This is a genomic window from Variovorax sp. Varisp46 (assembly GCF_059491885.1).
Map to the genome: position 1 here is coordinate 4,128,010 of NZ_CP168515.1, position 56,402 is coordinate 4,184,411.

Annotated in this window: 48 protein-coding genes, 2 tRNA genes and 2 pseudogenes (2 of these 52 only partly in view); 30 read left to right on the top strand and 22 right to left on the bottom strand. The window is 66.8% G+C overall.

Annotated elements, in window-relative coordinates; genetic code table 11:
- A protein-coding gene (locus tag ACEN9N_RS19555) for a two-partner secretion domain-containing protein (RefSeq protein WP_495654334.1) crosses the window boundary here: on the bottom strand, window positions 1-8,109 show its 5' portion. 615 nt of this gene lie to the left of the window's left edge; 8,109 of the gene's 8,724 nt are visible here — the first part of the coding sequence; its start codon is at window positions 8,107-8,109; the stop codon falls past the left edge of the window.
- A gap of 458 nt (window positions 8,110-8,567) precedes the next feature.
- Between ACEN9N_RS19555 and ACEN9N_RS19560 the strand changes: the two genes are divergently transcribed.
- Window positions 8,568-8,993, top strand: a complete 426-nt coding sequence (locus tag ACEN9N_RS19560; RefSeq protein ID WP_495654335.1) for a hypothetical protein — start codon at window positions 8,568-8,570, stop codon at window positions 8,991-8,993.
- A gap of 58 nt (window positions 8,994-9,051) precedes the next feature.
- Here ACEN9N_RS19560 and ACEN9N_RS19565 read toward each other — a convergent pair.
- Window positions 9,052-10,154, bottom strand: a protein-coding gene (locus tag ACEN9N_RS19565; RefSeq protein WP_495654336.1) for an IS3 family transposase whose coding sequence is annotated in 2 segments (ribosomal slippage) — window positions 9,052-9,896 and window positions 9,896-10,154 — 1,104 coding nt in all. Because the reading frame shifts where the segments join, the coding sequence is not laid out codon by codon here.
- Between the two features lie 188 nt (window positions 10,155-10,342).
- Here ACEN9N_RS19565 and ACEN9N_RS19570 point away from each other — a divergent pair.
- From ACEN9N_RS19570 to ACEN9N_RS19590, 5 genes and pseudogenes are all read left to right on the top strand, one after another.
- Complete coding sequence (locus tag ACEN9N_RS19570; RefSeq protein WP_495654337.1) at window positions 10,343-10,750, top strand: hypothetical protein; 408 nt, start codon at window positions 10,343-10,345, stop codon at window positions 10,748-10,750.
- A gap of 226 nt (window positions 10,751-10,976) precedes the next feature.
- Window positions 10,977-11,387: a transposase gene (locus ACEN9N_RS19575; protein ID WP_495654338.1), complete on the top strand. Its 411-nt coding sequence runs from the start codon at window positions 10,977-10,979 to the stop codon at window positions 11,385-11,387.
- Entirely contained in the window at window positions 11,384-11,716 is a 333-nt protein-coding gene (tnpB, locus tag ACEN9N_RS19580) for an IS66 family insertion sequence element accessory protein TnpB (RefSeq protein ID WP_495654339.1), read from the top strand. The genes ACEN9N_RS19575 and tnpB overlap by 4 nt, the downstream gene beginning before the upstream one ends.
- A gap of 57 nt (window positions 11,717-11,773) precedes the next feature.
- Window positions 11,774-12,061: pseudogene (locus tag ACEN9N_RS19585) on the top strand (transposase domain-containing protein); the annotation flags it as partial.
- Window positions 12,054-12,200: pseudogene (locus tag ACEN9N_RS19590) on the top strand (IS5/IS1182 family transposase); the annotation flags it as partial. The pseudogenes ACEN9N_RS19585 and ACEN9N_RS19590, both read left to right, overlap by 8 nt.
- 667 nt (window positions 12,201-12,867) lie before the next feature.
- Here the strand turns inward: ACEN9N_RS19590 and ACEN9N_RS19595 are convergent.
- Both ACEN9N_RS19595 and hrcA read right to left on the bottom strand, forming a co-directional pair.
- A tRNA-Ile gene (locus ACEN9N_RS19595) sits at window positions 12,868-12,944 on the bottom strand.
- 30 nt (window positions 12,945-12,974) lie between these two features.
- Window positions 12,975-13,982 (bottom strand): heat-inducible transcriptional repressor HrcA, encoded by a 1,008-nt coding sequence (hrcA, locus tag ACEN9N_RS19600; RefSeq protein ID WP_413314423.1) that lies wholly within the window; start codon window positions 13,980-13,982, stop codon window positions 12,975-12,977.
- Between the two features lie 31 nt (window positions 13,983-14,013).
- On the opposite strand from hrcA, the gene ACEN9N_RS19605 reads away from it, so the two are divergent.
- From ACEN9N_RS19605 to rapZ, 3 genes are read left to right on the top strand one after another with little or no spacing between them, the layout of a single operon-like run.
- Window positions 14,014-14,925 (top strand): NAD kinase, encoded by a 912-nt coding sequence (locus ACEN9N_RS19605; RefSeq protein WP_007834361.1) that lies wholly within the window; start codon window positions 14,014-14,016, stop codon window positions 14,923-14,925.
- 1 nt (window position 14,926) lies between these two features.
- Window positions 14,927-16,609, top strand: a complete 1,683-nt coding sequence (recN, locus tag ACEN9N_RS19610; RefSeq protein ID WP_495654340.1) for a DNA repair protein RecN — start codon at window positions 14,927-14,929, stop codon at window positions 16,607-16,609.
- Complete coding sequence (rapZ, locus tag ACEN9N_RS19615) at window positions 16,606-17,484, top strand: RNase adapter RapZ (protein WP_007834365.1); 879 nt, start codon at window positions 16,606-16,608, stop codon at window positions 17,482-17,484. The genes recN and rapZ overlap by 4 nt, the downstream gene beginning before the upstream one ends.
- A 4-nt stretch (window positions 17,485-17,488) precedes the next feature.
- On the opposite strand, the gene mutY is transcribed toward rapZ, so the two are convergent.
- From mutY to mutM, 3 genes are all read right to left on the bottom strand, one after another.
- Window positions 17,489-18,523, bottom strand: a complete 1,035-nt coding sequence (gene mutY, locus ACEN9N_RS19620; protein ID WP_495654341.1) for an A/G-specific adenine glycosylase — start codon at window positions 18,521-18,523, stop codon at window positions 17,489-17,491.
- Between the two features lie 34 nt (window positions 18,524-18,557).
- Window positions 18,558-20,519, bottom strand: a complete 1,962-nt coding sequence (locus ACEN9N_RS19625; protein WP_413314418.1) for a dynamin family protein — start codon at window positions 20,517-20,519, stop codon at window positions 18,558-18,560.
- An 89-nt stretch (window positions 20,520-20,608) separates the two neighbouring features.
- A complete protein-coding gene (mutM, locus tag ACEN9N_RS19630; RefSeq protein WP_413314416.1) occupies window positions 20,609-21,421 on the bottom strand; it encodes a bifunctional DNA-formamidopyrimidine glycosylase/DNA-(apurinic or apyrimidinic site) lyase in 813 nt (270 codons plus the stop codon).
- 80 nt (window positions 21,422-21,501) lie between these two features.
- Between mutM and ACEN9N_RS19635 the strand changes: the two genes are divergently transcribed.
- The 8 genes from ACEN9N_RS19635 to ACEN9N_RS19670 all read left to right on the top strand — a co-directional run bounded on the left by ACEN9N_RS19635 (window position 21,502) and on the right by ACEN9N_RS19670 (window position 28,051).
- Window positions 21,502-23,355 carry a tetratricopeptide repeat protein gene (locus ACEN9N_RS19635; protein ID WP_495654342.1) on the top strand — a complete coding sequence of 618 codons (1,854 nt, stop codon included), beginning with the start codon at window positions 21,502-21,504 and terminating at the stop codon, window positions 23,353-23,355.
- Window positions 23,356-23,877 carry a lipoprotein insertase outer membrane protein LolB gene (locus ACEN9N_RS19640; RefSeq protein ID WP_495654343.1) on the top strand — a complete coding sequence of 174 codons (522 nt, stop codon included), beginning with the start codon at window positions 23,356-23,358 and terminating at the stop codon, window positions 23,875-23,877. It abuts the gene before it with no gap.
- Window positions 23,874-24,770, top strand: coding sequence for a 4-(cytidine 5'-diphospho)-2-C-methyl-D-erythritol kinase (ispE, locus tag ACEN9N_RS19645; protein WP_495654344.1), 897 nt, complete (start codon window positions 23,874-23,876; stop codon window positions 24,768-24,770). The genes ACEN9N_RS19640 and ispE overlap by 4 nt, the downstream gene beginning before the upstream one ends.
- A 70-nt stretch (window positions 24,771-24,840) precedes the next feature.
- Window positions 24,841-24,917 (top strand) — tRNA-Gln (locus ACEN9N_RS19650).
- Between the two features lie 140 nt (window positions 24,918-25,057).
- Entirely contained in the window at window positions 25,058-26,032 is a 975-nt protein-coding gene (locus ACEN9N_RS19655; RefSeq protein ID WP_007834379.1) for a ribose-phosphate pyrophosphokinase, read from the top strand.
- Between the two features lie 86 nt (window positions 26,033-26,118).
- Window positions 26,119-26,802, top strand: coding sequence for a 50S ribosomal protein L25/general stress protein Ctc (locus ACEN9N_RS19660; RefSeq protein WP_007834380.1), 684 nt, complete (start codon window positions 26,119-26,121; stop codon window positions 26,800-26,802).
- Window positions 26,803-26,881: 79 nt separating this feature from the next.
- Complete coding sequence (pth, locus tag ACEN9N_RS19665; protein WP_007834381.1) at window positions 26,882-27,514, top strand: aminoacyl-tRNA hydrolase; 633 nt, start codon at window positions 26,882-26,884, stop codon at window positions 27,512-27,514.
- A gap of 120 nt (window positions 27,515-27,634) precedes the next feature.
- A complete protein-coding gene (locus ACEN9N_RS19670; RefSeq protein WP_495654345.1) occupies window positions 27,635-28,051 on the top strand; it encodes a hypothetical protein in 417 nt (138 codons plus the stop codon).
- Here the strand turns inward: ACEN9N_RS19670 and ACEN9N_RS19675 are convergent.
- Window positions 28,048-28,323 carry a YfhL family 4Fe-4S dicluster ferredoxin gene (locus tag ACEN9N_RS19675; RefSeq protein WP_056595128.1) on the bottom strand — a complete coding sequence of 92 codons (276 nt, stop codon included), beginning with the start codon at window positions 28,321-28,323 and terminating at the stop codon, window positions 28,048-28,050. The genes ACEN9N_RS19670 and ACEN9N_RS19675 overlap by 4 nt on opposite strands.
- A gap of 103 nt (window positions 28,324-28,426) precedes the next feature.
- On the opposite strand from ACEN9N_RS19675, the gene ACEN9N_RS19680 reads away from it, so the two are divergent.
- The 7 genes from ACEN9N_RS19680 to ACEN9N_RS19710 all read left to right on the top strand — a co-directional run bounded on the left by ACEN9N_RS19680 (window position 28,427) and on the right by ACEN9N_RS19710 (window position 36,772).
- A complete protein-coding gene (locus ACEN9N_RS19680; RefSeq protein WP_413314411.1) occupies window positions 28,427-29,377 on the top strand; it encodes an ABC transporter permease in 951 nt (316 codons plus the stop codon).
- Complete coding sequence (locus tag ACEN9N_RS19685) at window positions 29,374-30,252, top strand: ABC transporter permease (protein WP_042674462.1); 879 nt, start codon at window positions 29,374-29,376, stop codon at window positions 30,250-30,252. The genes ACEN9N_RS19680 and ACEN9N_RS19685 overlap by 4 nt, the downstream gene beginning before the upstream one ends.
- 8 nt (window positions 30,253-30,260) lie before the next feature.
- Window positions 30,261-31,250 (top strand): ABC transporter ATP-binding protein, encoded by a 990-nt coding sequence (locus tag ACEN9N_RS19690; protein ID WP_413314410.1) that lies wholly within the window; start codon window positions 30,261-30,263, stop codon window positions 31,248-31,250.
- Window positions 31,247-32,074: an ATP-binding cassette domain-containing protein gene (locus tag ACEN9N_RS19695; protein WP_413333959.1), complete on the top strand. Its 828-nt coding sequence runs from the start codon at window positions 31,247-31,249 to the stop codon at window positions 32,072-32,074. The genes ACEN9N_RS19690 and ACEN9N_RS19695 overlap by 4 nt, the downstream gene beginning before the upstream one ends.
- Window positions 32,075-32,185: 111 nt before the next feature.
- Window positions 32,186-33,679 carry an ABC transporter substrate-binding protein gene (locus ACEN9N_RS19700; protein ID WP_495654346.1) on the top strand — a complete coding sequence of 498 codons (1,494 nt, stop codon included), beginning with the start codon at window positions 32,186-32,188 and terminating at the stop codon, window positions 33,677-33,679.
- 214 nt (window positions 33,680-33,893) lie between these two features.
- Window positions 33,894-35,381, top strand: a complete 1,488-nt coding sequence (locus ACEN9N_RS19705) for an ABC transporter substrate-binding protein (RefSeq protein ID WP_413314405.1) — start codon at window positions 33,894-33,896, stop codon at window positions 35,379-35,381.
- A complete protein-coding gene (locus ACEN9N_RS19710; RefSeq protein ID WP_495654347.1) occupies window positions 35,372-36,772 on the top strand; it encodes an amidase in 1,401 nt (466 codons plus the stop codon). Before ACEN9N_RS19705 ends, ACEN9N_RS19710 begins: the two co-directional genes overlap by 10 nt.
- A 9-nt stretch (window positions 36,773-36,781) precedes the next feature.
- Here the strand turns inward: ACEN9N_RS19710 and ACEN9N_RS19715 are convergent, their stop codons facing one another.
- Together ACEN9N_RS19715 and ACEN9N_RS19720 are read right to left on the bottom strand one after the other, a co-directional pair.
- Window positions 36,782-37,408 carry a YitT family protein gene (locus ACEN9N_RS19715; protein ID WP_007836291.1) on the bottom strand — a complete coding sequence of 209 codons (627 nt, stop codon included), beginning with the start codon at window positions 37,406-37,408 and terminating at the stop codon, window positions 36,782-36,784.
- 44 nt (window positions 37,409-37,452) lie between these two features.
- On the bottom strand, window positions 37,453-38,313 hold the full coding sequence (locus tag ACEN9N_RS19720) for a LysR family transcriptional regulator (protein WP_495654348.1): 861 nt from the start codon (window positions 38,311-38,313) through the stop codon (window positions 37,453-37,455).
- 113 nt (window positions 38,314-38,426) lie between these two features.
- Here ACEN9N_RS19720 and ACEN9N_RS19725 point away from each other — a divergent pair, with 113 nt between their 5' ends.
- From ACEN9N_RS19725 to ACEN9N_RS19735, 3 genes are all read left to right on the top strand, one after another.
- Window positions 38,427-38,825, top strand: a complete 399-nt coding sequence (locus tag ACEN9N_RS19725) for a tautomerase family protein (RefSeq protein WP_007836295.1) — start codon at window positions 38,427-38,429, stop codon at window positions 38,823-38,825.
- A 45-nt stretch (window positions 38,826-38,870) separates the two neighbouring features.
- A complete protein-coding gene (locus ACEN9N_RS19730; RefSeq protein ID WP_495654349.1) occupies window positions 38,871-40,229 on the top strand; it encodes a tetratricopeptide repeat protein in 1,359 nt (452 codons plus the stop codon).
- A gap of 138 nt (window positions 40,230-40,367) precedes the next feature.
- Window positions 40,368-41,963: an N-acyl-D-amino-acid deacylase family protein gene (locus ACEN9N_RS19735; RefSeq protein ID WP_495654350.1), complete on the top strand. Its 1,596-nt coding sequence runs from the start codon at window positions 40,368-40,370 to the stop codon at window positions 41,961-41,963.
- A gap of 9 nt (window positions 41,964-41,972) precedes the next feature.
- Here the strand turns inward: ACEN9N_RS19735 and ACEN9N_RS19740 are convergent, their stop codons facing one another.
- Window positions 41,973-42,671, bottom strand: coding sequence for a histidine phosphatase family protein (locus ACEN9N_RS19740; RefSeq protein WP_413314399.1), 699 nt, complete (start codon window positions 42,669-42,671; stop codon window positions 41,973-41,975).
- A gap of 41 nt (window positions 42,672-42,712) precedes the next feature.
- Between ACEN9N_RS19740 and ACEN9N_RS19745 the strand changes: the two genes are divergently transcribed.
- On the top strand, window positions 42,713-43,423 hold the full coding sequence (locus tag ACEN9N_RS19745; RefSeq protein WP_495654351.1) for an alpha/beta fold hydrolase: 711 nt from the start codon (window positions 42,713-42,715) through the stop codon (window positions 43,421-43,423).
- Window positions 43,424-43,437: 14 nt separating this feature from the next.
- Here the strand turns inward: ACEN9N_RS19745 and pcp are convergent, their stop codons facing one another.
- The 7 genes from pcp to ACEN9N_RS19780 form a co-directional block, all read right to left on the bottom strand.
- Window positions 43,438-44,100: a pyroglutamyl-peptidase I gene (gene pcp, locus ACEN9N_RS19750; RefSeq protein ID WP_007836304.1), complete on the bottom strand. Its 663-nt coding sequence runs from the start codon at window positions 44,098-44,100 to the stop codon at window positions 43,438-43,440.
- A gap of 25 nt (window positions 44,101-44,125) precedes the next feature.
- Window positions 44,126-44,866 carry a 5-oxoprolinase subunit PxpA gene (gene pxpA, locus ACEN9N_RS19755; RefSeq protein WP_495654352.1) on the bottom strand — a complete coding sequence of 247 codons (741 nt, stop codon included), beginning with the start codon at window positions 44,864-44,866 and terminating at the stop codon, window positions 44,126-44,128.
- A 35-nt stretch (window positions 44,867-44,901) separates the two neighbouring features.
- Window positions 44,902-45,900: a 5-oxoprolinase subunit C family protein gene (locus ACEN9N_RS19760; protein ID WP_495654353.1), complete on the bottom strand. Its 999-nt coding sequence runs from the start codon at window positions 45,898-45,900 to the stop codon at window positions 44,902-44,904.
- A complete protein-coding gene (gene pxpB, locus ACEN9N_RS19765; RefSeq protein WP_413314437.1) occupies window positions 45,897-46,544 on the bottom strand; it encodes a 5-oxoprolinase subunit PxpB in 648 nt (215 codons plus the stop codon). Before pxpB ends, ACEN9N_RS19760 begins: the two co-directional genes overlap by 4 nt.
- Before the next feature lie 147 nt (window positions 46,545-46,691).
- Complete coding sequence (gene coaD / locus ACEN9N_RS19770; protein WP_007836315.1) at window positions 46,692-47,195, bottom strand: pantetheine-phosphate adenylyltransferase; 504 nt, start codon at window positions 47,193-47,195, stop codon at window positions 46,692-46,694.
- A 43-nt stretch (window positions 47,196-47,238) separates the two neighbouring features.
- Window positions 47,239-47,892: an RsmD family RNA methyltransferase gene (locus ACEN9N_RS19775; RefSeq protein WP_007836316.1), complete on the bottom strand. Its 654-nt coding sequence runs from the start codon at window positions 47,890-47,892 to the stop codon at window positions 47,239-47,241.
- A 34-nt stretch (window positions 47,893-47,926) separates the two neighbouring features.
- Window positions 47,927-48,562 carry a LysE/ArgO family amino acid transporter gene (locus ACEN9N_RS19780; protein ID WP_495654354.1) on the bottom strand — a complete coding sequence of 212 codons (636 nt, stop codon included), beginning with the start codon at window positions 48,560-48,562 and terminating at the stop codon, window positions 47,927-47,929.
- 75 nt (window positions 48,563-48,637) lie between these two features.
- On the opposite strand from ACEN9N_RS19780, the gene ACEN9N_RS19785 reads away from it, so the two are divergent.
- The gene (locus tag ACEN9N_RS19785) at window positions 48,638-49,552 is read left to right on the top strand and encodes a LysR family transcriptional regulator ArgP (RefSeq protein ID WP_495654355.1); all 915 of its coding nucleotides are present in this window, start codon (window positions 48,638-48,640) and stop codon (window positions 49,550-49,552) included.
- Between the two features lie 4 nt (window positions 49,553-49,556).
- Here ACEN9N_RS19785 and ACEN9N_RS19790 read toward each other — a convergent pair whose 3' ends face one another.
- Window positions 49,557-50,927 carry a M16 family metallopeptidase gene (locus tag ACEN9N_RS19790; protein ID WP_413314392.1) on the bottom strand — a complete coding sequence of 457 codons (1,371 nt, stop codon included), beginning with the start codon at window positions 50,925-50,927 and terminating at the stop codon, window positions 49,557-49,559.
- Window positions 50,928-50,945: 18 nt separating this feature from the next.
- Window positions 50,946-52,385 carry a M16 family metallopeptidase gene (locus tag ACEN9N_RS19795; protein WP_495654356.1) on the bottom strand — a complete coding sequence of 480 codons (1,440 nt, stop codon included), beginning with the start codon at window positions 52,383-52,385 and terminating at the stop codon, window positions 50,946-50,948.
- Between the two features lie 29 nt (window positions 52,386-52,414).
- On the opposite strand from ACEN9N_RS19795, the gene ftsY reads away from it, so the two are divergent.
- The gene (gene ftsY, locus ACEN9N_RS19800; RefSeq protein WP_495654357.1) at window positions 52,415-53,623 is read left to right on the top strand and encodes a signal recognition particle-docking protein FtsY; all 1,209 of its coding nucleotides are present in this window, start codon (window positions 52,415-52,417) and stop codon (window positions 53,621-53,623) included.
- Between the two features lie 87 nt (window positions 53,624-53,710).
- Here the strand turns inward: ftsY and ACEN9N_RS19805 are convergent, their stop codons facing one another.
- Together ACEN9N_RS19805 and ACEN9N_RS19810 are read right to left on the bottom strand one after the other, a co-directional pair.
- A complete protein-coding gene (locus tag ACEN9N_RS19805; protein WP_495654358.1) occupies window positions 53,711-54,757 on the bottom strand; it encodes a hypothetical protein in 1,047 nt (348 codons plus the stop codon).
- A 169-nt stretch (window positions 54,758-54,926) separates the two neighbouring features.
- On the bottom strand, window positions 54,927-56,402 hold the 3' portion of the coding sequence (locus ACEN9N_RS19810) for an ATP-binding response regulator (RefSeq protein WP_495656406.1). The gene runs 354 nt beyond the window's last position; only the last 1,476 of its 1,830 coding nucleotides appear in the window; its start codon lies off the right edge, out of view; it ends in the stop codon at window positions 54,927-54,929.

Below are 56,402 nucleotides of genomic sequence, written 5' to 3' on the forward strand. Positions count from 1 at the left end.
TGCCAGGTGTCCGACAACGGCCCCTAGGGCGCCCGCAGAGCATCCTGATCCGCTGGAAATACCATAGCCACCAGCTCCGGCGCGACCGCTGCCAACCAAGCAGCCCGCAATCGCGTGAGCAATCTCTGCGGTGAAAGCGTTGAGATTGCCGTCCCCGGTCGGGCCGTTGTTGCCGATCCAGGCTGCACTTTGAGACGCCGCTGTATTCAAGAGGCCGTTAGTTAGCGCAACGGTGAGCCTGTCCTCTAGGCTCCCGCCATAAATCGCGGTGTTAACTAGGGCCGCCGTAGCACCATTGAGTAGATTTCGACCTAGAACTTGCGGCCAGCTTGCTCCTGCAGCTGTCGTCCAACCCTGTATTCCCAGACCAATATTCAATCCCTGCACGGCACCGGCCGTAGCCATAGCCGCCAGGATGTCCTTGACGGTTCGACTCGAGCCCAACTCGCGCAGCGTCGCGGCGATGTCACCGTTGTTATTGATCAGGCTCACTGCCGTGTGGCTGGCCAGCGCTGACAAGCCAGCGTTGGCCGCCGCGCCGGTAGCAGTATTGCCCGCTGCGCCTATGAGGTCTGCGCCATAGCCCCAAGACAGCACCGAGGCAACAATCGTCACAACCGCGGCACCTGTCTGCGTCAAGCTGCCCTGATGTTCAGCCCACTGCCGCTGCTCTACTGGCACGCCTTCCCAATTGATCTTGCCGTCCAGCGAGTGGTCATTGCTCAACTGCTTGACCCACTCGGTCCCTGGCTGACCACTTGCAATCACTTGTTGAAGGGCTTGCTGCAGGCTCTGCTGCGGCAGATACATCGACGTTTGACCATTCGGGCCCGATACGGGGGTCGCGTTCTGACCGACCTGCACATTGATCTGTTTGGCGTCGACGCTCAGATTCGGACTGTTGATCTGGGTGTAGTTGGCCGCTTCGACATGTGCACCGGTATCAGCCGTTCGCTGGTACGCCAAGCTGCGTTGCCCCCGGGACTGGCTGACCTCGGTGGTCGTGTTGACTACGCCGAAGTTGAGATTGCCCTCCGGGGCACTCAACGTCACACCTTGCCCTGCGTTGATCGTCGGAGCAATGAGGTTCAGGTCGCCCGTATTGGCCGTGATGTTGACGTTGCGCCCCTCCAAAGTGGCGGAAGCCAGACTGGTTTGGTCTACACGGTTCGTGACATTGCTGCGGGTGTTCAATCCGCTCGCAAGCGAGTGCGGCATTTGATTGGGCGCTATCGACTGGGTTCGCGTCTGTGAGCCCGTACCGGCGCTGGTCTGATTCAGGCCACTCATCACGGTCACGCTGCCACCATTCACGTTCAGATCGCCGGCAGCACTCAGGTTGCTCGCGTAGACGTTGACCTGTTCCTTGCCCGTGACGTTAACGTTGCCGCCCGTGCTCTTAATGTTGCTGGCTCGTTCTGTGCTCGTATAGAGGCTGGCTTGATTGGCTCCGGAAGTGGAGAGATTTCCCTTGCCGTCCACGCCCGGCATGGAGGCTCCCGAGAAGGCCGTCGCCACGCCAAGGTTGACCACGGCGCCCAGGCCGCTCATCTTCTTCTCGCGGGTTTGCTCGACGTCGGCCTGTCGGGTATCCACGGAGGAAACGATGTTGACGTTGCGCCCGGCCTTCACGGTAATGTCGCCAGGAGCAGTGATGTCGCTACCGACGATGTTCACGTCGCGCCCACCATCCAGCTTGACGGTGTTTCCGCTGAAGGTGCTGGCCACGGTCGTATCCGTCTGCAGGAGGCCATTCGTGGTGGTGCGTGTGGAGCTCAACCCCGAGCGCCGATTCGAGATTGCCGTGAAGGCAAGAGCCGATGTCTTGCGCCCAGATTCGATCAGGATGTCGTTGCCGGCGTGCACATTCAGTTCGCCGCCCGCGCTGACTGTTGCCGCGCGGGCTGTCACGTCGTGCCGCGCGTCGAGCGACACATCGCCTGCGCCGCTCAGACGAGTGCCAACTTCCGCAGTATTGACCGCAATGCCAGAGACATTCTTGCCGATGGCTGTCACGGTCGTTGCGGTCGTGACCGTGCCCAGATTGATGTCGTTGCCGGCGGTGAACGAGGTCTTGCCGGTACCCGCGTTGGAAATGATGGCTCCAACCAGATTGATATCGTTGCCCGCGCTGGCCGTCAGGACTCCGCGAGGGTTGGTCACGTAAAGGCCGGCCACGCGGTCGATGATCTGATTGCCCGGAGTCCCGGCGGACGTCGTGGTCCGAACGTTGATGTCGCGTGCCGCTTCGAGTGTCAGCCGGTCGCGGGCATCAATCGTTCCACCGATGTTGTTGATGTCCCCGTCCGCGGTGATCGCGACGGTGCCCCCGCTGATTCGGCCACCCAGGTTGTTGACGGTGTTGGCATCGATGGTCACCGACTTGCGGCCTGCGATGGTGCCGGTGTTCAAGAGATCGTTGCCTTTGCCGGTGATGTTCACGGCGTTGGCAGAGAGCAGCGCCCCCGAGCCGTCGATGTCTCCCGGCAGCACCCGCACGTACACCTGCGGCACGAGCACCTGCTGTGTCGTTCCGTCGGGCAAAGTGACGGTCTGCTCGACCAGCCAGACGATATCGCTGGTGAGTTGTGCCATCTGCGCGGCAGTCAGTGCAACTCCTGGACGAAGTCCGTACTCCTTCGCAAAGGTCACGCCCGCATTCATCAGGGCGGTGTACTGATCTTCGTCGTTGTTGAACCCGTCCAGATACCGGTAGCCCGTCAGTTGGGCGACTTGCTCGCGGATGAGTTTCTGTTCATAGAAGCCGTCGCCCAGGCGCTTGAGGGTGCTGTTCGGATCGAGCCCGAAGCTGTTGAGCAGATAGTCGCTGCTGAGCCAGTTCCGATAGTTCGCAAACCGTGGGTCGGTCTCGATCAGGTAGTTGCCGCCGGCCCGCGTCCGGAACAGGCTCGCCTGCGGCACGTTCAGGTTCGGCGTGCTGGTGCGCACCACCGTCGGGACGGTCCGGGTACTTCCGGCACTGGTGCCGCCAGATGCACCAGCCCCGGAGCCGCCCGTGCCGATGACCGTGCCCACGTTGGCCGCAACCTCCACGATGGTTCCCGAGCCTGAACCGCCGCTTGCACCACTGGCCCCGCCACCGGTCGCATTGCCGGACCCTTTGGTCGCGGTGCCGGCGTTGTAGCCCGTGGTCGCATTGAGGTTCGGCTGGTACTTGTAGGCGCCCAGTGCGATGCTCTGTGGAGGGACCACCAGAGGAACGTTGACGGCCTGCACCTGGCCCTGGTTGTTCACCACGCTCGCCAGGCCCGACACAGTGACCGAGCCGGTGAGCTGGCTGGACTGGTAGTCGTTGGCGGTGATCGTTCCTCCCGCGAGCACCTGGCTGTCCTGGTTGTACAGCCGGCCGTTGACCGTCATGTTTCCGCCCGCGATCAGATGCGCCGGATCGGCATTGATCGCAGTGTCCGTGACCGTGGTGATGTTGTTGGTCCAGACGCCGTAGCCGCCGATGCCTACGAGTTCGCCAGTGTCCTTGCGGTAGACGAAACCGTTGACCGGATCGAGGTTGACTTCGTCGAGGGTGTACTGCGTAGTCCGGCCAATGCCGCTACCGACGGGCGTGACCGGTGCCACCCCGACCATGACGCTCGAGACCGAAGTGGGCGTGCCCAACTGGATATGCACGTCGCGGTTGTTGACCTGCGCCATCGCGATGGACATGTTGCCCAGCGACTGGATGTCCGCGCTCAGGTTGTCCAGCGTGCCACCCTGGCCTGTGGCCTTGCGGTTCGCGTCGAGCGCGCCACCGATGGCCATGTTGCCGCTGCTGAAGATCAACGCATGCTCGCGGTTCGTGAGGTTGCCAGCACCGATGTCCAGGTCACCACGCGAAGCGATGGTCGCGGCGGTGGTCGTGCCACCGACGGTCTCCGTGTCGTTGACGAGGTTGCCGGCGCTGATCGAGACGGCATTGCCATAGACTCGGCCCGTACCGATGTTGTTCAGCGTGCCCGTATTGACCTGCGTGTTGCCCTGGCTGTCGATCAGACCGCGGTTGTTCAGCGTGCCCGCGTTGACGATGGTGTTCGTGCCCGACATCTCGCCCGTGGCGGTGTTGTCGACCACATTGCCGTTGACCGTCAGGGTATCGCCTGCGAGCAGCTTGGCGTTGTTGGTCAGATGGCCGGTAGTGCCATAGGTGAGATTGCCGCCCACACTGACATCGCGGTTGTTGACGATGTCCTGCGTCAGCGCGATGGCCATGTCGCGGCCGGAGGTGAAACTGCCGTCGTTGCTGAATTTCGCAGCGTCGATCTGGAGACTGTTGCTGGCTGTGAGCGCACCCCCGGTGTTCACGACGTTGAGCGTCTTGGCGCTCGGATTGGCGGCGTTCGGGTCGACCAGCTTGAGGGTATCGCCGGCCGAGAGCAGACCGCCTGCGGAATTGTCGATAGTCCCCCCACCGGTCACCGTGAGGTTCTGCGCGGCGCGCACGGCGCCCGTCTGATTCCCGAGGTTGGTGGCGTTGATCGCGACGTTCGTGCCTTCGATGCCCTGATCCGTACCGCTGGTGTTGGCGTTGTTGACAGTGGCGGCGTTCAGCGTTGCGGTGTCGCTGGAGCGCAGCAGACCGCCTACGTTCTGGATATTGCCGGCATTGACCGTCAGGGCTCCGACAGATTGCATCTGGCCGCCACTGTTGTCGTAGGTGGCGCCATTCGTGTTGATCGTGACTGCGGCCTGTCCGATGACCTTTCCGCCAGTAGTGTTCGAGAAGCCCTGTGTGTTGGCCGTGAAGGCCCCCTTGGCGCCGATGAAGCCCGCGCTGCTGTTCACAGCGCCGGCGTTGAGCGTCAAGGTGTCGGCGCTCGTGATGCCGCCCTGGCCGTTGGTATAGCCGGCCGCGTTGGTGTTCGTGAGGGCCTGGCCGTTCGTGTCGATGGTCATGACGCCACCGCTTTGCACGAGGCCGGTGTCGTTGTTTAGTGCACCGGACTTCACGTCGACGGTGGTGGTCGCGGCTATCGTTCCCTTGGCGCTGTTGTCCAGGGCATTGCCGTGCGTGTCGATGCTCAAGCTGTTGCCGAAGATCTTGCCGCCGGCACTGCTCAAGCCACCATTGCTCAGCGTGGTCGTGCCACCGGCTTGCAGGATGCCGCCAGTGGTGGTGGTGGTGCCCGTGGTCGTGACGGCCAGATTGCCGTTGACGGCGGCTGTCGTTCCCGCGCTGTTGTCCAGGCTGGCGGCCGTGACCGTGGTGTTACCGTTGGCGGCCAGCGTACCGCCTACGTTCGCGGCCGCACCCGAGACGGTTGCATTGAGGTTGCCGACGGCCGTCAGGTTTCCAGCGTCGTTCTTGAGACTGCCTGCCTGAACGGTGGCATTGCCACCTGCAAGGAGTTGGCCGCCTGCAGAGTTGTCGAGCTGGTTGGCAACCGTGAGGTTCAGGTCGGACGTGCCCGCCGCTTGCAGCTTGCCGCCCTGGTTGGCCATGGAGCCCGCGTTGGCAGTGATGGCACCGTTGCTGGCGATGGTGCCCTGGTTGTTCACCAAGGCCCCGCTGACGTTGAGGGTCGTGGTGCCTGTGCCGGCCTGCACGATGCTGCCACTGTTCTGGTTGCTCAGAGAGCCGGCCGACAGGTTGATCTGTTGGGCGTAAGTCGTACCGCCGTCCTGGTTGAACGCGCCCGTGAGATTGACGGCCAATGCACCGTTGCCGGTGATCTTGCCGTTCGCGCCGTTGAAGCTGCCGCCCGCAATAGTCAACGTGCCGACGCCGGCGTGATCGATCTTGCCGCTGTTGTTCGTGATGGACGCGGCCTGGAGTGTCAGGTCCTGGCCGTTCGTGGCAATGTGGCTGTTCGAGTTGTCGATGCTGCCGTTGACGGCGAGGACGGTCGCACCGGTGCCGGTCTGGATGATCTCGCCGCCGTTGATGTTGGCGATATTCGACGTGTTGATCTGCAACTGAGCGGCGTTGAGCTGGCCGGCGCTGTTGACCAGAGTCTGGCCGGGCTGCACGTTGGCCGTGATGGCGAGCGTGCCGGGCGTTGCGACAGTGGCGCCACTGGTGGTCACGTTGCCCTGGGTGGCCGTGATCGTGATGTTGGACGCGCCGGTCTGGCTGCCAGTGAGGTCGACAGAAGCGCCCTTGAACGTGGCGTTGCCACCTGCGATGTTGGTGCCCATGGAAGTCAGCGACTGACTGGCAGCAACGGTCATGTCGCCCGTGCTCTGCAGATCGCCACCGCTGCCATCGAGGCTGCCAGTCTGGACCGAGAGATTCGCACCGCTGGCAATGCGCCCCGCGGTGTTCAGGAGTTGCTGGCCAATGGTGAGCTGAACATTGCGGCCTGCCGATGAGATGTTGCCCTGGCTGTTGTTCAGGGACTGGGCAGCGACATTGAGATTCTGGTTCGAGGCCAGCGTGCCAGAGGTGTTCTGAACTGCGCCGGCAAAGTTCGCAGTCAGCGCACCGGTAGCCGAGATGGTGCCGCGCGTGTTGTCGCCATTGCCACCCACCGTCAGATTGACATCAGAAGCGCTCGTGAGCGTGCCGTCGACGTTGAGCAGATCACCGGTAGTCGTAATGCTCAGACTGCCTGCATTGAGCTTGCCTCCCGTGTTGTCGAAGGACCCGACTTTCGCACCGAAGCTCTGGCTGACATTAAGCGTGCCGCCCGCATTGCTGAAACTCGGGCCTGCAACGGACATCGTCGCGACATTGAGCGAACCGCCCGCGTTGTTGATCTGGGGCGTGTTGAACGTGATGGGACCGCCCGCGTAGATCTTGCCGCCATCGTTGGAGATGGTCCCGCCAGCGGTGATGGCGCCCGGTGCGGGCGGGGTGTAGGTGGTTGGCGTGGATGTACCGCTCGAACCCGTGTCGCTGCCAGCCGTGGTCGATGGCGTAGTCGTGCCGCCGCTGGTGGTGGGACTCGTAGTTCCACTACCACCGCTACTCGTTCCGCCGCTGCTTACACCAGCGCTCACGGGCTCGGCACCAATCACGCCGCCATTCGTATTGCTCAAGACCGACGAAGCAATGGTCAGGCCTGCCGAACTGGCCTGGCGGATCGTGCCGCCACGGTTGGAGATATCACCGGGCGTGGTCAGTTCGACGCGTTGACCTTCCAACGTGCCGGTGTTCTCGAGGCGGCCCGCCGCCGTGACGACAAGACCGCCGGCACCGGCGCCGATGCTGCCCGCGTTGCGCACGCCCAGACCGGCTTCGCTTCCGATCAAGACAATCTTGTTTGCGTACATGCCGCCGAGCGCGGCCACGTCCAGGGCAAAGGTGGGCGCAGAGCCTGTGCCTGCCGTCGGCGTGATTTGCGAATGGTCGGCGCTGATCTGATTTGCACCGGTCACCACCTTGAGCTCGCTCGCCCAGATGCTCGCGTTGGCTTGCACGGCCCGCGCGAGGATCGCAGCGTAGTCAGTCTTGCTGGCATCGAGGCCCGCGCCGTCAATGGTGACGGTGCCGCCACGAACAAGGAAGCTGTCGAGGCCGCCGATGGCATTGAATTGCGGTGTGCCAGTGGTGAGGGTGGCGCGCGAGGCATTGATGAAGCCACCCCCGTCCACGCTGATCCCGGCTGGGTTGGCGATCACCACTTCGGCACGCTGACCGCCCACTTCGATGTAGCCGCGGAGCTGGCTGGGCGTTCCGCCGTTGACTTCGTTGAGGATGATACGTGCCGGGCCCGTAGCCAGGTTGGGATTGCCCTGCACGAAGCCGCCGAGTTGCGTCTGCACAGCAGTTCTGCTGTTGTTCAGGATCGCACCGTTGGCCCCGACGTTGAAGGCGTTGTAGACATTGCGCGAGACGCCCGCCGCGCTCGGAGTTTGCACATTGATGAGCGGGACGCCGTTGGGTGCGACCAGCACCGTCGGTCGCAGGTTGCCTGGGACATTGGGCGCGCCAACGATCTGGGCATGCGCGGATGTCGTTGCCAGCATGCCGCTCGCCAGCGCTGCAGCAATCAACACAGGGGCGAGGGCGGCGGCACTTGCCGCCAGTGCGCTACCCGCTCCCGTCGTGGCCCTGTTCGACGCTTTGCCTGAGCTCCTGGCAGTTTCGTGAACCACCATCCGCATGCCTCTGGCTGCATTGAAGACGACACGGTGAAGCTGGCGATTCATGCCCTGGACTCCCTGAGAATTTTTGAGTGCTTATGGCGCTTTTGTATCAAAAAGCGTCAATTTCAATTATCAGGGGGGTGAAAGGCCTAAACGAAAGGCCGTCCCATGTCAGCGTGCGCATAAGTTCACGAATGGAACTTCGGCAAATCTCAAGAATTCTTTTAATTAATTCTTAGGTGTTCATTTTTCTTGGCCAAGTCCCGCAGGGCGCCGATCAATAAGCCGACCGCACAAAGTAGTCAGGGGGCGTGATTCGCGGCCTGTCGGACAGCTATTGGACGGCTGCCCGCTTACCTTGGCTCCGCCGGTTGGGCGCATAGCTTGCGTCACATGCCATTCGGACAAGAACAGGACAAAGCGCCCATGGACAGGAGCTGCTTTAACGGGGAAGCTCGCCTTGAAGCGGTGCATTCCTCACTGTGCGCCCTATTCAACAATGGAAGGAGCCGATAGTCACCATGCACGATCTCCGAGACCGACTGATTGCCGTGGCTCTGGAATGGGAGCGCGCATTTGGGAACGCTCCTGCGATTACCTCAACGCTCTCGGAGTTTGACGCCGCAATTCTGCTTGGCCTCACCCCTGAGGAGTATGAGGAATGCATGCACGGCGCAACGGCGGTTCAGAAGGGCTACGACTTCAAGTACCAGGGCAAGCGGTACCAGGTCAAAGGAAACCGTCCCAGCGGCAAGCCTGGGAGCTTGGTGACGTGGGTGCCGAAAGCCATGAACTACGACTGGGACTGCCTAGTGTGGATTCTCTATGACTCGAAGTACAAGATCGAGGAGGCGTGGCTTTGGGACGTTGCTGACTATCGGAATGAGTTTGACATCATCAAGCGCCTTTCGCCCACTCACTATCGGAAAGGACTGCAGCTTCGATGACTGGCGCGCCCAACACATCGAGCTCCTGACCTGCTCGGTTTAGTCGAGACAGTTTTTCCTAGAAGACGGCGGGTTGCAGTTCTAGGCGGAGTTCCTGTTTGAACTCTGCCGGGGTCAAGTATTGCAGGCTGCTGTGGGGACGTACCTCGTTGTAGTGATTGCGCCAGGCTTCGATCAGGACAGCGGCTTCGCGGCGCGAACGGAACCACTCGATGGACAGACACTCGTCGCGGAACTTGCCGTTGAAGCTCTCGTCGGTGCCGTTCTGCCAAGGCTTGCCGGGATCGTTGAGCACGGTGGCAATGCCCGAGCCTGAGATCCACTCCAGGATGGCTTGGCTGACGAACTCCGGCCCGTTGTCCGAACGCATGAACAGCGGCGCACCATGCAAGCTCACCAAGCGCGAGAGCACCTCGATCACCCGCTTGGAGCGGATGGCCCCGGCCACATCGATGGCCAGGCACTCGCGGGTGTATTCGTCCACGACAGTCAGGCACTTGATCTGCTGGCCGCTGGCCGTGGTGTCGAAGACGAAGTCGTAGGCCCAGACCATGTTGGCCTTGAACGGCGTGTGAACGCGCGGGCGCACCGAGGCGATGCGCTTGCGCGGCCGTTTTCGGGGCACCAGCAGGCCCGCCTGGCGCCACAGCCTGTGCGTGCGAGACCAACTCAGCTCGAAGCCCTTGCGGCGCAGAAACACGCGGATGCGGCGATAGCCGTAGCGCGGATACTGAGCCGAGAGTTCCTTCATCGCCGCAAGCACCGGCGCATCCTTGGCGGGCAAGCGCAGCTCATAGCTGGGCGTGGCGCGTGACATGCCGATGAGCCCGCAGGCGCGGCGCAGACTCAAGCCACGTGCGCGCACGAAGGCCAGTTGCTCGCGCCGAGCGAACGGGCTCACCATTTTTTTGCGTTGATCTCCTTGAGGATCTCGAGGTCCAGATCTCGCTCGGCAAGGAGCTTCTTCAGCCGGCTGTTCTCAAGCTCCAGGGCCTTCAGACGCTTGACGTCGGCCGCCTCCATCTGGCCGAAGTGTTTGCGCCAGGCATAGATGGTGGCGTCGCTGACCTTGTGCTTCTTGGCGGCCTCGGCCACCGTCGTACGATCTGCTTCGCGCAGGATCGTGACCATTTGCTCTTCTGAAAATCGACTCTTCTTCATGGGCTCCTCTTCGGGCGGGAGCCATCTTCCTAGAAATCAATGTCTCGGAGAAACCGGGCAGGTCACTCCCACGTCAATCGAACGTTGGTTCCGCAGCTGATTAGCGTTCATGACCATCGGTCAAGAGGGGACCGGACGCATACTGAATAACGGAGGGCGACAGTCCCAAAGCTGCTACCTAAAAGGCGATGACGATGAAGTCAATAGCAATCCTCGCACTGACGTTGGCTGGACTGCCGGTCGGTGTCTACGCAGGCATGTTTGGTCCGGAGAACTTTGCAGAATGTACTTTGTCGCGAATGCCAAGCGCGGCCAATGACACAATCGCCCTTGAAATTTCGCGGCAGTGTTCGAGAGAATTTCCTGTGAATGCCCCAGTCGAAAAGAAAAATGGATTCCTGGTCGCGTTTCGCTCGGGTAGCGAGTGCACCCTAAAGAAGGCCAAAGACACGCCTAGCGCGCTTGCTTCGAGAGTCATTCAAATTCAGTGCTACCGGCTATATGAACCCGCCGTTGACCCGAATGACGTGATCGTTCTCGATCCACAACCGACGCCGCAGGGTAGTTCAGGTGCATTCCCACCGCGACGCCCGTAGCCGGGAGGGCGTCTCCGGGGCCCACACCCCCTAAGAGGAAGATGATCGAGCCCGCGAACTGAGTGCTCGGTCGACATTGGGCATCCAAACACCTGCTGAGACGTTCCGCCAATCTGGTTGCGTCGACTGGTTGGACCCGCAACCGGAAGGTAAGCGTCCCGTGAACCCATCTTGAATCGGCGTTAGGAGCAAAGGATGCTCGTGTCCACTAATACTTGGTGGACACGTGAACACTATCTTTCCTCAACACACAGGCGATCGGCGGCGGCGCCGCCTGCACAGCGACGAGTTCAAGGCCAACGCCGTTGCCTTGGCTGCGCAGCCCGGCATGTCGATGGCGGCTGTGACGATGTCTCTCTGTATCAATGCGAACCTGTTGCGCCACTGGGTGCGTGACGCGGAGATCCAGCCGCGTAGGCCCGAGCCAATCGATGTACCGAAGGCACTGCCTGGTGCCGCCCCAAGCCCGGCAGTCAGCGGATTCGTGCCTGTGCAGTTGCCCGCGCCGGCCGAGGCGCCTGCGCCTTCCAGCGACATCCGCATGGAGGTGCGCCGCGGCGCCATGCACGTCGTGGTGACCTGGCCAGCCGCGCTGGCCAGCGAGTGCGGTGGCTGGCTGCGAGATCTGCTGCGGTGATCAAGGTCGAGGCCCTCTGGTTGGCCGTCGAACCGCTGGACATGCGATCGGGCACCGAAGCTGCGCTGGCGCGGGTCGTGCACGTCTTCGGCGCCGCCAGACCCCACCACGCCTATTTGTTCGCCAACCGCCGCGCCAACCGGATGAAGGTGCTGGTGCACGACGGCATCGGGATCTGGCTGGCAGCCAGACGGCTGCACCAGGGTAAATTCCTCTGGCCCCATGACGCCGCTCCCACGCTCAGTCTGAGTCGTTCCCAGTTCGACGCCCTGGTGCTGGGCCTGCCGTGGCAACGTGTCGGCGAGGCCGGCGTGATCAACGTGATCTAGCGCAATTGCCGAAGTTGCTGATGCTCACCCGGGTGTCCTGGGGCATCATCACCTTCCGTGAGCGACACGGCCACCAACCTCGACCACCTGGACGCGCAGCAACTGCGTGAGATGGTGCAGTCGCTCATGGGCCGCGTGGAGGCCGGTGAACTGGAGATCGATCGGCGCGACCGCGAGATCGCGTTCAAGCAGGCCACCATCGACAAGCTCACGCACGAGATGGCCGTGCTCAAGCGGCTGAAGTTCGCCTCGAAGTCGGAAGCCTTCACCACTGAGCAGAGGAATCTGCTGGAGGACACCCTCGACGCAGACCTGGTGGCGATGGAGTTGGAGTTGGAAAGCGTGGATGGGGGCCACGCACTTCCTGACGAAGACCTTGCCGAACGTGAAAACCGAGATGAATCTGCAGGTTCTGACCTACAACCTCAAGCGAGCAATCAAGGTCCTCGGCGCAAGCACCCTGATTGCAGAGATGAAGTCGTAGGAGCCGACTCGCGTCTTGTAGAGACGGCCGAGAATTCCGGTAGGAACTGAGTCCGCCGGCCCAACGGATCTTGCGCGCCCCTTCAATGCAGCTGTTTGCACACAGTCTCAGTCTCAAGCCGACTGTGGAACTACATCTGATAGGTAGAAGGAAATACCTGACGGGCAGCCAATATGTTGGGGTCAAAAACGATCAGGCTTCCGAGTGAGCCGACGGCTCAAGGATCACTTGATGGCTCTGGGTAAACGGTTGCGTGAGTAATTGTTTGGCACGCTGCAGTAACTTTCACAAGCCTCTTGGCCGGGAGGCGCGGTTACTGACGCTGTTACTGCACAATGCCTCGGAAGCACCCGGATAGATGCGGAAGCAAGCGCAATGAAAAAGCCCTAAGTAGTTGATTTACTTAGGGCTTTGGGACTTACGCGGACAACCGCGAAAGTAATGTTGGTGGCTGGGGCGGAATCGAACCGCCGACACACGGATTTTCAATTGGCGTTCCTACGACGCCCGCTGGCATCGCCGACTTCGGACGCAACCGTTGCTGCGCTGCTCAGCTCTCGCAATCCCCTTACATCCGCCATTACATCGCAAGAAAAAAGACACGGAACAAAAAGAATCCGCTACCAATTACATAGCAGACTCTTTAATAAATACGTTGTGAATTTGGTGGTAGGCCGTGATGGGCTTGAACCATCGACCAACGGATTATGAGTCCGCTGCTCTAACCAACTGAGCTAACGGCCCACTGGCCACGATTCTATTCGCCGCAGCGTCCTACTTGCGGTGGCTCAGCGCATTGCCGACCAGCCGCGACGTGATATCGACGATCTGGATCATGCGTTCGTAGGGCATGCGCGTCGGTCCGATCACACCCAGCGTGCCCACGACCTGCCCATCGACCTCGTAGTTGGCACTGACGATGGAAAGCTCCTCGAACGGCACGACCTGGCTTTCGCCGCCGATGAAGATGCGCACGCCTTCGGCCTTGCTCGACACATCGAGCAGACGCATCAGCTGGGCCTTTTGCTCGAAGAGTTCGAAGGCGCGGCGCAGTTGCCCCATGTCGCTGGAGAAATCGCTCACCGACAGCAGGTTGCGCTCGCCGGAGATCACGACTTCGTCTTCCTGCGCCTCGGTCAGCACCTCGGAGCTGACCTGCACCGCAGCCTGCATCAGGGCGGCGATCTCGCCGCGCAGCTTCTCGATCTCGGACTGGAGACGATCGCGCACCTGCTCGATGGTCAGGCCCGCATAGTGGGCATTGATGTAGTTCGAGGCCTCGACCAGTTGTGACTGCGAATAGTCGGCCTCCGGGAAGATCACCCTGTTCTGCACGTCGCCATCGGGCGAGACGATGATGACCAGCAGGCGCCGCTCGGAGAGCCGCAGGAACTCGATCTGCTTGAACACCGAAGCACGCCGCGGCGCCATCACCACACCGACGAACTGCGACAGGTTCGACAGCAGGTTCGCCGCATTGGCGATCACCTTCTGCGGCTGGTCGGGCGCCAGGCTCGGCGTGCTCATCTGTTCGCGCTCGGCGGTCAGCATGGTGTCGACGAAGAGGCGGTAGCCGCGGTGCGTGGGGATGCGGCCGGCCGAGGTGTGCGGGCTGGCAATCAGCCCCAGCGCCTCGAGGTCGGACATGACGTTGCGGATGGTCGCGGGCGACAGGTCGAGCCCCGGCGAACGCGAGAGCGTTCGCGAGCCGACGGGTTGCCCGTCGGCGATATAGCGCTCGACGAGCGTCTTGAGCAGCAACTTGGCACGGTCGTCCAGCATTGCAAGATTTTAGTGTTGTAATTTGTGAGATATGACCTCTCGCTTTCGTCACGTCGCCCTGATCGGCAAATACCAGGCTTCCGGCGCCCGAGCGCAGGCGGATGCGCGCGACGGCGTCATGGAAGGCATCGGCACCTTCCTCGAATCGCAAGGCTGCACGGTGTTCGTCGAGCGCTCGACTTGCGAAGACGACGATGACGGCGCCCCCGCCCATCCGCGCTACGAAGCCCTGAGCGTCGAGGAAATCGGCCAGCGCTGCGACCTCGGCCTGGTGGTCGGCGGCGACGGCACCATGCTCGGCATCGGCCGGCAGCTCGCCAGCTACGGCATTCCGCTGATCGGCATCAACCGCGGCCGGCTCGGCTTCATCACCGACATCCCGCTCGACAACTACCAGGCCACGCTGATTCCGATGCTGGCCGGCGAGTACGAGGAGGACCACCGCAGCCTGATGCATGCACAGGTCGTGCGCGACGGCGCCTCGGTGTTCGACGCGCTCGCGATGAACGACGTGGTCGTGAACCGCGGCGCCACCTCCGGCATGGTCGAGCTGCGCGTGTCGGTGGGCCGCCATTTCGTGGCCAACCAGCGCGCCGACGGCCTGATCATCGCTACGCCCACGGGCTCGACCGCCTATGCGCTGTCGGCAGGCGGGCCGCTGCTGCATCCAGCGGTGCCGGGCTGGGTGCTGGTGCCGATCGCGCCGCACACCCTATCGAACCGCCCCGTGCTGCTGCCTGATGCCGACGAGATCGTGATCGAGCTGGTGGGCGGGCGCGACGCCAGCGCCAATTTCGACATGCAGTCGCTGGCCTCGCTCGCGATCGGCGACCGCGTGGTGGTGCGCCGCTCCGACTTCCGCGTGCGCTTTTTGCACCCGCGCGGCTGGAGCTATTTCGACACGCTGCGCAAGAAACTTCATTGGAACGAAGGGGGCTCCTGAAATGGCGCTGCGACGCATCGCACTGCGCGACTTCGTGATCGTGCGATCACTCGAACTCGACCTGTCCGGCGGCTTCACGGTATTGACCGGTGAGACCGGCGCGGGCAAATCCATCCTGATCGACGCACTGCAGCTGGCCCTGGGCAACCGCGCCGACGCGGGCGCCGTGCGCGAAGGCGCCGAGCGGCTCGACGTGAGCGCCGAATTCGACGCCGACCCGGCCCTGGACACGTGGCTCGACGAGGGCGGCTTCGAGGCCGGCGACGCGCTGCTGCTGCGCCGCACCGTCGACCTGCAGGGCCGCAGCCGCGGCTGGATCAACGGTAGCCCGGCCACGGCCACGCAATTGCGCGAACTCGGCGACCGTCTGCTCGACATCCACGGCCAGCACGCCTGGCAGAGCCTGACGCGGCCCGAAGCCGTGCGCGGCCTGCTCGACGCCTACGCGGGCGTGCGCACCGACGCGCTCGACGCCGCATGGCAGGGCTGGCGGCAGGCGCTTTCGGCGCTCGAACATGCGCGCTCGGCGCAAGACTCGCTGCAGCGCGAACGCGAACGGCTGCAGTGGCAGATCTCCGAAGTCGCCAAGCTCGCGCCGGGTGCCGACGAATGGGAAGAGCTGTCGACCAACCACTCGCGCATCTCCAACGCGCAAGCGCTGATCGACGCAGCCCAGGGCGCCAGCCAGGCGCTGGAAGACGACGACGGCGGCGCCCTCTCCGCGCTCTCGCGGGCGGCCACGCTGCTGCAGAACTGCGAGCACATCGAGCCCGAGTTCCGCGCGCTGGGCGAGGTGCTCGCCTCCTGCGTGGCGCAGGCTTCCGACGCGGCCCACACGCTGCACGGCTACCTGCGCAACGCCGACACCGATCCGCAGAGCCTGGCCGAGCTGGATGAACGCATGGGCCTGTGGATGTCGCTTGCGCGCCGCTACAAGCGCACACCCGCCGAGCTGCCGGCGCTGCTGGCCGGCTGGCAGGCCGAACTGCAGGCGCTCGATGCGCAAAGCGATCTCGAAGGCCTGGAGCGTGCCGAGCAAAGCGCTCAACAGGCCTACATGAAAGAAGCCAAGGCGCTGGGCAAGGCCCGCAAGCAGGCCGCCCCCCGCCTCGCCCAGGCCGTCACCGACGCCATGCAGGGCCTCGGCATGCAGGGCGGACGCTTCGACGTCGAACTGCAGCCGCTGGCACAGCCCAGCCGCGCCGGCCTCGAAGACGTGGCCTTCCTCGTTGCCGGCCACACCGGCAGCACGCCCCGGGCCATCGGCAAGGTGGCCTCGGGCGGCGAACTGTCGCGCATTGCGCTGGCCATCGCCGTCACGACCAGCCAGCTCGGCGCCGCGCAGACGCTGATCTTCGACGAGGTCGATGCCGGCGTCGGCGGGGCCGTGGCCGAGACGGTCGGGCGGCTCATGAAGCAGCTCGGCCGCGACCGCCAGGTGCTCGCCGTGACCCACCTGCCCCAGGTGGCCGCCTGCGCCGACCATCACCTCGTGGTGGCCAAGCGCCAGACGGCGGCGGCGGGCAAGGACGGCCCGCGCACCGAAAGCGGCGTGTCGCGCCTCGACGACGACAACCGCGCCAGGGAAATCGCCCGCATGCTGGGCGGCGAGAAGGTCTCGCAGACCTCGCTCGCGCATGCACGCGAGCTGCTCGGCCACAAGACTCCGGCGACCGCGCCATGAGCCTCGACCTCGTGCTCATCACGGGCATGTCGGGCTCCGGCAAGTCGGTGGCCCTGCACGCGCTGGAAGACGCTGGCTACTACTGCGTCGACAACCTGCCGCCCGAGCTGCTGACCCCGTTCGTCGCGCTGCAGCATGAGCAGCAGGCCACGCGGGTGGCCATCGCCATGGACGTGCGCAGCGGCGTCTCGCTGCCGATCGTTCCGCATCAGCTCGACGCGCTGCAGCGCGACGGCGAGATCTCGCTGCGTTCGCTGTTCCTCGACGCAACCACCGACGCCCTCCTGCGCCGCTATTCGGAAACCCGCCGCCGCCACCCGCTCTCGCGCCAGGAGGGTCGCACAGACGTGCCCGAGCAGCATCGCGTGCTGATGCAGGCGATCGAGCTCGAACGCGAGCTGCTGGCCGACCTGCGCGACGGCGCCGACGTGATCGACACCAGCCTGATCCGGCCTGCGCAGCTGCAGAGCTACATCAAGTCGTTGATCTCCGCGCCCCAGAGCGCGCTGACGCTGGTGTTCGAGTCATTCGCCTTCAAGCGCGGCGTACCGCTCGACGCCGATTACGTGTTCGACGTGCGCATGCTGCCCAATCCGCACTACGTGCCCGCGCTGCGCCCGCTCACGGGCCGCGACGAGCCGGTGATCGAATGGCTGCGCGAGCACGACGACGTGGCACGCATGTACGACGACATCGAGCAGTTCCTTGCGCACTGGCTCGATGCGCTGGCGCGCGACCATCGCAGCTACGTGACTGTGGCCATCGGCTGCACGGGCGGGCAGCATCGTTCGGTGTTCCTGGTCGAGCAGCTGGCGCGCTCGTTCGGTGCGCGCTGGGGTGCGCTCAAGCGGCACCGCGAGCTCGACGCGGTCTGACTGCCTAAGCCTCGCTGCCCTCGAGCAGCTTGCGCATCGGCGCCGGCAGGCCCAGCCGGCCCCACTCGTCCGCATCGACCCAGCGCGCGCCATCGCCTTGCGGCTGGCCGCCCTGAAGCTTCAACGGGTGCAGGTGAAGGTCCTTGTGGGTCAGCACATGCACGAAGGCCGGCAGATCCTGCAGGCCGCGCTGCGCAGTCGTCGGCAGCACGGCCAGAAGGTCTTCGCGGCTGTCGAACACGGGCAGGCAATAAAGCCCCGCCCAGATGCCCTTCGACGGCCGCTTCTCCAGCCACACGCGGCCGTGCGCATCGCGCGCCAGCAGCACCCAGAGCGACTGGGCGCTGCGCTTGAGCTTGCGCGTCTTGACGGGATATCGCTCTGGCGCGCCTTCCCGCAGGGCCGCGCAGGTCTTGTTGACCGGGCAGATCATGCAGCTCGGCTTGCGCGGCAGGCAGACCGTGGCACCCAGGTCCATCACGCCCTGGGTGTAGTGCGCGATGGCTTCTTTCTGGCCGGCCGGAGGAAGCAATTGCGTCGCGAGGTCCCATAGCGCGCGCTCCTGCGCCGCCGAAGACATGTCGCCCGCAAAGCCGAGCACGCGCGTCAGCACGCGCTTGACGTTGCCGTCGAGGATCGCCACGCGCTCGCCGAAGCAGAACGCCGCAATGGCCGCGGAGGTCGAGCGGCCGATGCCGGGCAAGGTGACGAGCTCGGCGGCGGTGCGCGGAAACTCGCCGCCGAAGCGCGCGACAACATCCTGCGCACAACGGTGCATGTTGCGCGCCCGGCTGTAGTAGCCCAGCCCGCTCCAGAGCCCGAACACCTCGTCCTCGGTGCCGGCGGCCAGCGCCTTCACGTCGGGAAACCGCTCGAGGAAGCGCGCGAAGTAGCCGAGCACCGTCGACACCTGCGTCTGCTGGAGCATCACCTCCGACAGCCAGACGCGGTACGGGTCGCGGGTGTTCTGCCAGGGCAGCTGGCTGCGCCCGTGGCTGCGCTGCCAGCTCACGATCTGCGAGGCGAAATCGGGGGGCAATGGCAGGGTTGCAGCCGCCGTGGAGACGGAAACTTCAGGCCGCACGCAGCTCGCCGACAGTGGCCGCGGCCTGCGGCCTTCCGTGCTGCGCGATCATCGATGTGAACTCGCGCAGCTGCACATGAAGCTCGGTGAGGTTGCTCTCCTGAGAGGCAAGCTCGACCAGCCGCTCGTCGAGGTTGCCCGCCGCGCTCTGGATGCGCTCGATCGCCTCGATGCGCTTGCTGAAATTGCGGCGGCGCTCCTTGAGCTGCGCGTCGATCTGCGCGCTCGCACCCTTGCTCCAGCGCTCGACCTCGGTCATGGCCGCTTCGTTGACGAGCCGCAGCCGGCTGGCCAGCGCACGCACCAGCTTGTCGCAGAAGTCGGCCTGCGCGAGCTTCAGAAGGTTGCCCACGCCCAGGTAGTGGATGTGGCTGCGCTCGATCTGGCCCAGCTCCTGTTCGAAGCCCGTCAGGTCGGGCTCGGCCGGCGCCTGCAGGGTGAAGCCCTGCTCGGCATTGAGCTGGCGGAAGGTGGCGTGCAGCATCGACTGGATCTCCGCCGTGGTCGCCTGCACTTCGCGCAGGTTGTTGCGCAGCGAGTCGAAGGTCTCGGCGTACACCTTGCGCACGTTGAACTTGACACCGGGGCGCTTGAGCGCGGCCGACAGCCGCACCATGTCGGCCTTCAGCGCGGTACGGCCGAGCACGGCATATACCTCGCGCAGCAGCTTGCCTTGCACCGATCGCAGCGCCAGGATGCGCGTGTTGCTTCCTTCAAACTCGGTGTGCTCCTGGTCGATGCGCGCGCGCATGTGGCGGATCACCGAGACGTTCTTGCCGCGCAGCCCCTGCAGCTCGAGCGCCTGCTCGGACAGGTCGCGCTGGCGCACCTTCAGGATGCGCTCGGCCTCGGCGCGCAGCGCGGTCATGCCCGCGTCGACCGCCAGCCGCAGCATGGTTTCGCGCTTGCCGAGCACGCCTTCGGCGAGCAACGATTCGAGCGCCGGCAGGCGACTGGCCTCCAGCAGCTGGCCATCGTGCTGGATCTTGGCCTGCAGGCCCTTCTGCGCGGACACCGGCAGCACCTGCGCAAGCGGCACTTCGAGCAATCGGGCCGCGCCTTCGCGTTGGCGCTCGATCTGCTGCTCGATGTGGGCGGGCTGGCTCAGCGTGTCCCACATCGTGTCGATCTTGTTGAGCACCACGAAGCGCGTGTCGTTGCCTTCGTCCTCGGTGATCAGGTGTTCGCGCCAGATCGAGAGATCGGAGCGCGTCACGCCGGTTTCAGCACCCAGGATGAAGACCACCGCATGGGCCTGCGGAATCAGGCTCACCGTGAGTTCTGGTTCGGCGCCGATCGCATTCAGGCCCGGGGTGTCGAGAATCACCAGCCCTTGCTCCAGCAGCGGATGCGGCATGTTCAGCACCGCATGGCGCCAGCGCGGGATCTCGACGCGGCCCTGCGCGTCCTGCGCCGGGTTGTCGTCGGGGGTATCGTCGTCCCAGAAACCCAGCGTGCGCGCTTCGTCCTTGGTGACCCAGCGCACCTCGGCCACCTTGCTCATGGCCTGCGCCAGCTGCTCGGCGTCGCCGACGTCGATGGAGATCTCGGTCCACCGCGTGGGTTTCTCGCGCCAGTGGGCCAACGAATGCGGCTCCAGGCGGGTTTCGATGGGCAGCAGGCGCAGCTTGGGCGCAAGCGCGGCGTCGTAGCCCAGCTCGGTCGGGCACATCGTGGTGCGGCCCGCGCTGGCCGGCATGATGCGCCGCCCGTAGCCGGCGAAGAAGATGGCGTTGATCAGCTCCGACTTGCCGCGCGAGAACTCGGCGACGAAGGCGACCATGACCTTGCTGGTGCGGATCTGCGTCTCGAGGCCTCGCAGGCGCTCCGCCACCGCCTGGTCGAGCAGCTCGTTCTCGGTCAGCCAGCGGGACAGCCACTGCAGCCGGTGGGCGAAATTGCTTCGCCAAGCGCCGTGCTGATCGAGTTGTTGGTTGAAAGAGCGGCTCAAGGGAAATATGTAAGAAACAACTTACAAATATAGCATCGGGAGGTGGCAACAACCGTTTCTAGATTGTTTCTCTCGTCGGATTGTGACGCTTACTTCTGGCACTTGGGGCAGTAATAGGTGGAGCGCTGTCCCTGACGCAGCAGGCGGATCGGCGTTGCGCAAACCCGACAGGGTTCGCCCGCGCGGCCATAGACGGTCGCTTCGAGCTGGAAATAGCCATTCTGGCCGTCCACATTGGAGAAATCGCGCAGCGTGCTGCCGCCCTTCTCCACCGCCCGGGCCAGGATCTCACGCACCGCCGCATGGAGCCGGGCCGCCCGCGGGCGGCTGATGCGCGCGGCCGACAGCGTCGGCCGGATGCCCGCCTGGAACAGCGCCTCCGACGCGTAGATGTTGCCCACGCCTACCACCACGTCGCCCGCCAGCAGCACCTGCTTGACGGCGCTCCTGCGCTTCTTGAGGCCGGCATGGAAGGCATCGAGGTCGAAGGCGTCGCCCAGCGGCTCCATGCCCAGCCCGCCGAGGAGCTTGATGGCCCACGGGGCGGCCTCGTCGTCCACGTAGACCACCGCGCCGAAGCGGCGCGGATCGTTGAGCCGCAGCGTGCCCCGGTCGGTGACCAGGTCGAAATGGTCGTGCGGCCCGGGCAGCGGCAGCGCCGCATCGAAACGCAGGCTGCCAGACATGCCCAGGTGCAGCAGCAGGATGCCGCGGTCGAGGTCGATCAGCAGGTATTTGCCGCGCCGCCGCACCTCGCGCACCTGCCGCCCGACCAGCGCCTCGGGCAGCACCATCAGCGCCCAGCGCAGGGGCTTGCCGATGCGCACCGCGTCGATGCGCGCGCCCGCGATGCGGTCGGCAAAGCCGCGGCGGGTGACTTCGACTTCGGGCAGTTCAGGCATGAAAGTAAATCTCCGGCAAACGCCAGCGGTAACGAGGCCCCAGGGGGCGCTCATTCGGGAGCCTCGATTATTATGGTCGGATGAATCTTTCGCCCCGCCGACACCGCCTTGCGGCGGCCGCGTCCCTCGCCTTGCTGGCCTGTGCGGTTCACGCACAATCCTCCGCCCCTGCAGCTCCTGGCAGCCCCGTGCTGACCATCGAACACTCGGCTCAGCCGAAGCCCGCAGTCAAGCCCAAGGGCACTGCGGCCAAGGCGGCCAGCGAACCCGCACCGCAGCCGTCTGCGCTGACGGCCGACCTGTTCTATGAAATCCTGATGGGCGAGATGACCGCCCGCTCCGGCGACCCCGGCTCCGGCTACGCGCTGGTGCTCGATGCCGCTCGCCGGCTGCGCGACGGCAAGCTGTTCCAGCGTGCGGTCGAGATCGCCCTGCAATCGCGCTCGGGCGATGCGGCGCTCGCCGCGGCGCGGGCCTGGCAGGAAGCCCTGCCGACCTCGCGCGACGCGCGCCGCATCGAGCTTCAGATCCTGATCGCGCTGAACCGCATCGGCGAAACCGTCGAGCCGCTGCGCGCCGAAGTGGCTGCAACCTCGCAAGTCGAACGCCCGCTGCTCATGGCCGTGATCGCACGCAACTACGCGCGCGCCTCGGACAAGAAGCTGGCCGCCTCGGTGGTCGAGCAGGCCCTCGTCGACGAACTGAAGAGCCCGACCAGCGGCGGACTGGCCTGGGCTACCGTCGGCCGTCTGCGCCTCAATGCAGGCGATGCCTCCGGCGCCCTGGAAGCCGCGCGCAAGGGCCAGGAGATCGACCCGGCCTCCGATGCGCCTGCGGCGCTGGCGCTCGAGATGATCGACCCCGGCCAGCCGCTCGCCGAGCCGATCGTCACGCGCTACCTGAGCAGCAACCCGAAGGCCGCGCCCGACCTGCGCATCGCCTATGCGCGCGTGCTGGTCGAGAACCGGCGCTTCAACGACTCCGCCGCGCAGCTCCAGGTGCTGACCACGTCGCGACCGGAACTTGCGGAGCCATGGCTGCTGCTCGGCAGCCTCCAGATGCAGGCCAGGCAGGATGCCGCGGCCGAGACCTCGATCAAGCGCTTCATCGAACTGTCGGCCAACCGCGGCGGCAACAAGGACGCCGACGACGCTGCCGACCGCAAGCGAGGGGTGTCGCAGGCGTACTTTGCGCTGTCGCAACTGGCGGAGCGGCGCAAGGACTTCACAGCGGCCGAGCGCTGGCTCGCGCGCGTCGATGGGGCCGACGAGCTGGTGGCCGCGCAGACCCGCCGCGCGGCCCTGCTGGCGCGCCAGGGCAAGCTGCCCCAGGCGCGCGAAATCATCCGTGGCCTGCCCGAGCGCACGCCCGAGGACAAGAAGCAGAAATTCCTTGCCGAAGTGCAGCTGCTGCGCGACGCGAAGCAGTACCAGGCGGCCTACGACATGCTCGCCCAGGCCTCGGCGAAATCGCCGGACGACGGCGACCTCGTCTATGACCAGGCCATGGTCGCCGAGAAGCTCAATCGCCTCGACGACATGGAACGCCTGCTGCGCCGGCTCATCGAGCTCAAGCCCGAGAGCCAGAACGCATACAACGCGCTGGGCTACTCGTTCGCCGATCGCAAGATCCGGCTCGACGAGGCGCGCACGCTGATCCAGAAGGCGGTGCAACTGGCGCCCGAAGATCCGTTCATTGCCGACAGCCTGGGCTGGGTCGAGTTCCGGCTCGGCAACACGACCGAGGCGATCCGCATCCTCGAGGCGGCCTACAAGACGCGGCCCGATCCCGAAATCGGTGCTCATTTCGGCGAAGTCCTGTGGAGCACCGGCCAGAAGGACCGCGCGGTCACGGTCTGGAAGGAAGCCCTGCTGAGCGATGCCGAGAACGAGACGCTGCAGGAAACGCTCAAGCGCCTGCGCGTGAAGCCGTAGATGATGCTCGCCCCCAGGCAGGTCGACAGTGGCCGGCGCGTCCTTCTGGCAATGGGGGGCGTGGCCCTGCTTGCGGTGGCGGGCTGCGCCCAGCTTTCGGGCGGCCCTTCAACCCGCCCACCCTCGGAAAGCTGGAGCGGCCGCATGTCGCTGCGCATCGACAGCGAGCCGGTGCAGACCTTCGCTGCGCTGTTCGAGCTGCGCGGCTCCGCCGAGACCGGCGACCTGACACTCACGACACCCATCGGCAGCACACTGGCGCAACTGCATTGGGCGCCCGGCGAGGCCCTGCTGAAAGACGGCAGCAAGACGCGGCGCTTCGACTCCGTCGATGCATTGATCGAGGCCGCCACCGGCGCCGCCATCCCGGTCGGCGCGCTGTTCGGCTGGCTCGCGGGCCGCAACGATCCCGTTCCCGGCTGGAAGCCCGATCTTGCGCAACTCGGCAACGGGCGGCTGCAGGCCGTGCGCGAATCGCCGAGCCCGAGGGCCGACCTGCGCATCGTGTTCGAGCGGTCATGAAGGCGATCCACGACCTTCCCGCGCCGGCCAAGCTCAACCTCTTCCTCCACATCACCGGCCAGCGCGACGACGGCTACCACCTGCTGCAATCGGTCTTCATGCTGATCGACTGGTGCGACATCCTCCACGTCGAACTGCGGCGCGATGGCCAGCTGAGCCGCGAGGACCTGACGACCGAGCTGCCCGCCGACGACTTGATCCTGCGCGCGGCCCGCGCTCTGCAGGCATTTGCCGCGCCCGGCCAGGGTGCGCACATCGGCGTGGCCAAGCACGTGCCGGCGCAGGCCGGCATGGGCGGCGGGTCTTCGGATGCGGCCACCTGCCTGCTCGCGCTGAACCGCCTGTGGGGCCTGAACCTGCCCCTGTCGCGGCTGGCCCGCATCGGCCTGAAGCTGGGCGCAGACGTGCCCTTCTTCCTTGGCGGGCACAACGCATGGGTCGAGGGCATCGGCGAGCAGATCCGACCGGTTACACTACCGTCGGCGCGTTTCGCGGTGGTCAAGCCACCCGAGGGACTCGATACCCGATTAATTTTTTCGGCTTCCGATCTTCAACGCGCCACACCTGTTGCTATAATCTCGGGCTTTGCTGCAGATAGCGAATTGTCTGAAGCGACAAACCTGGAAAGCTCGGTTCTGAGCTCTTCGGTTTTCGACTTCGGCCACAACGACCTGCAGCCGGTTGCCCAGCGACTTTGCCCCGCGGTCACCGACGCCATCGAATGGCTCGGCGCCCAGGGGTTGAAGGCCCGGATGACCGGCTCCGGAAGTTCGGTATTCGCGAAGATGCCGCAAGCGCCGCAGGAAGCGGAACTGCTCGAAGCCCCCGAAGGCTGGCAGGTTCGTCAATGCAGCAACCTGGAAGTTCATCCGCTGTGCGGGTGGGCAACCTGAAGATGATCGGACCGTTCATTCGGTTCGATGCGACATATATCGGTTGATGGTGAAAACCATCGACCCGTGTAGGGGAGTCGCCAAGCTGGTTAAGGCACTGGATTTTGATTCCAGCATGCAAAGGTTCGAATCCTTTCTCCCCTGCCAAATCTTCAACGACTGCGGCCCAACGGCCGCAGTCTTCTTTTGCAGCCCACCCGCTGCAATAATCGGCGGCTCACCGGCCGCCATGCATCACAAACCTTTTGGCGGCTTCCTAAGCCAATTCGCACTGCCGGGACGCGCTCATGCAGGCTAATCACCCTGATTTCATGGTTTTCACCGGCAACGCCAATCCGGGCCTTGCTGCAGAAATCGCGCACAACCTCGGCACCTCGCTGGGCGCCGCACGCGTCGGTCGCTTCTCCGATGGGGAAGTCACTGTCGAGATCAACCAGAACGTTCGTGCGCGCGACGTATTCGTGGTGCAGTCGACCTGCGCACCGACCAACGAAAACCTGATGGAACTGCTGATCATGGTCGACGCGCTCAAGCGCGCTTCGGCCGAACGCATCAGCGCCGTGATCCCCTACTTCGGCTATGCCCGCCAGGACCGCCGCCCGCGCTCGAGCCGCGTGCCGATCTCGGCCAAGGTGGTGGCCAACCTGCTGGAAACCGTCGGCGTCGAGCGCGTGCTCACGATGGACCTGCACGCCGACCAGATCCAGGGCTTCTTCGATATCCCGGTCGACAACATCTACGCCTCGCCCGTGCTGCTCGGCGACCTGCGCGCGAAGAACTACGAAGACCTGATCGTGGTCTCGCCCGACGTCGGCGGCGTGGTTCGCGCCCGTGCGCTGGCCAAGCAGCTGAACTGCGACCTCGCCATCATCGACAAGCGCCGCCCGAAGGCCAACGTCAGCGAAGTCATGAACGTGATCGGCGAGATCGACGGCCGCAACTGCGTGATCATGGACGACATGATCGACACGGCCGGCACGCTGGTCAAAGCCGCCGAGGTGCTGAAGGAGCGCGGCGCCAAGAGCGTCTACGCCTATTGCACGCACCCGATCTTCTCGGGCCCGGCCATCGAGCGCATCACGCAGGGCTCTGCCCTCGACGAAGTGGTCGTGACCAACACCATTCCCCTTTCCGACGCGGCCATGGCCTGCGGAAAGATCCGCCAGCTCTCCGTGGCACCGCTGATCGCCGAAACGATCCAGCGCATTGCCAAGGGCGAGTCGGTGATGAGTTTGTTCTCGGATCAGGACAACCTGTTCTGACCGAGGCATGAAGCGGGCCTCCTTTGCGGGAGGCCTTTTTGAACCGGAGTCGCACTGGTCGCGGTGGACTCTCACAGGAGCTAGTTATGAAATTCGTCGCTTTTGAGCGCGCAAAGCAGGGCACGGGTGCGAGCCGCCGTCTCCGCATCTCGGGCAAGACCCCCGGCATCGTCTACGGTGGCGACACCCAGCCGCAGCTGATCGAGATCGATCACAACGCGCTGTGGCACGCCCTGAAGAAGGAAGCCTTCCATGCGAGCGTGCTCGAAATGGAAATCGGCGGCGCCGTCAGCAAGGTTCTGCTGCGCGACGTGCAATACCACCCGTTCCGCCAGCTGGTGCAACACATCGACTTCCAACGCGTCGATGCCAAGACCCGCATGACCATGAAGGTGCCGGTGCACTTCAAGGGCGAGGAAGAATCCGAAGCCGTCAAGATCGACCTGAACCTGGTCAACCACGTGACGACCGAACTCGAACTGAACTGCCTGCCGAGCGATCTGCCCGAGTTCATCGAAGTCGACCTGTCGGGCCTGAAGAAGAACGGCACGGTCACGCTGAAGGACATCAAGCTGCCCAAGGGCGTGAAGTGGGTCAGCCACGGCAAGGTCAACCCGGTGCTGGCTTCGGCCGTGTCGCCGGCTGCTGAAGAAGCCGACGTTCCCGCCGAAGGCGCAGTCGCTGCCGACGCAGCTGCCGCACCGGCAGGCAAGGGTGGCAAGGCCGCTCCCGCCGCCAAGACCCCGGCTGCCAAGACCGCCAAGAAGTAATCCACTTCTCGCGTCTGTCTTTGCGAAGGCCCGCTCCGTGCGGGCCTTTTGCTTTTGGCGGATCGGATAATCCACGACCATGATCAAGCTGTTTGTCGGCCTCGGCAACCCGGGCCCAGAGTACGAAGCCACGCGGCACAACGCCGGCTTCTGGTGGATCGACGCCGTCGCGCGCGAATGGAAACTCAACCTCGTGCCCGAGCGCAGCTACCACGGCCTTGCCGCACGCGCCAACATCGGCGGCCAGAGCATCTGGCTGCTGGAGCCGCAGACCTTCATGAACCTGTCGGGCAAGTCGGTGGCGGCCCTCGCCCGCTTCTTCAAGATCGCGCCCGAGGAAATCCTCGTGGCGCACGACGAGCTCGACGTGGTGCCGGGCCAGGTCAAGCTCAAGTTCGGCGGCAGCCATGCCGGCCACAACGGACTGCGCGACATTCACGCGCAACTGGGCACCGGCGACTACTGGCGGCTGCGGCTGGGCATCGGACACCCTGGCGTGAAGTCGGAGGTCGTCAACTGGGTGCTCAAGAAGCCGCTCAAGGAACAACGTGAAGCGATAGAAGACGCCATCGTCCGCACCCTGCACGCGCTGCCTGCGCTGGTGGCAGGCGAGATGGAAAAGGCGACCCTCGTCATTCACACGAGCAAACCACCCCGGCCCAAACCGCCGCGGCGGGAGCCCGGCGACGGAGGCACGCCTGCCGCCACCTAGCCGGCCATCGGAGTGCAGGAGGGAGAGAAATAAAAAATGAGCCAGAAGAAGAAAAGAAAAAGAACGACAGCCGGTAGCCTCGGGGTTGCTATATTTTCAATAGCAACATGCGCTTTCTCCATGAGCGCGTCCGCCCAAAACGCCGCAAAAACCTGGCGATGCGGCAACACCTATTCCGACCAGCCTTGTGAAGGCGGCACGACGGTGAAGGTGAACGACCACCGCAGCGACCAGGACCGCCAGGCCGCCGACGCCGGCACGCGCAGCGCCCAGACCTACGCCGACCACCTGGAACGCACCCGGCTGTCCCAGGAAAAGGCGGCCAACGACCGCGATCAGCGAGCCGCGCGGGAAGCCAGAAGCGCCGCGCTGGCGGAAAGACGGCTTGCCCTGTCCGAGCAGAGGGAGAGGGATCGCGCACGCAAGGCAGCCAACGATCCGCGCAGGCCCAGCCTGAATTTCAGCGGCGGCCAGAGTTCAAGGGCGGCCGGCGACGCCTCGGAGCGCAAGAAAAAGAAACGGAAACCAGCCGCCTAAGCGCTGCTCGACACAGACGTCACCTTGATTGCCGTGAGACGCTCGTATTTCTGCATCAGCGTCTCGCGGCTTTCCACGTGCTCGGGATTCACGGGAATGCAAGCCACCGGGCAGATCTGCACGCACTGCGGCTCGTCGAAGTGGCCGACGCACTCGGTGCACTTGTGCGGATCGATCTCGTAGAACTCCGCGCCCATGTAGATCGCGTCGTTCGGGCACTCGGGCTCGCAGACATCGCAGTTGATGCATTCGTCGGTGATCATGAGGGCCATCCCCCGATTATCGCGGGGCCGGGCGGACAGGCTGCCGATGAATGACAAAGGCCACATCCGCGGCACACTTGTTGCACGAGTCAGTTATGCTGCGCCCCGCCCCATGAGTCTGTTTCTATTCAAGCGCCTCGCCACGCTGATCGGCACGCTGATCGGCGCGTCCATCATCGTGTTCCTCGTTCTGGAAATTCTCCCAGGCAACGCCGCGCAGATGCTCATGGGTCCCGACGCCTCGCCCGAAGCCGTCGCCGCCCTGGCCACCAAGCTCGGCCTCGACCAGCCCGCGTGGACGCGCTACTGGCACTGGATCGGCGGCTTGCTGACCGGCCACCTCGGCGACAGCTACGCCTACAGCTCGCCCGTGCTCGACCTGATCCTCGAACGCCTCGCGCTCACCGTGCCGCTGGCCATGATGGCGATGGCCCTGACCGTCGTGATCGCGCTGCTGGTGGGCGTGACGGCCGCCGCGCGCCACAACAAGCTCGGCGACGTCGGCCTCATGGGCATGGCTCAGGTCGGCATCGCGATTCCGAACTTCTGGTTCGCCATCCTGCTGATCCTCGTGTTCTCGGTGCAACTGCAGTGGTTCTCCGCCGGGGGCTTCGAGGGCTGGGGCGAAGGCATCTTCGCGGGCATCAAGTCGCTGCTGCTGCCTGCGCTGTCGCTGGCGGTGGTGCAGGCCGCGATCCTGGCGCGCATCACGCGTTCGGCGGTGCTGGAGGTGATGCGGGAAGACTTCGTTCGCACCGCGCGTGCCAAGGGTGTGTCGCAACGAGCCGTGCTGTGGACCCACGTGCTGCGCAACGCCATGATCCCGGTCATCACGGTCATGGGCATGCAGTTCTCCGAGCTGCTGGCCGGCACCATCGTGGTGGAGAACGTGTTCTATCTGCCGGGCCTGGGCCGCCTCATCTTCCAGGCCATCAGCAACCGCGACCTGATCGTGGTGCGCAACTGCGTGATGCTGCTGGCGGCCATGGTGGTGATCGTGAACTTCGTGGTCGACGTGCTGTATGCCGTGATCGATCCGCGCATCAAGGCCAGCGACATATGAGCTCCGTCATCACCGCTCCGAGCGCTGCGGCGCTCAAGGTGCCGGGCTTCTGGCGCCGCGCATTGCACCACCGCAGCTTCGTGCTGGGCGGCGCGCTGACGCTGCTCCTGCTGCTCGCCGCCGGCATCTCGCTGGTCTGGACACCGTGGTCGCCCTACGACATGGACATGGCCAACAAGCTGAAGCCGCCGACGGGCGCGCACTGGCTGGGCACCGACACCTACGGCCGCGACGTAGCCTCGCTGCTGCTGGTCGGTGCGCGTGCATCGATCCTTGTCGGCGTGATCGCGGTCGGCATCGGCCTCGTGGTCGGTACGGCGCTGGGCCTGCTGGCTGCCGCCAAGCGCGGCTGGGTCGAGGAAGCCATCATGCGGCTCACCGACTTCTCGCTGGCCTTCCCCGCAATCCTCTCGGCCATCATGATGACGGCGGTGTTCGGCGCCGGCATCGTCAACGCGATCATTGCCATCGGCATCTACAACATCCCGACCTTCGCGCGCATCACGCGCGCCTCGGCCAACGCCATCTGGTCGCGCGAGTACGTGGCCGCCGCGCGCGCCTGCGGCAAGGGCAGCTTCGCGATCACGATGCAGCACGTGCTGCCGAACATATCGGCCGTGCTGATCGTGCAGATCACGATCCGATTCGCCATCGCCATCCTGGCCGAGGCCGCCCTCTCCTACCTGGGCCTGGGCACGCAGCCGCCGCAACCTTCGTGGGGCCGCATGCTCAGCGAGGCGCAGACGATGATGTTCCAGTCGCCCCTGCTCGCGGTGTTCCCCGGCATGGCCATCGCGCTCGCGGTGCTCGGCCTGAATCTGCTGGGCGACGGATTGCGCGATTTGCTCGATCCGCGCCTCGCACGCGCAAGATAAGAAGTGCCATGCCCTTGCTCGAAGTCGAAGACCTCCACATCGAACTGCAGACGCAGCGCGGTCCCGCCGAGGCCGTGCGCGGCATCGACTTCACGCTGGAACGTGGCGAGACGCTGGGCATCGTCGGAGAATCGGGCTGCGGCAAGTCGATCACGGTGATGTCGCTGATGGGCCTGCTGCCCTCGACCGCGAAGGTCACCGGCAGCATACGTTTCGACGGAACCGAGCTCGTCGGCCGAGACGAAAGGGCCATGTGCCGGATCCGCGGCAACCGCATCGGCATGATCTTCCAGGAGCCGATGACGGCGCTGAACCCGGTGCACACGATTGCGCGCCAGGTCGGCGAACCGCTGCGGCTGCATCGCGGGCTCTCGCAAGCCGACGCACGCAAGGAAGTGCTCGCGCTGCTCGACCGCGTGGGCATTCCCGACGCGGCTTCGCGCCTCGACGCCTACCCGCACCAGTTCTCCGGCGGCCAGCGCCAGCGCATCGGCATCGCGATGGCGCTCGCCTGCGGGCCCGACCTGTTGATTGCCGACGAGCCCACCACTGCACTCGACGTCACCATCCAGAAGCAGATCCTCGAACTCATCCAGGGCCTCGTGGCCGAGCGCGGCATGGCGCTGATCCTGATCTCGCACGACCTCGGCGTGATCGCGCAGACGGTCTCGAAGATGCTCGTGATGTACGGCGGCAGCGTGGTCGAGAGCGGCCCGACCGAGGCCGTGTTCGCGCGCCGTGGGCATCCCTACACACAAGGCCTGTTCGCCGCGCGGCCCGCCATCGGCGCGCCGCGTGGCCTGCGTCTGGCCACCATCAGGGGCAGCGTGCCCGAGCTGGTCGACCTGCCGCCGGGCTGCCCCTTCGCGGGCCGCTGCAGCTACACCGTCGACGCCTGCAAGACCACGCGGCCGCCGGCCACGATGCTGCCGCCAGATCACGCGGTGCGCTGCATCCGGCTCGAGGAAATCGCCGCGCAAGGGGCCATCGCACCATGAGTGGGACCACCGCTTCACCGCTGCTACAGGTCACCGACCTCGTGCGCCACTACGCGCTGCCGCGCGAGAAGCTCTTCGGCCCGCCGCCGACCGTGAAGGCGCTCAATGGCGTGAGCTTCGAGGTGCGCGCCGGCAAGAGCGTCGGCATCGTCGGCGAATCGGGTTCGGGCAAGTCGACCATCGCGCGTCTCGTGATGGCGCTGGACACGCCGACTTCGGGCAGCGTGCGCCTCGAAGGCCGCGACCTGCACACGCTGTCGAAGGCCGAGCTGCGCACCGCGCGGCGCGACTTCCAGATGGTGTTCCAGGACCCCTACGGCTCGCTAGACCCACGCCAGACCGTCGCGCGCATCGTCGCCGAGCCCCTCGAGGCGCTGGCCGAAACGAGCCGCGCCGTGCAGCGCGAGCGTGCCAACGAGGCGCTCGCCGCAGTCGGCCTGCGCACCACCGACATGGACAAGTACCCGCACGAGTTCTCGGGCGGCCAGCGCCAGCGCATTGCGATCGCACGAGCGCTGATCACGCGCCCCAAGCTCATCGTGGCCGACGAGCCGGTGAGCGCGCTCGACGTGTCGGTGCAGGCCCAGGTGCTCAACCTCATGCAGGACCTGCAGCAGCAGTTCGGCATCAGCTACCTGCTCATCAGCCACGACCTCGCGGTGGTCAACCACCTGTGCGATGAAGTGTGCGTGGTGTGGAAGGGCAAGATCGTCGAGCAGGGTCCGCCCGCCGAACTCTTCCATCACGCGCAGCATCCCTACACGCGCACGCTGCTCGACGCGGTGCCGCGCACGCCCGCGGGCGGCACGCTGCTGGCCGCCTGACACCGAAGCGTCGTCCGCCGCCTCTAGGATGAGTGGGTCATAAGCATCTGGTTGCGCGGACGCACCGGTCTCGCGGATGATGCCTGCCCCCTGTTCCGAGGACACCGCTTCATGCTCAAACGACGCACCCTGCTCGCCACCGGCGCCGCAGCCCTGGCCCCGCTCGCAGTGCCGATCGACGCCTTCGCGCAAAAGAAGAAGGACGCGCTGGTGCTTGGTCTCACGCTGGAGCCCACGGGACTCGACCCCACGGCCAAGGCCGGCGCCGAGATCGCCGAGGTGGTGCTCTACACCGTCTTCGAAACGCTCACCAAGATCAACTGCGACGGCAGCGTCACCCCGCTGCTGGCCGAAAGCTGGGACATTTCGCCTGACCTGAAGACCTACACCTTCAGGCTCAGGCGCGGCGTGAAGTTCCAGAACGGCGAGCCGTTCGACGCGCAGACCGTCAAGTTCTCGTTCGACCGCGCGGCCGCCGCCAACAGCACCAACAAGGACAAGCGCACCTTCGCCAACATCGCGACGCAGGTAGTCGACGAACACACCGTGGTGCTGATCACGAAGGAGGTCGAGCCCGACCTGCTGTTCCTGCTCGGGCAGGCCTCTGCGATCCAGGTCGAGCCGAAAACGATCGAGACCAACGCCACCAAGCCTGTCGGCACCGGCCCCTACAAGCTCGACAGCTGGGCCAAGGGATCGGGCATCGTGCTCGCCAGGTGGGACGGCTGGCGCAATGCCGACACGGTGCAGATCCGCAAGGCCAGCTTCCGCTTCATCTCCGAGCCGGCTGCGCAGACCGCCGCGCTGCTCTCGGGCGACGTCGACCTGTTTCCGCACGCCTCGGTGTCGCGCAGCCTGCCGCAGTTCCAGAACGACAAGCGCTTCCAGGTGGTCTTCAACGCCTCGCGCGGCAAGACCATCCTGGCCATCAACAACAAGCGCAAGCCGCTGGACGACGTGCGCGTGCGCCGCGCGATTTCCGCAGCCATCGATCGCAAGGCCGTGATCGAAGCCGCCGTCGACGGCCGGGGCGTGCCCATCGGCAGCCACTACGTGCCGGGCGCGCCGGGATACATCGACACCACCGGCATCAACCCCTACAACGTCGAGAAGGCCAAGCAGCTGCTGGCCGAGGCCGGCGTGAAGACGCCGCTCGAACTCGAGCTCGTGCTGCCGCCCCCGCCCTATGCGCGCCAAGGCGGCGAGCTGATCGCCGCGCAGCTGGCCAAGGTGGGCATCGTCGCGAAGATCCAGAACGTCGAATGGGCGCAATGGATCAGCGGCACCTACGGCAACAAGAACTACGACCTCTCGCTGATCCTGCACGTCGAGCCCTTCGACCTGGTGAACTACACCAAGCCCGAGTACTACTGGGGCTACCAGTCGGCGAAGTTCAACGAGATCTTCGACAAGGCGCGCAACGCGGCGCGCCCCGCCGACCGCGTGCGCTACCTCGGCGATGCGCAGCGGCTGCTGGCGGAAGATGCGGCCAATGTCTTCCTGTACCAGCCGCAGTTCATCACCGTCGCCGCGCGCAACCTGCGCGGGCTTTGGAAAGACACGCCGATCTTCGTGAACGACATCGCGGCGCTGTCCTGGGCTTGATCCGGACGGCCTCGCCTACGGGAACGTCCGGAGGAAAAACCGCCTCGCGGACCGCGCGGCGGCGCACCCGCTGCGAGAGAATGACCGGCTGCGCACGTGGCATCTTTCGTGCTGCGTGTCGTGTCTTTCGCGGCGTCGCGCCTCCCTTCGGGGCATGGCACACGCCGGAGCAGTCGTCATTCGAACCTGGCTTGTCTATCCGGAGATCACACGTATGTTGAACCGCCGCACCCTTCTCACCACCGCTGGCGCCACCGTTGCGCTGGCCACCCCGCTCGCCGGCATGGCGCAGGGCCGGAAGGACGCCATCGTGATCGGCATGGCGCTCGAGCCGCCGGGGCTCGACCCGACCACCGGCGCGGCCGCCGCCATCGCCGAGGTCGTGCACTACAACATCCTCGAGACGCTCACCAAGATCAACGCCGACGGCAGCGTCACGCCGCTGCTGGCCGAGAGCTGGGAGGTCTCGCCCGACCTGAAGACCTACACCTTCAAGCTGCGGCGCGGCGTGAAGTACCAGAACGGCGAGCCCTTCAACGCCGCCGCCGTCAAGTTCTCCTTCGACCGCGCCGGCGGCGAGAAGAGCACCAACAAGGACAAGCGCACCTTCGCCAACCTCGCGACGCAGGTGGTGGACGACTACACCGTCGTCGTCATCAACAAGGAGATCGACCCCGACCTGCCCTTCGTGCTGGGCCAGGCCACGGCCGTGATCGTCGAACCCAAGAGCGCCGAGACCAACGCCAGCAAACCGGTCGGCACCGGCCCCTACAAGCTGGACAACTGGGCCAAGGGCTCGTCGCTCACGCTGAGCAAGTGGGAGGGCTTCCGCAGCCCCGCCACCGCGAAGATCAACAAGGTGACGTTCCGCTTCATCTCCGACACGGCCGCGCAGGCCGCCGCCATGCTGTCGGGCGACGTCGACGTGTTCGCGCGCATCGGCACGCGCGTGGTGCCGCAGTTCAAGGCGAACCCGCAGTTCCAGGTCATCCTGGCGGGTTCGCGCGCCAAGACCATCCTGTCGATCAACAACAGGAAGAAGCCGCTCGACGACGTGCGCGTGCGCCGCGCCATCCTTGCGGCCATCGACCGCAAGGCCGTGATCGAAGGCGCGGCCGACGGCTTCGGCGTGCCCATCGGCAGCCACTACGTGCCGGGCGCGGCGGGCTATGTCGACACCACGGGCATCAACCCCTTCGACGTCGAGAAGGCCAAGAAGCTGCTGGCCGAGGCCGGCGTGAAGACGCCGCTCGAACTGACGATGACGCTGCCGCCGCCACCCTATGCGCGCCAGGGCGGCGAGGTGATCGTGGCCCAGCTCGCCAAGATCGGCATCGTGGTGAAGATTCAGAACGTCGAATGGGCGCAGTGGCTCAGCGGCACCTACGGCAACAAGGACTACGACCTGTCGATCATTTCGCACGTCGAGCCCTTCGACCTCGGCAACTATGCCAAGCCGGACTACTACTGGGGCTACCAGTCGAAGGCCTTCAACGCGCTGTTCGACAAGATCAAGTCCACCGGCAATGCGGCCGAGCGCAACAAGCTGCTTGGCGACGCACAGAAGATGCTTGCCACCGACGCGGCCAACGGCTTCCTGTACCAGCCGCAGTTCCCCACTGTCGCGAAGAAGAACGTCAAGGGCATCTGGAAAGAGAACCCGATCTTCGTGAACGACCTGTCGGCACTGTCGTGGGGCTGAGCGACCTGTCCGTCCAGGAGCTTGCCGCTGCCTACCGCAGCCGCGAACTCTCGCCGGTGGAAGTCACGCAGGCCGTGATCGCGCAAGTGGAACGCTGGGAGCCGCACTTGCAGGCCACCTGGCTGTTCCGGCCCGAGGCCGCGCTCGAACAGGCGCGCGCCTCGGAAGCGCGCTGGCAGCGCGGCGATGCGCTCGGCCCGCTCGATGGCGTGCCCGCGACCATCAAGGAAAACATCGCCACGCGCGGCGACCCGATGCCAGCCGGCACCGCCGCGGTCGACCCGAAGCCCGCTGCGGCCGACGCGCCGCCAGCCGCGCGCCTCAAGGAAGCCGGTGCGGTGATCGTGAGCAAGACCACCATGCCGGACTACGGCATGCTGTCCTCGGGGCTGTCGAGCTTTCACACACTGGCGCGCAACCCGTGGGACTTGCGCCTGACGCCGGGCGGCTCCAGCGCAGGAGCTGGCGCCGCGGCGGCTGCCGGCTACGGCCCGCTGCACCTGGGCACGGACATCGGCGGGTCGCTGCGCCTGCCCGCGAGCTGGTGCGGCATCTTCACGCTGAAACCGAGCCTGGGGCGCATTCCGATCGACCCGCCCTACATGGGCCGCGCCGCTGGGCCGATGACCCGCACGGTGGGCGACGCGGCGCTGATGATGCAGGCGCTGTCCCGGCCCGACGCGCGCGACAGCATGAGCCTGCCGCCGCAGGACATCGCCTGGGCAGGCTTCGACGTGGCACCGGACCATCTGCGCGGCCTGCGCATCGGGCTGCTGCTCGACGCGGGCTGCGGACTGGCGGTCGAGCCCGAGATCCAGGCAGCGGTGGAAAACGCCGCGCGGCTGCTCGAGAAGGCCGGCGCGGTGATCGAGCCGATGCAGCCATTCATGTCGCAGGCCATGCTCGACGGCATGGACCACTTCTGGCGCATGCGCTCGCTGGTGGACATGAAGGGCCTGCGCGCCGACCAGCGCGCGAAGGTGCTGCCGTACATCCGCGAATGGGCGGAGAGTGCGGCCGAGTTCAGCGGCGAGCATGTGTTCCGCGGCTTCAGCCAGTTCCACGCCACGCGCGTCGCCGCCGTGGCTGCATGCGCGCGCTTCGACTACGTGATTTCGCCCGTGTCGCCGAACATGCCCGCGGCAGCCGAAGCGCCCTCACCCACGAACGATCCCCTGCGTCCGCTGGAGCACATCGGGTTCACGGTGCCGTTCAACATGTCGGAGCAGCCGGCGGCTTCGGTGAACTGCGGGTACTCGGCGAGTGGATTGCCGATCGGGCTGCAGATTGCCGGCCAGCGCTTCGACGACCTCGGGGTGCTGCGCGTGTCGCGCGCCTTCGAGCAGATCCGCGAACCGCAGCGGCCCTGGCCGTTGCCGCCCGGCCGCTGACGGGAAGCGTCAGGTCGCCGCATACCGCCCCGGCTTGTGGTTGATCCAGAGAAAAAGCCCCATCACCACGGCAGCCAGCACCGACCACCCGACCCGCTGCGGCGGAATCACGAACAGGGCGAGCAGCACCACCGTGCAGTCGATGCCGATCTGCACTTTGCCCGCGGGCCAGCCACGCTTTTCCTGCAGGTACAGCGTGAGCACCGTCGCGCCGCCCAGACTGGCGCGGTGGCGGGCGAGGAACAGGCAGCCGGTGCCCAGCAGCAGGCCGCCGAGCACGGCCGCGAAGGCCGGGTGCAGGGAGTCGATGGACAGGTAGCGCGGCGCCAGGTCGGTCATCACCGAGAGCAATGCGATGGCCGAGAAGGTCTTGACCGTGAACGCGCGGCCCATGTGGCGCCAGGCGAACCAGTAGAACGGCAGGTTGACCAGGAAGAACAGCTTTCCGAAGCTCAGGCCGGTGGCGTAGTGCAGGAGAAACGCGACGCCGGCCGTGCCGCCTGTAAGCAGCCCCGCCTGGCCGAACAGCATCATCGCGATGGCGACGAACAGCGTGCCCGAGAAAATGGCCTGTGCGTCGTCGAAGCGGGTGTGGCGCAGCAGATTCGGCGCAGTTGTGGGAGGTGGCGCATCCATGACAGGGGCTGACGCAAATCCCGCGCCACCCCTGGAGAGATTTTTCACATCAGGTGGGTTGCCAGCATCTCCCTCGCCCGGGTCACGAATGCGGTTTCGCCCTTGCGCCCCGACAGGAGCTGGAAAGCGACACGCGGCAGGGCCGGCAGACCGTGCGGTGCCGCCAGCCGCGTCACGCCGTCGCTGATCGAGGACTCGTTGAGGCAGGCAACGCCCAGCCCCGCGGCCAGCGCGGACTGCAGGCCCGCGACACCCGACGCGACGTGCGCGAGCGCATAGGGCACGCGCCGGCGCCGCAGCAGCGCCACGGTGAACTGATGCAGCGAGCAGGTGTCGGGCAAGGCCAGCAGCCGCACCGGCTCCCCGCGCGCGAGCCGCATGCCCTCCGCGCCGAGCCACACCAGCGATTCGCGCCGCAGCACCGCGCCCCGGGCCTGCGGCGTGGAAGCCCCCGCGATGTTCATCGCAAGGCCCACGTCGAAATCGCCGTGCGCATAGGCCGCCCGCAACGCATCGCTCTTCAGGATGCTGACGTGCAGCCGCACCTGCGGATAGCTCTCGCCGAGCCGCCCCAGCAGCCGCGTCAGGTCGCCGGGGCGGAAGTAGTCGGTGACCGCGAGGCGCAGCTCGCCATGCAGCGTCTCGCCATGCAGGTCGCGAAATGCTTCGTCGCTCAGCGCGAGGATGCGCCGCGCATAGCCCAACAGCCGCACACCCGCCTCGGTGGGGGCCACGCCTGCCTTGCTGCGCGTGAGCAGCGACTGCCCTGCCCGCTCTTCCAACTTGCGGATCTGCTCGCTCACTGACGACTGCGAGAGGAAGACGCGCGGCGCGGCCGCCGTGAGGCTGCCAGCGTCGACGACGGCGGCCAGCGTGCGCAGTTGCTCCAGGTCGAATCCCTGCATGGTCAATCCATCCGTTTATCCGATGTAATTCATCATATCTTCCCGCTTTTCCGATGACCCAGAAGGCTCCCACAATCACCCCATCGACAACCCATCCATCCAAGGAGCCAGCCATGCCCCACATCGTCGTCCACCTCTCCGGCCAACCCGACGCCGACCTCACCCGCAAGACCGTCGACGCCGTCGCCGAGCTCACCCAGAGCGTGCTGGGCAAGCAATTGCCTGTGATCGCCATCACCGTGCAGTACATCGCCGCCGACGCCTGGTTCATCGGGGGCCAGTCTTTGGCCTCGCTCGGCAAGTCTGCGTTCCACCTCGACATCAGCGTCACCGACGAGACCAACACCAAGGCCGAGAAGGCGCGCTACCTGCGCGAGGTGCATGCGGCCATGGCGAAGATCCGGCCGGACCTGCACGAGGTGTCGTACATCCACGTGATCGATGCACGCGGCGCGGCCTACGGCTACGGCGGCAAGACGCAGGAGTACCGCCACCAGCAGGCCGGCGTCTGACGACGGATCGTTGAAGCATCGCCGGGGGCATGGCACGATGCCGCCATGCCCCCCGGAAAAACGCTCGCCGACAGCCTCGGCAACACCCTCACCCTCGGCGACCCCGCCAGCCTGCCGCTGGTCGACGATTTCGTCATGGGCTTCATCTCGACCGAGGCGCGTGCAGTCAACCTGCTCGCCGTGGCCGAAGCCGATGCGAGCCCGATCGTGCAGGCCTATTGCGCCACGCTGCACCTGTTCGCCGAGTCGCGGGAGGCCGTCGCCAATGCCCGCCCGTTCCTTGCGAAGGCCCGTGCCGGCGCCGCGCGGGCCACCCCGCGCGAGCAGCGATACATCGCGTCCGTCGAAGCCTGGGCCGACGGTGACATCGCCCGCGCCATCGCGCTGCACGCCGAGCAGGCCCGCGAGCATCCGCGCGACCTGGTGTCGGTCAAGCTCGGCCAGTACCACTGCTTCAACACCGGCGACTGCCCCGGCATGCTTAAGCTCGCGCTGGCGGTGCTGCCGCATGCGGCCGACGTGCCCTACGTGCACGGCATGGCGGCCTTCGGCTACGAGCAGTGCCACCTGCTGCGCGAGGCCGAGGCCAGCGCCCGCCATGCCATCGCCATGTGCCGCAAGGAGCCGTGGGCGCACCATGCGCTGGCGCACGTGATGCTCACCGAAGGCCGGCTCACTGAAGGGCTGGCGTTCATGCAGGGCGTGAGCGACACGTGGAGCGGGCTCAACTCCTTCATGTTCACGCACAACTGGTGGCATGTGGCGCTGTTCCTGATTGACCTGGGCCGCGATGCCGAGGCGCTCGCGGTGTACGACGAGCACGCCTGGGGCGTGGTCAAGGACTACTCGCAGGACCAGATCGGCGCCGTCTCGCTGCTCGCGCGGCTCGAGCTCGCGGGCATCGACGTGGGCGCGCGCTGGAACGACGTGGCGGGCTACCTGCGGCAGCGCCAGGCCGACCACGTGCTGCCCTTCCTCGACCTGCAATACCTCTACGGCCTCGCGCGCGCCGGCAGGCCCGAGGCCGATGTACTGCTGCGCAACATCGAGGCCTTCGCCCCGGCAGCGCCGGTGTCGACGCGCGCCGCCTGGCAGCGCGTGTGCGTACCGGCCGCGCACGCGCTGGTGGCGCATGCGCGCGGCGATCTCGCGGCAGCCATCGAAGGGCTGGGCACTGCCCTGCCGCGCATGATCGAGATCGGCGGCAGCCACGCGCAGCGCGACCTGTTCGAGCAGGTGTATCTCGATGCGCTGGTGCGCAGCGGCACGGAGGCTTCGCTGTCCGCTGCCCAGGGCATCCTGCAGCAGCAGCTCAATGGCCAGCCCGAGTCGCTGCGACTGCGCCGGCAGACGGCGGCGGTGTACGAGCGCCTCGGCCTCGGGCAGCTTGCGACGCACGCCTGAGCGCATCTGCGAGCACTGCCCGGCAGCCCATGCCTTCAGGTCATGGGGCATGGTGCAAAAGGAATTGGCGATGGCCCGGAGGCGGCTCCTAAACTGGCCGCTCCCTATCGACAAGAAGCCTTCAAGGCACCATCGCCCATGCGCAAGTCTCTCGTCACGCTGGCCGCGCTCTCAGCCCTCGCACCCTTCGCACCCACCCTGCATGCCGCCGACGGAACGCCCGTCGCGCTGGACCTGCTGCTGCGCGGCGGCACCGTCTACACGGGCGACTCCGACACGCCGGTGGTGGGCGATGTCGGCATCGCGGGCGATCGCATCGTGTTCGCGGGCAAGGCGGCGCCGGCGCAGTTCACGGCCAGGCGCGTCATCGATGCCACGGGCATGGTGGTGGCGCCGGGCTTCATCGACGCCCACACGCATGCGGATGCCGACCTGCACTCGAACGATCCGAAGAAGCGGCTGAACATCCCGTTCATCACGCAGGGCGTGACCACCGCGGTGATCGGCAACGACGGCTTCGGCGGCTTCGACATCGCGGCGCAGGCGCAGAAGCTGCGTGCCACGCCGGTAGGCACCAACGTGGCCATGTACGTGGGCTTCGGCCCGGTGCGCATGAGCGAGTTGGGCGAGGCCAACCGGGCACCGACGCCCGAGCAGCTCGAGGCGATGAAGAAGCGTGTGAGCCAGGGCATGTGCGAAGGCGCCCTTGGCCTTTCGACCGGGCTCTTCTACACGCCGCAGAACTTCTCGAAGACCGAGGAGGTCATCGAGCTCGCGAAGGTGGCGGCGCGGCACGGCGGCCTGTACGACAGCCACATCCGCGACGAGTCCATGTACAACATCGGCCTGAAAGGCTCCATCGACGAGGCGATCCGCATCGGCCACGAGGCGAAGCTGCCGGTGCATGTGGCGCACATCAAGGCGCTGGGCGTCGACGTGCAGGGCCAGAGCGGCGACATCATCAAGCGCATCGAGAAGGAACGCGCGGGCGGGCTGGACATCACGGCCGACCACTATCCGTGGACCGCGTCGAGCACGCGCTTCTCGGCCGCGCTGCTGCCGCCCTGGGCCAACGAGGGCGGCCGTGCGGCGACGCTGCAGCGCTTCGACGACGCCTCGCAGCAGGAGCGCCTGCGCAAGGACGTGCGCGAGAACCTGCGGCTGCGCGGTGGCCCCGAGGCCATCCTGTTCTCGGCCGGCAGCACGAAGTACGTGGGCAAGACGCTGGCCGACGTGGCCAAGGCATCGAACGCCGATCCAGTGGAAGCCGCCATCGCGGTGCTGCGCGACGGCGACCTGATGATCGCCTCGTTCAACCAGAGCGACGACGACGTACGCGCCTTCATGAAGCGGCCCTGGGTCATGACCTCGTCCGACTCGTCGCTGGGCCATCCGCGCGCCTACGGCACCTTCGCGCGCAAGTACGAGCAGTACGTGGTGAAGGAGCGCACGATCTCGCTGGCGCAGTTCATCCGCAGCAGCTCGTCGCTCACGGCCGACACGCTGGGGCTGAAGCAGCGCGGGCACCTGCGCCCTGGCTACTACGCGGACGTGGTGGTGTTCGACCCGGCGCGCTATGCGGCGAAAGCCACCTACACGCAGCCTGCGCTGCTGTCGGAGGGCGTCAGCACGGTGCTGGTGAACGGCCAGCTCGCCGTCGATGACGGCAAGCCCACGGGCGTGGGCGCTGGCCAGCCGCTGCTGCGCATGCCGAAGGCCGGCAGCTGTAGCTGAGGGCTCTCCTCAGTCCTTGTCCTTCAGGTGCCGCGTCTGGTCGTAGGTCGGCTGCGGCGGCAGGTCGGCCAGGTGCCGCGTGTCGGCCCATTCCACGATCTCGATCGCCTCGGGCTCGGCCGGATCGGCGATGCGGATGCGGTTGAAGCCCGCGTTGGGAATGTCGCTGCGGCGCGGGCCGCTCAGGCTCAGGCCCCTGGCGGTGCGCCACACCATGTCAAGCACGCCGCCATGGGTGACGACGATCAGGTGCTGGCCCCGATGTTCCGAGGCGATGCCGCCCAGCGCCGCGATGATGCGCGCGTGGAACTCGCGCGCCGTCTCGCCCTCGGGCATGGCGTGGTCCTCGCGGAACTCCAGCCATTCTTCCCAGGCGCGCGGATGCAGGTTCTGGATTTCGTCGGAGCGCATGCCTTCGACCACGCCGAAGAACTGCTCGCGCAGCGCCGCCGAGGTCACCACCGGCAGCGACAGCTGCGACGCGGCGGGCGCGGCAGTCTGCTGCGCACGCATCAGGTCGCTGCTGATGATGTGCTGCACCGCGCTCTCGCCGGCCAGGCGCAGGCCGATGCGGCGCGCCTGTTCATGGCCAATGTCGTTGAGCGGGACGTCCGCGTGCCCCTGGAAGCGCAGTTCGCGATTCCAGGCGGTTTCGCCATGGCGGATGAGGATCAGGTCGGTGGTGGTGTCGGGCTTGGGCGTTGGCATCGGCGTCCATTTTCCACCGCATTCGCGCAGAATCTCACTCCATGCCCAATCTCATCCTGCTGCCCGGTCTCGCCTGCGACGAGCGCATCTGGGAAGCCCAGTTGCTCGCACTTCCCCCCTCCTTCGGCGCTCGCGTGAGCGACGCCCAGCGGCACCACGACACCATCGAGGGCATGGCCGCCGCCGTGCTGCGCGACAACGACGGACCGCTGGTGCTGTGCGGCGCCTCGATGGGCGGCATGGTCGCCATGGAAGCGGCCCGCCAGGCGCCCGGGCGCATCGCGGGGCTCGCGCTGCTCGGCACCAGCGCGCGGCCCGAGACGCCCGACATGTCCAGGCTGCGCGCAGGCGCCATCGAATACTTCGAGCGCGGCGAGGTGCGCGACGTGATCGAGCCGAACGTCTACTTCGCCTTCCACCCCGCGCAGGCGGCCGATCAGGTGCTGGTGCAGCGCTATCTCGACATCGTGCTCGGCGCGGGCGCGCAGCAGCTCATCAGCCAGAACCGCGCGGTGATGCGCCGGCCCGATGCGCGGCTGCATCTTGCGTCTGTGCGCGTGCCGGTGCTGCTGGTGTGCGGCGACGATGACCGGCTCGCACCGCCCGAGTGCACGCGCGAGATGGCGGCGCTGCTGCCGCAGGCACAAGTCGCGTGGGTGCCTGACTGCGGCCACATGCTGACGATGGAAAAGCCCAAGTTCGTCAACGCCGCGCTCAACGGCTGGTTGGCGAAGCACTTCCCGGGCACCTGAGCCGCCTCGGCGGTTCAGTGCAACTGGCCGCCGGTTTCGGCGATGTCGCGCTTCACCGCGAGCGCGGTGCTCACGGCGATGCGCAGGGCCGCGATCATCGTTTCCAGCGACATGCTCGGCGCCCCCGGAAAGCGCGCCGCCTGCTCGGGCAGGTACGGAATGTGGATGAAGCCGCCGCGCAGCCCCGGCATCGGGTGCATTGCGATGCGGTGCATCAGGCCGTAGAAGATGTGGTTGCAGACGAAGGTGCCGGCGCTGTTCGACACCGAGGCCGGTACGCCGGCCGCGCGCAGTTCGCGCACCATGGCCTTGATCGGCAGCGTCGAGAAGTATGCCGCGGGCGCCCCAGGCACCACGGGCGAGTCGACGGGTTCGCGGCCCTTGTTGTCGGCCACGCGGGCATCGTCGATGTTGATGGCGATGCGCTCCGGCGTCACCTCTGCGCGCCCGCCGGCCTGGCCGACGCACAGCACCAGCTGCGGCTGGAGTTCGTCCATCGCGCTGGCGAGTGCGTCGATGGCCTCGCCGAACACGCAGGGCATCTGGCGCGCATGCACCGTCGCGCGGCCGACCTTCCAGCCGTCGAGCACGCGCACGGCTTCCCACGAGGGGTTGATGGCTTCCCGCTCGAACGGATCGAAACCGGTCAGCAGGACATCGATGGGCTTCGCTGCCACGGCCTGGCGCTCGCGTCCGCGGCCGTCAGGCCAGCGCCCGGACGGCAATGCCTTCCTGCTTCAGCCGTTCGCGGATACGGCTCGCGAAGGCCAGCGCGTGGGCGCCGTCGCCATGCAGGCAGACGGTCTGCGCATTGACGGGCACGATGCTGCCGTCGATGGCGGTCACCCGGCGGTCGCGCACCAGCGAGAGCGTCTGCGCGATCGACTGCTCCTCGCTCTCGATCAGCGCGCCGGGCTGGCTGCGCGGCACGAGGCTGCCGTCGGGCATGTAGCCACGGTCGGCGAACACTTCCTCCACGGGCACGAGACCGGCGCGGCGGGCCGCGTCGATCATGTTGCTGCCCGCGAGGCCGAAGAACCTGAGCGATGGATCGAAGCGGCGCACGGCCTCGCACAGCGCCTCGGCGAGCTCGGGCTCCTTCACGGCCTGGTTGTAGAGCTGGCCGTGGGCCTTCACATGCGAGAGCCTGCCGCCCTCGGCCTTCACGATGGCCGCCAGCGCGCCCACCTGGTAGAGCACGTTGGCCACGATCTCGTCGGGCGGCAGGTGCATGGTGCTGCGGCCGAAGTTCTCGCGGTCGGGAAAACTGGGGTGGGCGCCGATGGCCACGCCGTTGCGCATCGCCCAGCGCACGCACTGCTGCATGGTCTTCGCGTCGCCTGCGTGCCAGCCGCAGGCGATGTTGGCGGAACTCACGAGCGCGAGCAGTGCTTCGTCGTTGCCGGCGCCTTCGCCGAGGTCGGCATTGAGGTCGATTTGCATGGTGGGCTTCCTCTTTTCGCGATTTCCCGCGAAGTCTATGTCGCGCTCGGCCAGCCTGCAGCGGCCAGACCCTGTGCCACCTGCGACAGGTAGCGCTGCTGCGCGGCCCATGCAGCCAGCGCCCTCGGCTGGTCGACCTGCACGAGGCGCAGTTGGCCGTTGAGCGGCGCCTGCGCGAGCTTCCAGAGGTCGGCGCGGATAACCACGCCGATGCGCGGATAGCCGCCTGTGGTCTGCGCATCGCCCATCAGGATGATCGGCTGGCCCGAGGGCGGCACCTGGATCGTGCCGGGAATCACGCCCGACGAGAGCATGTCGCCGCTGTGTTTGCGCTTGAGTTCGGCACCCGCGAGCCGACTGCCCATGCGGTTGCTCTGCGGCGTGATGCGCCAGCGCTCGCCCCACAGCAGCTCGCGCGAGGCCGGCGTGAACAGCTCGAACTCGGGACCGGGCAGCACGCGCAGGACGATGGCACCGTCGTCTTCGTCGGGGCCCCAGTCGGGACCGCGCAGGCCGAAGGCACGGCGTTCGCGTTGTGCCGCATCGAGAGAGGAGGCACCCGTCGGGAGCCGGTCGCCCTTGCGCAGCGCACGGCCTTCGAGGCCGCCGAAGCCGGCCTTGAGGTCGGTGCTGCGCGAGCCGAGGACCGGGGGCACGTCGATGCCGCCCGCCACCGCGAGCCAGCTGCGCAGGCCGGTCTTCTTGACGCCGGGCGCGTTGGCACCGGCGAGCCTGAGTGTCTGGCCGGCCGCGACCGGCACGCTCCAGCAGGGCCACAGCGGCACGCCGTCGAGGCTGGCGCCGAAGCCGTCACCGGTGAGGGCGATGCGCGTGGCGGCTTCGAACTGCAGCTCGCAGCCGCCCATCGTGAGTTCGAGGCCCGCCGCGCCGTCGGCATTGCCGACGAGCCGGTTGGCCAGCGTGAGCGACAGCATGTCGAGCGCGCCGCCCGGGCAGATGCCCAGCTGGCGATGGCCGTGCCGGCCCAGGTCCTGCACCGAGGCAAGTACGCCGGGCTTGCGTACGGCGATCATGCCTGCACGCTTTCTGCAACGAAGCGCACGCGGTCGCCAGGGCGCAGCAAGGTGGGCGGTTCGGCCGCCGGATCGAACAGCTCCAGCGGGGTGCGGCCGATCAGCTGCCAGCCGCCCGGCGACACCAGCGGATAGATGCCGGTCTGCTCGCCGCCGATGCCGACCGAGCGCGCGGGCACGGCGGTGCGCGGCTCGGCCCGGCGCGGCGTGGCCAGTTCGGGCGGCAACCCACCCATGAAGGCAAAGCCCGGCAGGAAGCCCAGCAGGTAGACGACGTACTCGGCGCCGCTGTGCCGCCGCACCACCTCGGCCGGCGTGAGGCCGGTGTGAGCCGCGACGTCGGCAAGGTCCGGCCCGTGCTCGCCGCCGTAAGCCACCGGGATCTCGACCAGCCGGCCTTCGACGGCACGGCTCGGCAGCCTGGGCCAGGCTTCGAGGACCTGCGCGGTGAGCGTGTCGAGATCCATCACCGTCGGGTCGAATGTGAGCGTGAGGTTGTTCATGCCCGGCAGCGTTTCGCCGACGCCCGGCCATTGCTGCGCCTGCCGGGCCAGCGCCCAGATGCGCTGCTGCTGCACCAGCGTGGCCGGCGCGGGCAGTTCGCACAGCAGCGCTGCATCGCCCAGCAGATGCAGGCGGGGCAAGGGGATGTCGCTCACCTCACGCCGGCCCGCAGTTCAGGCTGGACTTTTCGCGGAACACCGTGGAACCGGCTTTGCCGGGCCACCGGTGTTGCCTCCGGCGAGGGGGTTGGCGATGCGACACGAAGTGCACGCAGCCTGGGGGAGAGCCTATTCACGGCCGAGGCTGCGGACCTTGGCCGCCAGTTGCTGCCCCACATTGGGAGAGACGAACTTGTGGACTTCACCGCCGAGCATGGCGATTTCGCGCACGAAGGTGCTGGAGATGAACTGGTACTTGTCGCTGGGCGTCAGGAACACGGTCTCGACGTCGGGCATCAGCGAGCGGTTCATGCCGGCGAGCTGGAACTCGTAGTCGAAGTCGGTCACGGCACGCAGGCCGCGCACCATGGCCTTGCCGCCGCGCGCGACGACGAAGTCGCGCAGCAGGCCCGAGAAGCTCTCGACGGTGACCTGGTCGCTGTAGGGCTTCACGGCATCGCGGGCCATGTCCATGCGTTCGGAGAGCGTGAACAGCGCCTTCTTGTGGTGGCCCGCGGCGACCGCGACGATCACCTTGGAGAAGAGCTGGGTTGCGCGCCGCACCACGTCCTCGTGACCGAGGGTGATGGGATCGAAAGTGCCGGGGTAAACCGCGATCACGTTGCTGGCCATGGTTGCTTCTTCCTCATGCTGCCGGTGCGGCTTGTCCGGCGGATTATGCAGTCCTATCCGCCGCGCGCCGCAGCAGATGGGCATGAACGGCGCCGGCCTTGAGGTAACGAAAACCGACAAGGCCGAAGGCGGCAAGTTCTTCGTCGCTCCAGCGGCGCGGCGCTTCGAGGTACACCGAGCCGCCGTCACGCAGCGAGCGCGCGGCGGCGCGCAGCGCCGGCTCGTAGAGCGCCGTGCTGTCGAATGGCGGATCGAGGAACACGGCATCGAGGCTGCCGGCCGGCACCCGTTCGAGCGCGGTCACCCCGTTGCCGCGCTCGATGCGCACGGACTCGGCGGCCAGCTTGGTCTTCGTGGCCTGCAACTGGGCGGCCAGTGCGGCGTCCTGCTCGCACAGCAGCACGTTCGCGGCGCCGCGCGAGGCGGCCTCGAAGCCGAGCGCCCCGGTGCCCGCGAAGGCGTCGACGCACTGCCAGCCGGGCAGTTCGCCGCCACCGGCGCCGGCCAGGCTTGCGAGCCAGTTGAACAGCGTTTCGCGCACGCGGTCGGGCGTGGGGCGCAGGCCGGGCTTGTCGGCCACGGCGAGGCGGGTGCGCTTCCATTCGCCGCCGATGATGCGCACTTCGCTGGGCCGCGGCGGACGCTTGGGTGTAGCAGGTGCGGAAGGACGTTTGGCGGGGGCGGCTTTCTGGGGCATGCGGCGAGCTTAACGCCGCCGTCCGGGCACCTTCTCAGATGCCAGCCAGTGCGCGCCGCGCCAGCATGGCCGCCAGCACGAGCATGGTTCCGCCCACGAGTGCGTCGAACATCCGCCAGGCGCGCGGACGTGCGAACACCGGCGCGAGAAGCCTTGCGCCGAAGCCCAGCGAGGTGAACCACAATGCACTTGCCGTGGCCGCACCCGCCACGAACCACAGCTTGAGCAGCCCCGCGTACTGCGCCCCCGCGCTGCCCACGAGCAGCACCGTGTCGAGATAGACATGCGGGTTCAACAGCGTGAAGCCGGCCGCCTGCGCCACCACGGCCGCGCGCGACAGCGAAACGCCCCCCGCCGTGGCCCGCAGCGCGGCGGACCGGCGCGAACGCCAGAGTGCCTTCAGTCCGTAGCCGCAAAGAAACGCCGCGCCGAGCCCCGCGAGCACCGTGGCCAGCATCGGCCGCCCTTGCAGTGCCTGCGCCATGCCGGCCACCCCCGCGCCGATCAGCAGCGCGTCGCTGGCCGCGCAGAACAGCACCACCGCGCCCACGTGCTCGCGGCGCAAGCCCTGGCGCAGCACATAGGCGTTCTGCGCGCCGATGGCGACGATGAGGACCAGGCTCATGAAGAGCCCATTGGCGAAGGCGGTGGTGGCGTGTACGGCTTGCATGCTTCGAGCTTGCCGCTGGATGCAAGTTAACTCAAACTAAACTTTCTAACGCAAGTTCAGTTTCTCTTCATCACTATGCTCGACTACGCCGCCCTGAACGCCCTTGCCGCCGTCGTGCGCGAAGGCAGCTTCGAACGCGCCGCCCGCGCCCTGAACGTCACGCCCTCGGCGGTGTCGCAGCGCATCAAACAGCTGGAGGAACGCACCGGCGGCGCGCTGCTTGTGCGCGGCCAGCCCTGCGTCGCAACGCAGGCCGGGCTGCAGCTGTGCCGGCATGTCGAACGCGTGGGCATGCTGGAGCACGAGCTGCGCGATGCCCTGCCTGCCCTCGGCATGGCCGGCGACAAGGCGGGCGGCGAGCGCGTCACGGTGCGGGTGGCCGTCAACGCCGACAGCCTTGCGACCTGGTTCATGGTGGCTGCCGCGGCCTTCGCCGCGCAGGAGCCGGCCGCGCTGCTCGACCTCATGGTGGACGACCAGGACCACACGGCCGAACGGCTGCGCAGCGGCGCGGTGCTCGCGGCCGTCACCGCGCTGGCCCAGCCGGTGGCGGGCTGCAACAGCGAAGCGCTCGGCACGATGCACTACGTGGCGGCGGCCAGCCCCGCGTTCGTGCGCGAGTATTTCGCCAAGGGCGTGGGCGCCCGCACGCTGGCGAGCGCGCCGAGCCTGGTGTTCGACCGCAAGGACAGGCTGCAGGCACGCTGGGTGCGCCGCATCTGCCACCGCAACGTGGAGACGCCGCGCCACTGGATTCCCTCGCCCAATGCCTTCGTCGAGGCGGCGTGCGCGGGCATGGGCTGGGGCATGCATCCGGCCAGCATGGTGGCCGATGCCATTCGCGAGGGAAAACTGGTGGAGCTGGTGCCCGGCTCGACGCTGCCGGTGCCGCTCTACTGGCAGCAGGCGCGCGCAGTGCCGCGGCTGCTCGAAAGGCTGGGAGCGGCGGTGCGCGCAGCCGCCCGCCGTGGCCCGCACGCCCTGGCGTGACCGGCTACGGCTGCGCCTTGGCGGTCTTGGCGTCCTTGCCGCCCACCACCACCGTCACCATGCGCTCGGGCTGCAGCTTGCGCTGGAAGGCCGCCTTGACGTCGGCCGCCGTGACCGCGTTCATGCGCGCGGTCCAGGTGTCGAGATAATCAAGCGGGAGGTCGTGCCAGGCGATGTTGGCGACGTTGCCGATGAGCTTGCGGTTGCTGTCCAGCAGCAGCGGAAAACCGCCGATCAGGTTGTCCTTCGCGGCCTTGAGTTCGCTGGCGGTCGGGCCCTCGGCCACGAACCTGGCGACCACTTCGCGCGACATCTTCACCGCCTCCTCGGCCTGGTCGGGCCGGGTCTGGAAGCCGACGCGGAAGGCGCCCGCATCGAGCCCCGGCGCGAAGCCGCTGTAGATGCTGTAGGTCAGGCCGCGCTTCTCGCGCACCTCGTTCATCAGGCGCGAGACAAAACCGCCGCCGCCGAGCACGTAGTTGCCCAGCGTGAGGGCGAAGTGGTCCGGGTCCTTGCGCGGATAGCCGGGCTGGCCGACGAAGACGTGGGCCTGGGCCGAGTCGAAGGGAATGCGCTCGTCCTTCGGCGCTGCCAGCGCGGCCACCGGCGCGATGGCCGGCAGCGGTGTGCAGGACTCTGACGCCGGGAGCCGCGACAGCAGCGTGGTCGCCAGCGTCTCGGCTTCGACGCGCGTGACGGCACCCACGATGCTGAGCTTGGCGCGGCACGGCACGATGAGCTGCTGGTAGCGCTGGCGCATGGCGGCGATGTCGATGCGCGCCAGTGTCTCTTCCGTCACTTCCTGCCCGTAGGGATGCACGCCGTACACCGCGTGCGCGAAGGCGCGGCCCGCAATGGTCGCGGGCTTGGTGTTGGCTTCCTTGATGGCCGCGTTGATGCGTTCGCGTTCGCGCTGCCAAACGTCGTCCGGAAAGGCAGGTTCGCCGATCTCGCGCGACGCCAGCGCGACCGCCTTGTTCAGTAGCGCGGGATCGGACAGCGTGCGCAGCGAGTAGCTGGTGCGGTCGGTGCCCGCGCTCACGTCGAAGCTGGCGCCCAGATCGGCCCAGGCTTCGCCCAGCGCGTTCTGGTCGAGCGCCGGTTCGCCGCCCTTGCCGGCGCGCACGCCCTTCTCCACCATGGTCGCGGTGGCGCTGGCCAGGCCGGCCTGCGCCGCGGGGTCGCGGCGGCTGCCGGCGTCGAAATCGACCTGCATGTCGACGATCGGCAGCGCGTTGGTCGACACGAGGTAGATCTTCGCGCCGTTGGCCAGCGTCCATTGCTGGATGGGCAGCGCGGCCTGCGCGCTGGTGATGCCCATGAGGGCCGCGCCTGCGAACAGGGCGCATTGCGCGATCTTCTTGAGAGTTTTCATGGAATCGGGACCTGTCTTTCAGCGCATTTCGCCTGCGGGCGCCGCGAAGCCGCGGCCGCGTGGCTTGGCTTCGGGCGGCAGGGGGCGCAGCGTGGCGACCGTGAGCTGGTCGTCGCCGAAATACTTGGCGGCCACCGCCTGCACCTGGGCAGCCGTGACGGATTGCAGCCGGGCGACGATGCGCTCGCTCGCGTCGAGCGGCAGGCCCTGGATCCAGTTGCTGCCGAGTTCGCGCGCCTGGGCCATCACCGAGTCGCGCTTGTAGGTCTCGCTCGCCACCCACTGGGTCTTGACGCGGGCCAGCTCGGCTTCGCCCACGCCGTCCCTGGCGACGCGCGCGACCTGCGCGCGCAGTGCGGCCTCGACCGTCTCGGCGCTCTTGCCGGCGGCCGGCACGCCGTCGAGCATGAAGAGCTGCGGGCCGCGGCCGATGAATCCCGAATAGGCACCCGCCGAATCGGCGACACGGTCGGGGCCTTGGGTCAGGGCGCGGTCGAGCCGGGCGCCGGCGTAGCCGTCGAGCACGGCCGACAGCACCACCAGCGCCCAGGCATCGCTGTTCGCGTCGTCGATGTTGGCGAGCTGCGGTATGCGAAAGGCCAGCGACACATACGCCTGCTCGGCTGGTGCCTTCAGTTCGATGCGGCGGATGCCGCGCTGCGCCGGCTCGGTGCGCGGCTTGCGCGCTGGCACGGCGCGAGAGGGAATGCGGCCGTAGTACTTCTCGGCCATGGCGCGCACCTGGGCCACGTCGACATCGCCGGCCACCACGAGCACGGCGTTGGCGGGCACGTACCAGCGCTTGAGGAAGGCGCGTGCGTCCTCGGGCGTCATGGCGTCGAGGTCGCTCATCCAGCCGACCACGGGGCGGTGGTAAGGCGAGGCGGTGAAGACGGCGGCGTTCTGCTGCTCGCCGAGCAGCGCGCGCGGCTGGTCTTCGGTGCGCAGGCGGCGCTCTTCCTTGACGACCTCGATCTCGCGCTTGAACTCGTCGTCGGGCCACTGGTTGTTGGCGAAGCGGTCCGATTCGAGCTTCATCACCTGCTCGAGGCTGCCGACCGGAATCTGTTGGTAGTAGCCGGTGTAGTCGCGGGTGGTGAAGGCGTTTTCCTGGCCACCGAGGGCCGCCACGCGGCGCGAGAACTCGCCGGGCTTGATGTCCTTGGTGCCCTTGAACATCATGTGTTCGAGCGCATGCGCCACGCCCGAGGTGCCGTCGACCTCGTCCATCGAGCCCACGCGGACCCATACCATCTGCACCGCCGTGGGCGAGCGCCGGTCGGGCTGGACGATCAGCGTCATGCCGTTGGCAAGCGTGAATTGCCGGGGGCCGGGCGCGGCTGCTGCGGCGGCGGGAGTCGAATCAGTCTGGGCCTGCGCAGGCATGGCCCATGGCGCCAGAAGCGCCATCGCCAGCACCGCACCAGACGCAGCACGGCGTGGCGGGAGGTGTTTCATAGAATGGGTCGGATTGTAAAAAGCTCCCGATGTTCAGTTTCTTCAAGAAAAAACCGCCTGCCGAGACCCCCGGTACGCCGGCTGCCAACCCGCCGGCCGCGCCGGCGCCCGCCCCGGAGCCCGCACCGGCACGCTCCGTGTTCTCGCCTTCGAGCTGGTTTGGTTCGAAGCCGGCGGCTGAAGAAACGCCTCCTGCGCCCCCGCCTGCAACGCCACCCGTGCCGTCCCCGGCGCCTGCGCCCATTGCCGCGCCGCCGGTCGTGGCGGCGCCCATACCGGTCCCCGCACCCGCACCGACTCCTGCGCCAGCGCCAGCGATCGAAGCCGCCGTCGCCACCGAACGCAAGGGCTGGTTCGACAAGCTCAAGACCGGCCTGCGCAAGACCGGCACCGGCATCCAGGCCGTGTTCGTCAACGCGCAGATCGACGACGCGCTGTACGAAGAGCTCGAATCCGCCCTGCTGATGGCCGACACCGGCGTGAAGGCGACCGAGTACCTGCTCGACGACCTGCGCGGCCGCGTCAAGCGCCAGATGGCCACCGACGCGGCGCAGGTCAAGGTGCTGCTGGCCGAGGCCATCGCCGACCTGCTCCGTCCGCTCGAGAAACCACTGGTCATCGGCCGGTTCACGCCCACCGTCATCATGGTGGCCGGCGTCAACGGCGCGGGCAAGACCACCTCCATCGGCAAGCTCACCAAGCACTTGGCCGACGAAGGCGCCTCGGTGCTGCTGGCCGCGGCCGACACGTTCAGGGCGGCGGCGCGCGAGCAGCTGCTGGTCTGGGCCGACCGCAACACGGTCGAGATCGTCAGCAACGAGGGCGGCGACCCGTCGGCCGTGAGCTTCGATGCGGTGAACGCCGGCAAGGCGCGCGGCAAGGACGTGGTGCTCGTCGACACGGCCGGCCGGCTGCCGACGCAGCTGCACCTGATGGACGAGCTCAAGAAGATCAAGCGCGTCGTCACCAAGGCCGACGCCACGGCGCCGCACGAGGTGCTGCTCGTGATCGACGGCAACACCGGGCAGAACGCGCTCGCACAGGTCAAGGCCTTCGACGAGACACTGGGCCTGACTGGCCTCGTCGTGACCAAGCTCGACGGCACTGCGAAGGGCGGCGTGCTGTGCGCCATTGCGCGCGAACGGCCGATTCCGGTTTATTTCATCGGCGTGGGCGAGAAGCTCGAAGACCTCGAGACCTTCAACGCCCGCGAATTCGCGCAGGCGCTTCTCGGATAGGAAGGAAAAAGCGGCCCCTGCTTGCGCCGGGGCCGCTTTCGCTTTCTATTTTTTCTCTCCCTTGCTCCCTGACCGGCTGCTGGAGGTTCAGAGGCCGAACAGCGACACCGGAACGCACAGCGAGCCGGTTGCGCAGTTGAGCGGCTTGAAATAGAGCGTCTTGATCGCGCCGCTGGGCAGCCCGATGCCGCCGACCAGCCCACCGCCCTTGGCGCCTTCGGTGTTGGCCTGCTGAATGAAGGCCGTGCTGCCGGGCTGGGGTTCCAGCGTGTAGAAGCTGAAGGTGGCCGACTGCGACAAGTCCTTCGCGTAGATCACGCCCCCGCCGTCGCCGAACAGGTACTCGGTGCGAGAGCGGAAGCCGCGCCCACCGCGCTCGTTGAGCTGGGCCAGGTAGGCGGTGTCGTTGCCGGCGATGTCGCCGATCTCGTAGGCATAGGTGGCGCCGGCGGCCGCATTCCTCTCGTAGATCGACACGGCACTGGGATCGCCCACGAGGAACGCGGGCGCCACGTTGTAGAAGCCCTCCGCGCCCTGCCCGTTGGCCTGGGCCAGGAACCCCGCCTTGTTCGCGGACAGCGGTTCGATCCGGTAGCTGAAGACGCCCGGCGCGCCGTTGTTCTTCCGATAGGTGTAGAACTGGTCGCCGTTGATGATGTACGAACCCACCCACTGAAAACCGCGCGCGCCGACTTCATTGGCCTGGGTCAGGAAGGCGGCGTTGTTCGCTGTGATCGGATGGAGCTCGTAGCTGTAGGTGGTGTCGGCGTCGCGCACGTAGCCCTCGACCTGTTCGGCGGTGGTTGGGCTGGTCGTGAAGGCGAAGCCGCTCAGGAAGCGGAAACCGCGTGCGCCCTGCGCATTGAGGTTGGCGGCGAATGCCCCGCGGTCGCCTGCCAGCGGCAGTGCCTCATACATGAAGGTGCGCGTGGCCGGCACGGGAGCCGGCGCTGGCGGCGCGGGAGGCGGTGGTGCCGCAGGCGCAGGCGCAGGTGGTGGCGGGGGTGGCGTGCCGCCGTCACCGGGCAGCAGCGGAAATCCGCCGCCACCGCCTGCGCCTCCACCACCACCGCATGCGACCAGGGCAAGTGTGCCCGCCACTGCAAGCGCGGCCGCCGCTCGTTTGAATTTCATTGAAGAACCTCCGCTGTCGATTGTTCGAATTGCACCGCTGCGGCCGGGACTGGCATGCCGCAGGGGGACTCCATCGAAGGTAGGGCGAGAGGTTGACTCTCGCCAGTGCCGAAAGTCATTGCATTCGCGGGTCGGGTGCGCGAAGCGGCCTCAGTGCATGGCGATGGATTCAGGCGGCAGGGCGCAGCGGCTGCTTCGCCGTGACGAGCTCCGCCATGGCCTGGAGCAGCGATGCTGCGACCACCGGCTTGAACAGGACCGGCACCCTCGATTCGCGCACGCGCTGCAGCCGATCGGGCGAGGTTTCTCCGGTGATCAGCAGCAGCGGCACTCCGGCGCTGCCGCCCTGCCCCTGGCTCAATCGCAGGCCCGCGTCGAGCCCATCGGCACCGTCGGCCAGGCGGTAATCGCACAGCAGGAGATCGAAGGGACGGCCCTCGCCGATCGCCTGCCGCAGGGCGGCGGCAGCGCCAGCCTCGTCCGCTACGGCATGGGCGTCGATGGCATGGGAACGCAGCAGGCCGGTCATGGCTTCGCGGATTTCGAGTTCGTCGTCCAGCAGCAGCACGCGGCTGGGCAGGACCGGCGCGGGGCTGCTGCGCTTCTCGGTGGTCGCTCCGGTCATGGCGGCCGGTGCCGGCACCCCTGCCACCGCGCGCTCCGCCGCACTCACGGCCGGCACCACCACGCGAAAGTGCGTGCCCCGCCCCAGCCGCGAACGCATCTGCACCGGATGCCGGAGCAGCAGCGACAGCCGCTGCACGATCGACAGCCCAATGCCGAGCCCCCGCGAGCGGTCGCGGCCCGGATTGTTGATCTGGTAGAACTCCTCGAAGATCCGGCCGGACTGCTCGGGCGCGATGCCGATGCCGCTGTCGCGCACCTCGATCCACACCGCTTCGCCGCGCTCGCGGGCCGTGACGGTCACGCCGCCCCGTGCGGTGTACTTGAGCGCGTTGTCCATCAGGTTCGACAGCATGCGATGCAGCAGCTGCGGGTCGCTGTGCACCCACAGGCCGCTGGCGCGCACGCGCAGCTGCAGCTGCTTCTGTTCGGCCCGTGCCGCAAAGGTGTGATTGAGCGGCAGGAACAGCGAGTCGAGCTGCACCGGCTGCGGCACGGGCGTGATCACACCGGCGTCGAGGCGCGAGACGTCGAGCATGGTGTCGAGCGAAGCGCCCAGCGCGTTCACCGCGCGCATCAGGCGCTCGGCGTTGCGGCTTTCGGGGCGGCCGCGCAATTCGTTCTCGAGTGCGGCGCCGAACAGCGCGATGGCGTGCAGCGGCTGGCGCAGGTCATGGCTGGCGGCGCCGAGAAAGCGCGTTTTTTCTTCGCTCGCGCGCTCGGTCGCGGCGATCTGCTCGCCGAGCCGCGCGGCCAGCGCCTCGTTCTCGAAGCGCAGCATGAGCGATTCGGTCAGGAGCTTGTGCTGGCCGATGCCCGCGCGCAGCGTCAGCAGCAGGTAGGCCGCGCCGGCCGCAGCCAGGAAAAGATGCAGGCCGTCGCCCTGCCACGCCAGCGCCGTGAGCAGGCCCAGCGACATGGGCAGCGTGTAGCCGAACAGCGCGGCCTTCAGCGGCCACAGCGACTGTGCGGCGCGAGAGCAACTGCCCACGACGACGGCCATCAGCAGCGAGGTCATCGG

What these genes read in the sequence shown, in the direction of transcription:
- rapZ (WP_007834365.1), top strand. Translation starts at nt 16,606, where the DNA reads ATGAGCCTCGACCTCGTGCTCATCACGGGCATGTCGGGCTCCGGCAAG.
- ACEN9N_RS19690 (WP_413314410.1), top strand. Translation starts at nt 30,261, where the DNA reads ATGCCCTTGCTCGAAGTCGAAGACCTCCACATCGAACTGCAGACGCAG.
- ACEN9N_RS19790 (WP_413314392.1), bottom strand. Translation starts at nt 50,927, where the DNA reads ATGAAAACTCTCAAGAAGATCGCGCAATGCGCCCTGTTCGCAGGCGCG.
- ACEN9N_RS19785 (WP_495654355.1), top strand. Translation starts at nt 48,638, where the DNA reads ATGCTCGACTACGCCGCCCTGAACGCCCTTGCCGCCGTCGTGCGCGAA.
- ftsY (WP_495654357.1), top strand. Translation starts at nt 52,415, where the DNA reads ATGTTCAGTTTCTTCAAGAAAAAACCGCCTGCCGAGACCCCCGGTACG.
- ACEN9N_RS19560 (WP_495654335.1), top strand. Translation starts at nt 8,568, where the DNA reads ATGCACGATCTCCGAGACCGACTGATTGCCGTGGCTCTGGAATGGGAG.
- ACEN9N_RS19715 (WP_007836291.1), bottom strand. Translation starts at nt 37,408, where the DNA reads ATGGATGCGCCACCTCCCACAACTGCGCCGAATCTGCTGCGCCACACC.
- ACEN9N_RS19760 (WP_495654353.1), bottom strand. Translation starts at nt 45,900, where the DNA reads ATGATCGCCGTACGCAAGCCCGGCGTACTTGCCTCGGTGCAGGACCTG.
- ACEN9N_RS19695 (WP_413333959.1), top strand. Translation starts at nt 31,247, where the DNA reads ATGAGTGGGACCACCGCTTCACCGCTGCTACAGGTCACCGACCTCGTG.
- ACEN9N_RS19680 (WP_413314411.1), top strand. Translation starts at nt 28,427, where the DNA reads ATGAGTCTGTTTCTATTCAAGCGCCTCGCCACGCTGATCGGCACGCTG.
- coaD (WP_007836315.1), bottom strand. Translation starts at nt 47,195, where the DNA reads ATGGCCAGCAACGTGATCGCGGTTTACCCCGGCACTTTCGATCCCATC.
- ACEN9N_RS19640 (WP_495654343.1), top strand. Translation starts at nt 23,356, where the DNA reads ATGATGCTCGCCCCCAGGCAGGTCGACAGTGGCCGGCGCGTCCTTCTG.
- ACEN9N_RS19740 (WP_413314399.1), bottom strand. Translation starts at nt 42,671, where the DNA reads ATGCCAACGCCCAAGCCCGACACCACCACCGACCTGATCCTCATCCGC.
- ispE (WP_495654344.1), top strand. Translation starts at nt 23,874, where the DNA reads ATGAAGGCGATCCACGACCTTCCCGCGCCGGCCAAGCTCAACCTCTTC.
- ACEN9N_RS19805 (WP_495654358.1), bottom strand. Translation starts at nt 54,757, where the DNA reads ATGAAATTCAAACGAGCGGCGGCCGCGCTTGCAGTGGCGGGCACACTT.
- ACEN9N_RS19730 (WP_495654349.1), top strand. Translation starts at nt 38,871, where the DNA reads ATGCCCCCCGGAAAAACGCTCGCCGACAGCCTCGGCAACACCCTCACC.
- ACEN9N_RS19775 (WP_007836316.1), bottom strand. Translation starts at nt 47,892, where the DNA reads ATGCCCCAGAAAGCCGCCCCCGCCAAACGTCCTTCCGCACCTGCTACA.
- ACEN9N_RS19605 (WP_007834361.1), top strand. Translation starts at nt 14,014, where the DNA reads ATGACCTCTCGCTTTCGTCACGTCGCCCTGATCGGCAAATACCAGGCT.
- recN (WP_495654340.1), top strand. Translation starts at nt 14,927, where the DNA reads ATGGCGCTGCGACGCATCGCACTGCGCGACTTCGTGATCGTGCGATCA.
- ACEN9N_RS19745 (WP_495654351.1), top strand. Translation starts at nt 42,713, where the DNA reads ATGCCCAATCTCATCCTGCTGCCCGGTCTCGCCTGCGACGAGCGCATC.
- ACEN9N_RS19700 (WP_495654346.1), top strand. Translation starts at nt 32,186, where the DNA reads ATGCTCAAACGACGCACCCTGCTCGCCACCGGCGCCGCAGCCCTGGCC.
- ACEN9N_RS19795 (WP_495654356.1), bottom strand. Translation starts at nt 52,385, where the DNA reads ATGAAACACCTCCCGCCACGCCGTGCTGCGTCTGGTGCGGTGCTGGCG.
- ACEN9N_RS19705 (WP_413314405.1), top strand. Translation starts at nt 33,894, where the DNA reads ATGTTGAACCGCCGCACCCTTCTCACCACCGCTGGCGCCACCGTTGCG.
- pth (WP_007834381.1), top strand. Translation starts at nt 26,882, where the DNA reads ATGATCAAGCTGTTTGTCGGCCTCGGCAACCCGGGCCCAGAGTACGAA.
- mutM (WP_413314416.1), bottom strand. Translation starts at nt 21,421, where the DNA reads ATGCCTGAACTGCCCGAAGTCGAAGTCACCCGCCGCGGCTTTGCCGAC.
- ACEN9N_RS19635 (WP_495654342.1), top strand. Translation starts at nt 21,502, where the DNA reads ATGAATCTTTCGCCCCGCCGACACCGCCTTGCGGCGGCCGCGTCCCTC.
- ACEN9N_RS19725 (WP_007836295.1), top strand. Translation starts at nt 38,427, where the DNA reads ATGCCCCACATCGTCGTCCACCTCTCCGGCCAACCCGACGCCGACCTC.
- ACEN9N_RS19570 (WP_495654337.1), top strand. Translation starts at nt 10,343, where the DNA reads ATGACGATGAAGTCAATAGCAATCCTCGCACTGACGTTGGCTGGACTG.
- ACEN9N_RS19720 (WP_495654348.1), bottom strand. Translation starts at nt 38,313, where the DNA reads ATGCAGGGATTCGACCTGGAGCAACTGCGCACGCTGGCCGCCGTCGTC.
- ACEN9N_RS19655 (WP_007834379.1), top strand. Translation starts at nt 25,058, where the DNA reads ATGCAGGCTAATCACCCTGATTTCATGGTTTTCACCGGCAACGCCAAT.
- ACEN9N_RS19670 (WP_495654345.1), top strand. Translation starts at nt 27,635, where the DNA reads ATGAGCGCGTCCGCCCAAAACGCCGCAAAAACCTGGCGATGCGGCAAC.
- ACEN9N_RS19675 (WP_056595128.1), bottom strand. Translation starts at nt 28,323, where the DNA reads ATGGCCCTCATGATCACCGACGAATGCATCAACTGCGATGTCTGCGAG.
- ACEN9N_RS19660 (WP_007834380.1), top strand. Translation starts at nt 26,119, where the DNA reads ATGAAATTCGTCGCTTTTGAGCGCGCAAAGCAGGGCACGGGTGCGAGC.
- hrcA (WP_413314423.1), bottom strand. Translation starts at nt 13,982, where the DNA reads ATGCTGGACGACCGTGCCAAGTTGCTGCTCAAGACGCTCGTCGAGCGC.
- pxpA (WP_495654352.1), bottom strand. Translation starts at nt 44,866, where the DNA reads ATGCAAATCGACCTCAATGCCGACCTCGGCGAAGGCGCCGGCAACGAC.
- ACEN9N_RS19780 (WP_495654354.1), bottom strand. Translation starts at nt 48,562, where the DNA reads ATGCAAGCCGTACACGCCACCACCGCCTTCGCCAATGGGCTCTTCATG.
- ACEN9N_RS19685 (WP_042674462.1), top strand. Translation starts at nt 29,374, where the DNA reads ATGAGCTCCGTCATCACCGCTCCGAGCGCTGCGGCGCTCAAGGTGCCG.
- ACEN9N_RS19735 (WP_495654350.1), top strand. Translation starts at nt 40,368, where the DNA reads ATGCGCAAGTCTCTCGTCACGCTGGCCGCGCTCTCAGCCCTCGCACCC.